General features: G+C 44.6%; 32 protein-coding genes and 2 tRNA genes. 6 read left to right on the top strand and 28 right to left on the bottom strand.

Translation table 11 applies throughout. The annotated features are described in order from the left end of the window. Positions 1-185: 185 nt before the first annotated feature. The 12 genes from AAEY72_RS13680 to rimO all read right to left on the bottom strand — a co-directional run bounded on the left by AAEY72_RS13680 (position 186) and on the right by rimO (position 15,829). A complete protein-coding gene (locus AAEY72_RS13680) occupies positions 186-1,538 on the bottom strand; it encodes a sodium-dependent transporter (protein ID WP_352310982.1) in 1,353 nt (450 codons plus the stop codon). Positions 1,539-1,854: 316 nt separating this feature from the next. Further along, positions 1,855-2,634, bottom strand: a complete 780-nt coding sequence (gene lpxA, locus AAEY72_RS13675) for an acyl-ACP--UDP-N-acetylglucosamine O-acyltransferase (RefSeq protein WP_189580617.1) — start codon at positions 2,632-2,634, stop codon at positions 1,855-1,857. 181 nt (positions 2,635-2,815) lie between these two features. Continuing rightward, the gene (fabZ, locus tag AAEY72_RS13670; RefSeq protein WP_189580613.1) at positions 2,816-3,325 is read right to left on the bottom strand and encodes a 3-hydroxyacyl-ACP dehydratase FabZ; all 510 of its coding nucleotides are present in this window, start codon (positions 3,323-3,325) and stop codon (positions 2,816-2,818) included. A gap of 82 nt (positions 3,326-3,407) precedes the next feature. Then, the gene (lpxD, locus tag AAEY72_RS13665) at positions 3,408-4,424 is read right to left on the bottom strand and encodes a UDP-3-O-(3-hydroxymyristoyl)glucosamine N-acyltransferase (protein WP_352310979.1); all 1,017 of its coding nucleotides are present in this window, start codon (positions 4,422-4,424) and stop codon (positions 3,408-3,410) included. 141 nt (positions 4,425-4,565) lie between these two features. Further along, on the bottom strand, positions 4,566-6,998 hold the full coding sequence (gene bamA, locus AAEY72_RS13660; RefSeq protein ID WP_189580608.1) for an outer membrane protein assembly factor BamA: 2,433 nt from the start codon (positions 6,996-6,998) through the stop codon (positions 4,566-4,568). A gap of 263 nt (positions 6,999-7,261) precedes the next feature. Further along, the gene (gene rseP, locus AAEY72_RS13655) at positions 7,262-8,638 is read right to left on the bottom strand and encodes an RIP metalloprotease RseP (RefSeq protein WP_352310977.1); all 1,377 of its coding nucleotides are present in this window, start codon (positions 8,636-8,638) and stop codon (positions 7,262-7,264) included. Positions 8,639-8,988: 350 nt separating this feature from the next. Continuing rightward, complete coding sequence (gene ispC, locus AAEY72_RS13650) at positions 8,989-10,197, bottom strand: 1-deoxy-D-xylulose-5-phosphate reductoisomerase (RefSeq protein ID WP_352310975.1); 1,209 nt, start codon at positions 10,195-10,197, stop codon at positions 8,989-8,991. Positions 10,198-10,399: 202 nt separating this feature from the next. After that, positions 10,400-11,209: a phosphatidate cytidylyltransferase gene (locus AAEY72_RS13645; protein ID WP_010200237.1), complete on the bottom strand. Its 810-nt coding sequence runs from the start codon at positions 11,207-11,209 to the stop codon at positions 10,400-10,402. Between the two features lie 286 nt (positions 11,210-11,495). Beyond that, positions 11,496-12,251 (bottom strand): polyprenyl diphosphate synthase, encoded by a 756-nt coding sequence (gene uppS / locus AAEY72_RS13640; RefSeq protein WP_352310973.1) that lies wholly within the window; start codon positions 12,249-12,251, stop codon positions 11,496-11,498. 353 nt (positions 12,252-12,604) lie between these two features. Continuing rightward, positions 12,605-13,159 (bottom strand): ribosome recycling factor, encoded by a 555-nt coding sequence (frr, locus tag AAEY72_RS13635; protein WP_010200239.1) that lies wholly within the window; start codon positions 13,157-13,159, stop codon positions 12,605-12,607. Positions 13,160-13,289: 130 nt separating this feature from the next. Continuing rightward, positions 13,290-14,015 carry a UMP kinase gene (gene pyrH, locus AAEY72_RS13630; protein WP_010200240.1) on the bottom strand — a complete coding sequence of 242 codons (726 nt, stop codon included), beginning with the start codon at positions 14,013-14,015 and terminating at the stop codon, positions 13,290-13,292. A 233-nt stretch (positions 14,016-14,248) separates the two neighbouring features. Further along, positions 14,249-15,829, bottom strand: a complete 1,581-nt coding sequence (rimO, locus tag AAEY72_RS13625; protein WP_194619055.1) for a 30S ribosomal protein S12 methylthiotransferase RimO — start codon at positions 15,827-15,829, stop codon at positions 14,249-14,251. A 151-nt stretch (positions 15,830-15,980) separates the two neighbouring features. Here rimO and AAEY72_RS13620 point away from each other — a divergent pair, with 151 nt between their 5' ends. The 3 genes from AAEY72_RS13620 to AAEY72_RS13610 all read left to right on the top strand — a co-directional run bounded on the left by AAEY72_RS13620 (position 15,981) and on the right by AAEY72_RS13610 (position 19,611). Next, entirely contained in the window at positions 15,981-17,369 is a 1,389-nt protein-coding gene (locus AAEY72_RS13620; protein ID WP_352310970.1) for a two-component system sensor histidine kinase NtrB, read from the top strand. A gap of 120 nt (positions 17,370-17,489) precedes the next feature. Beyond that, positions 17,490-19,307 (top strand): sigma 54-interacting transcriptional regulator, encoded by a 1,818-nt coding sequence (locus AAEY72_RS13615; protein ID WP_502945384.1) that lies wholly within the window; start codon positions 17,490-17,492, stop codon positions 19,305-19,307. Positions 19,308-19,526: 219 nt separating this feature from the next. Beyond that, a tRNA-Leu gene (locus AAEY72_RS13610) sits at positions 19,527-19,611 on the top strand. 83 nt (positions 19,612-19,694) lie between these two features. Here the strand turns inward: AAEY72_RS13610 and AAEY72_RS13605 are convergent. Further along, complete coding sequence (locus tag AAEY72_RS13605) at positions 19,695-20,690, bottom strand: serine/threonine protein kinase (protein ID WP_352310966.1); 996 nt, start codon at positions 20,688-20,690, stop codon at positions 19,695-19,697. Positions 20,691-20,773: 83 nt separating this feature from the next. On the opposite strand from AAEY72_RS13605, the gene AAEY72_RS13600 reads away from it, so the two are divergent. Continuing rightward, complete coding sequence (locus AAEY72_RS13600; RefSeq protein ID WP_352310964.1) at positions 20,774-21,766, top strand: ATP-binding protein; 993 nt, start codon at positions 20,774-20,776, stop codon at positions 21,764-21,766. Between the two features lie 24 nt (positions 21,767-21,790). On the opposite strand, the gene AAEY72_RS13595 is transcribed toward AAEY72_RS13600, so the two are convergent. The 8 genes from AAEY72_RS13595 to AAEY72_RS13560 form a co-directional block, all read right to left on the bottom strand. After that, positions 21,791-22,900, bottom strand: coding sequence for an MBL fold metallo-hydrolase (locus tag AAEY72_RS13595; RefSeq protein ID WP_352310962.1), 1,110 nt, complete (start codon positions 22,898-22,900; stop codon positions 21,791-21,793). Positions 22,901-22,943: 43 nt separating this feature from the next. Beyond that, positions 22,944-23,201, bottom strand: a complete 258-nt coding sequence (locus tag AAEY72_RS13590) for a hypothetical protein (protein WP_352310960.1) — start codon at positions 23,199-23,201, stop codon at positions 22,944-22,946. A 92-nt stretch (positions 23,202-23,293) separates the two neighbouring features. Continuing rightward, positions 23,294-23,962 (bottom strand): glutathione S-transferase, encoded by a 669-nt coding sequence (locus AAEY72_RS13585; protein WP_189580454.1) that lies wholly within the window; start codon positions 23,960-23,962, stop codon positions 23,294-23,296. A 362-nt stretch (positions 23,963-24,324) separates the two neighbouring features. Next, on the bottom strand, positions 24,325-25,395 hold the full coding sequence (rarD, locus tag AAEY72_RS13580; protein WP_352310958.1) for an EamA family transporter RarD: 1,071 nt from the start codon (positions 25,393-25,395) through the stop codon (positions 24,325-24,327). 239 nt (positions 25,396-25,634) lie between these two features. Continuing rightward, on the bottom strand, positions 25,635-26,705 hold the full coding sequence (rarD, locus tag AAEY72_RS13575; RefSeq protein WP_352310956.1) for an EamA family transporter RarD: 1,071 nt from the start codon (positions 26,703-26,705) through the stop codon (positions 25,635-25,637). 142 nt (positions 26,706-26,847) lie between these two features. Beyond that, positions 26,848-29,631, bottom strand: coding sequence for a DNA gyrase subunit A (gene gyrA, locus AAEY72_RS13570; protein WP_352310954.1), 2,784 nt, complete (start codon positions 29,629-29,631; stop codon positions 26,848-26,850). Between the two features lie 302 nt (positions 29,632-29,933). Then, positions 29,934-30,113, bottom strand: a complete 180-nt coding sequence (locus AAEY72_RS13565; RefSeq protein WP_189580443.1) for a YdcA family protein — start codon at positions 30,111-30,113, stop codon at positions 29,934-29,936. 111 nt (positions 30,114-30,224) lie between these two features. After that, entirely contained in the window at positions 30,225-31,883 is a 1,659-nt protein-coding gene (locus AAEY72_RS13560) for an alpha/beta hydrolase family protein (protein ID WP_352310952.1), read from the bottom strand. 312 nt (positions 31,884-32,195) lie between these two features. Here AAEY72_RS13560 and AAEY72_RS13555 point away from each other — a divergent pair, with 312 nt between their 5' ends. Further along, positions 32,196-33,107 carry a methyltransferase domain-containing protein gene (locus AAEY72_RS13555; RefSeq protein ID WP_352310950.1) on the top strand — a complete coding sequence of 304 codons (912 nt, stop codon included), beginning with the start codon at positions 32,196-32,198 and terminating at the stop codon, positions 33,105-33,107. 52 nt (positions 33,108-33,159) lie between these two features. Here AAEY72_RS13555 and AAEY72_RS13550 read toward each other — a convergent pair whose 3' ends face one another. From AAEY72_RS13550 to AAEY72_RS13520, 7 genes are all read right to left on the bottom strand, one after another. Beyond that, positions 33,160-34,500 carry an ABC transporter ATP-binding protein gene (locus AAEY72_RS13550; RefSeq protein ID WP_352310948.1) on the bottom strand — a complete coding sequence of 447 codons (1,341 nt, stop codon included), beginning with the start codon at positions 34,498-34,500 and terminating at the stop codon, positions 33,160-33,162. A 149-nt stretch (positions 34,501-34,649) separates the two neighbouring features. Then, on the bottom strand, positions 34,650-36,338 hold the full coding sequence (locus AAEY72_RS13545) for an ABC transporter permease (protein WP_210540163.1): 1,689 nt from the start codon (positions 36,336-36,338) through the stop codon (positions 34,650-34,652). A 176-nt stretch (positions 36,339-36,514) separates the two neighbouring features. Next, positions 36,515-37,639 (bottom strand): extracellular solute-binding protein, encoded by a 1,125-nt coding sequence (locus tag AAEY72_RS13540; RefSeq protein WP_189580428.1) that lies wholly within the window; start codon positions 37,637-37,639, stop codon positions 36,515-36,517. A 227-nt stretch (positions 37,640-37,866) separates the two neighbouring features. Then, on the bottom strand, positions 37,867-38,643 hold the full coding sequence (locus AAEY72_RS13535) for a 16S rRNA (uracil(1498)-N(3))-methyltransferase (protein ID WP_352310946.1): 777 nt from the start codon (positions 38,641-38,643) through the stop codon (positions 37,867-37,869). Next, positions 38,640-40,289, bottom strand: coding sequence for a 3-deoxy-D-manno-octulosonic acid transferase (locus AAEY72_RS13530; protein WP_352310944.1), 1,650 nt, complete (start codon positions 40,287-40,289; stop codon positions 38,640-38,642). Before AAEY72_RS13530 ends, AAEY72_RS13535 begins: the two co-directional genes overlap by 4 nt. Before the next feature lie 132 nt (positions 40,290-40,421). Beyond that, entirely contained in the window at positions 40,422-41,972 is a 1,551-nt protein-coding gene (locus AAEY72_RS13525) for a tetratricopeptide repeat protein (RefSeq protein WP_352310942.1), read from the bottom strand. Positions 41,973-42,097: 125 nt separating this feature from the next. Beyond that, on the bottom strand, positions 42,098-43,735 hold the full coding sequence (locus AAEY72_RS13520) for a cardiolipin synthase (protein WP_502945383.1): 1,638 nt from the start codon (positions 43,733-43,735) through the stop codon (positions 42,098-42,100). 358 nt (positions 43,736-44,093) lie between these two features. On the opposite strand from AAEY72_RS13520, the gene AAEY72_RS13515 reads away from it, so the two are divergent. Next, positions 44,094-44,169, top strand: a tRNA-Val gene (locus AAEY72_RS13515). The last annotated feature ends 1 nt before the right edge of the window (position 44,170 follow it).

Genomic DNA, 44,170 nt, shown 5'->3' with positions numbered 1-44,170 from the left:
TTATCACTACAAAAAGGGCAGTTTTTTGATTCATGGCGTTGATTCCTTGCAAATATAGACAGTATATAGCGTTAGACCCTACGCCAGCATGAATAATGTCCATTACACCTAAATACAAAAAGGGCTTAAGAATTATCTTAAGCCCTTTTTAGTGTGTTGCTTTTATTATTTCTAATTAATCAGTACTAGCCCATTAACGAGGTTACAAATACCACGATCACGGCAATTGGTGCTACGAACTTAGCGACAATTTGCCAAAGCTGCCAAGCACCATTCGATAAGCCAAGCTCTTGTTGAATAGTACGTTGATCCATTTTCCAAGCAAGGAAAATAATCGCCGCCAGACCCGTCAATGGCAATAAGAATTTGCTGGTAATTTTGTCCAAGGCATCAAAAATACCATTGCCCATAATCGTAAACTCAGACCATAGATTAAATGATAATAAAGCGGCGATGCCCAATAACCAAATCACTGTACTTGCAACGATGGTTGATACGGTACGATTCATCGAAGTACGTTCTTCTAAAAACTCAACCGTTGGCTCAAGTAATGAGATAGATGAGGTAATAGCAGCAAAAGTAATGAGTAAGAAGAATAAAGTACCAATGATCGTACCTGCGCCCATACTACCAAAAGCAATCGGCAAGCTCACAAAGATAAGACCAGGACCTGAAGCAGGATCAAGACCATTGCTAAAGATAATTGGGAAGATAGCTAAACCAGCTGCTAAGGCAATGACCGTATCCAAAATAACCACGGTACGTGCGGTCTTAAGCAAATTCACTTCTCGACCCAAGTATGAGCCGTAAGCAACCATGATACCCATACCAATAGATAGCGTGAAGAAAGCATGTCCTAAAGCTGCAAGCATAACGTCAGCGGTCAGCTTGCTAAGATCTGGCGTAAATAGGTAAGCTACTGCTTCACCAAAGCCACCATTTATCACGTTATAACCAACGATGACAAATAAAATCACACCTAGTAGCGGCATTAAAACTTTGGCAGTGGTTTCGATACCTTTGGTCACACCAATACCAACAATCAAAGCGGTCAACGCCATAAATACGGTATGCCAAATCGTCAGCGTACCAGCTGAAGCGAGCATGGCATCAAAGGTCGCAGCGACAGAATCACTATCTTGACCTACAAAACTTCCCGTACCTACTTTAGTAATATAATTGAGCGCCCAACCACCGATCACACTATAAAAAGATAGGATCAAAAAGCCGCCCAAAATACCAGTGGCCCCAACGATACCCCAACTGCGTGACTTACCTTCGCTTGCGGCTACGTCTGCAAAAGTATTGACTGGGTTTTTTTGCCCACGACGACCAATCAACCATTCAGCAACTAAGATAGGAAAACCTACCAGCGCGATACAGAATAAATAAGCAATAACAAAAGCTGAACCACCGCTTTCACCAACCATATATGGAAATTTCCATATGTTTCCTAAACCTACTGCTGAACCAACCGCTGCTAATACGAAGCCAAAACTTGAGCTCCACTGTGCATGTTCTTGTTTATTGATAGCCATTTTTTCTGTCCTCGTGCTTCAATTAATGTCGCTTATAATCTTCCATGATTATTTTAAATAGTCCTCCGTACCACAGACTATCTAATCAACGCTTCAATGTGACGCGCCTAGCAACATTATGAAAGAATTGTTTACAATATCGTAAACGCTCAGTTTCTGCTAAGCGACCAAAAAAGTCAAGTAGTCATAAACATAAAAAGCCATAACAATTGGCTATGGCTTTTTATGTTTATGACTACTTAACAACCGTTTGGTTCATCGAATCTTCGACAAGGTAATGCTCTAACTTTCTATCCGTACACTATCTATCACCTGACTAGCGAACGACACCCCGACGACTTTTTTGTAAAGAATCAATAAGCAGCTGAATTTTTGGCTCTTTCGGTAATAGCTCTTGCTTTAGAATTTCAAGCGATTGAGCCGTCGTTAAGCCTGATCTAAAGATCGTGCGATACGCTTGACGTAAGATGTCAATCGTGTGCTTAGACCAGTCTTTACGGCGCATGCCTTCTACATTGAGGCCATGAGTTTTTGCCGGATTGCCAGACACCATAGTAAAGGCTGCTACATCTTTTAAGATTAAACTGGCACCGCCCACCAAACTATAATCATCCACGGTACAGAACTGATGAATACCTGAGTTACCACCGATAATCGTATGATCGCCAATCGTTACATGGCCTGCGATGCCAACATTATTAGCCAATACGTTATGATCACCAATCAAGCAGTCATGAGCAATGTGCGTATTAACCATCATCAGGTTGTGGCTACCAATTTTGGTCAGTCCACCATCTTGGGCTGTGCCACGATGTAAGCTACAAGCTTCTCGAACGGTATTATGATCGCCAATCTCAAGCCAAGTACGCTCACCTGCATACTTCAAATCCTGTGGATCTTCACCGATGCTGGCGAACTGATAAAACTGATTGTGGCTGCCAATACGGGTAAGTCTTGCCACGACGACATGCCGATGCAGCGTCGTATAGGCACCAATCGTCACCTCATCGCCAACAATACAATAAGGACCGATGATAGCAGTCTCATCAATCTGAGCGGACGGTGAGATGAGTGCTGTTGGATGGATCTGACTCATAATTTAGGCCTTTGTATCATCTGATGCAAGTAAATAGTAAAACAAATACAACCAATTTAACTTTATAAATTAAGCCAATACCCGTTCAGATTATAATGATTAGTGGTTAGTACTATCGCCGATATAAGCGTCAGTCTTTGAACGATTGAACCAGTCTTCATTCCAAGATGGTGAAGATAAACTACTGCTCTTGGCGGGCAATCATGACTTGAGCACTCGCAGCAAGCTCATTTTCAACATGTACCGTACAATCGAATTTATAAATACCGCGCTTTTGCATAACCGTTTTGGCACGGATAATCAGTTGATCACCAGGAATGACGCGGCGCTTAAAACGCACCTTATCCACCCCTGCAAACAGATATAGATAGCCATCTTCGGCAGTCAATCCGGCACTAATAAAGCCTAATACGCCAGAAACTTGCGCCATGGACTCTACCATTAATACCCCTGGCATAATCGGTTCATCAGGAAAATGGCCATTGAAAAATTCTTCATTAATGGTCACGTTTTTGATACCAGTAATGCATTCCCCAGGCTGACAAGCGATAATTTTGTCTACCAACATAAAAGGATAACGGTGTGGTAAATAATGCTTGAGCGTATGATAGGTTAGCGGCAACGTCAGACCTTGCTCCGCTAAGCTTTTGATGTCTTCGTCGGATGGGATATCGATATGGGTACTGCTCATAATGACGCTTCCTTGCTATATTAAAAAAGCTGTATGTTAAAAGCTATGTTAAAAAATTTATGGATGACGAACTTGTAAGGCATTATTCACTGCCGAGCTGACGAAAGCGTACAGCGGCACGGCGCCACTTAGCAGTCGGCATGGCAGCTGTTCCAGAGGAATATGACCCTGCGACCTTAATGGACTTGGTCACCATGGTCATTCCCGACAACGTCACATCGTCGGTGATATCAATATGACCAGTGATACCAACTGCCCCACCGATAACACAGCGTTTGCCAATACTCGTGCTGCCCGCTATTGCCGTGTGGGCAGCAATAGCCGTCCCATCACCGATGTGCACGTTATGGGCAACCTGTACAAGATTGTCAATAATAACATGATTGCCAATTACCGTGTCATCAATAGCACCGCGATCAATACAGGTCTGGCTACCAATACGTACATGGTCGCCGATGATCACACGACCAAGCTGAGCGATGCGCTCCCAGCCCGTAATACTCGGGTCTCTGGTTGGGGCAAAACCAAAGCCTTCAGACCCTACGCTGACGCCAGCATGCAGCCTAACATGATTGCCAATAATACAGTCATGGCCGATGACGACTTGCGACTTGATGAGGCAATCAGTACCAATAGTACTGTGGGGTTCGACGACCACATGGGCATCAAGACGACTACGCGCACCAATGCTCGTATTGTCACCAATCACACAAAACGGACCAATACTGACCTGTTCACCAATGATCGCACTATCCGCAATGACCGCACTAGGATGGATACCAACCTTTGGCGTTTGACGAGCAAATAGTTGACTGGCACTCGCATAAGCTAAATAAGGCGCTGCCACTACCAGTGCTATCGACATTGCTGGTACTTGGTCACGGTATTCAGCAGTGACAAACACTGCCGCTGCCTGACTGTTGGTCAAGCTAGAGACGTAATGAGAATTTGCCAAAAAGCTTAATTGTGCATCATTAGCAGTGGTTAAACTACCAACACTGTTGAGTGTCAGCTGTAACTGTTCAGCGCTAAGATCAGCCTTATTAATGATAGGCTGACGCTGCTCAATCCGCGTGATAAGTTGCTCAATCGTTATCATAGTTGGCATTAACATTAGAATGAATAAAAGGGTCATCAAGTTGAAACATCAACTCGATGACCTATGGAGATCAGATTTTTTATTGATTTATAATATTGACTTAATATAAGCCATCAAACCAAGCTAATAAGCGCTGGCAACTTAGAACGTGCTACCAATCTGGAACTGTACTTTCTCAGTCTCATCACCTTCTTTATCACCGAACGGTACGGCATAACTCAGTGAAATTGGGCCGATTGGCGTATACCAAGTCACACCTGCACCCGCACTATACCGCATGTCATTATCTTGCGTTAATAGCTTTATTTCACTGCCATCTGAATTCTTAGTCGGGTCACCCGTATTAGGGTCAATAAACGTACGATCTTCTTTACTCGTGGTATCAAATACTTGACCACCTTCAGCAAATAGCACTGGGCGCACTTGATCTGCCCAATCACCTTTAAATGGCATTGGTAAGATCAGCTCACTACCAAAGCTGACCAAGGCATTACCACCGACCTCTTCGTCTTTAAAGCGGCTGTCACTATTAATCGCGTCAAAATAACCTTGTGATTTAGGACCTAGTGTTGACGCTTCATAGCCACGCACCGAGCCGTAACCACCAGCATAAAAGTTTTCGTAGAAGGGTAAGTCATTGCCATAACCGAGCTTGGTATAACCACGTGCGACTAGATCTTTATAAAGTGGATAGTACACATTGCCTTGATAAACGAGTTTTTGATAATTGGCATCACCAAGACCAATGGTCGCGTCAACCGTATGACTCATGCCTTTGGTCGGAAATACTGGGCGATCTAAAGTGCTGTAATCCCAACCAAACAGCAAGTTATAGGTCTGATAGTCGTTTTTGAAGCCAGTACGACCTTCAAAGTCTCCAGTAAAGTTTTCAAACGATCCACCATCATCGATAATCTGTTGTACGTTTGATACACCAAGGAAGCGACCACCACGTACTGAGGTATTATCAACGTTTAGACCAGCACTAACACGCTTGGTTTCATCGACAGGATAGCTATAGTTCAGCGTAGCACCATAAGAATCGGTGACATAGTTACTGACGTTTCTGTCATCATATTTGGTTTCGCGATAATAGGCACTCAGACCCTGAGAAACACCGTTTTCGGTGAAATACGGATCGGTATAACCCAAGCTATAAGAATCGCGGGTTTCTGAACGTGATAACGCTGCTTTAACGCGGTTACCCGTACCCATAAAGTTATTTTGCGTCAAATCTAACTGAAAAGTAACACCGCCGCTTTGCGAGTAACCGGCAGCAATCGTTGAGCTACCAGAAGGCTGCTCTTCAACCGTGAAATTCACATCCATTTGGTCTGGCTGATTGGGTACTGGCTTGACATCGACGTTGACTGCTTTAAAGAAACCTGTACGCATCAGACGCGTACGTGACAACTGAATTTTTTCGCTAGAGGCGAGTGCGCCTTCCAGTTGACGCATTTCACGACGCAGTACCACATCCTGAGTTTTGGTATTACCCGTAAAGTTAATACGGCGCACATAGATAGGGCGTGCTGGATCGATATAATAATCGACATCGACCATTTTAGTATCATCGTTGATACGCGGCACTGGTCGAATTTGTGCTAAATAATAACCTTCATTCCCATAACGGCTCTTTAGAGAAGCAGTCGTGGCATCAAGCTTGGCTTGTGAATACTTTTCATTCTGCTCAAAAGTAACCAATTCTTTAAGCTCATTGGTCTCAAATGTCGGCTTACCTAAAAAATTCACTTCCCCAAACTGATATTGCTCGCCTTCACTCAAGCTGACTTCGATAAAGACGCTGCGTTTGTCTTCACTGATATTGAGTACCGCATTATCCACGTTAAAACGCACATAACCATCGTTCTGATACAGCGCTTTCAAATTCTCTAAACTGGCAGCCAGCTTTTCTTTTGCGTAGCGATCAGACTTAGACAGCAAACGTGTCCATGACGACTCTTTGACAGCGAAAACGTCTTTAATCTCTTCGTCACTAAAATGTGTGTTACCAATAACATTGATATCAACCACTTTAGCAGGCTTACCTTCGATAAAGCGCACATCAAGCTTGACACGGTTGCCATCCAGTAGCGTTTGATCAACTTCGATATTACTATTGTAATAACCTTGGCTAATATATTGCTGCTGTAGTTCATTGGCGACGCCCTGCAATGTCGATTGCTTAAGCACACTACCGACTGACAGACCAGCGTTGCCAAGTCCTTGCTCTAGACCTTCTTTTGGAATGAGCTTATTACCTTCGAAACTGACCTCAGCAATAATTGGACGCTCAACGACATCAAATCGTAGCTGACCGCCTTCGACACGGCTTTGGATGTCGGCAAAGTTATCAGTCGCATATAGCGCCTTAATACTGGCTGCCAGACTACTATCATTCGCCGTGTCGCCTACCGAAATAGGTAAAACCGGATAGAGACTATCAGGAGTTAGGCGTTGTAAACCATTGAAACCGATGTCAGTGACCACAAATTCTGCCGCCTGTACAGGCATACTCATCATCGCTACAACTAACGGCAACCCTGCCGCGCTCATAAATAAAGGCGTACGCATAAACACTATCCGTCAATAAAAAACTTGCTGAAGTTAAGTTAAAAAGCACATGTTGTCTAGCCCAATCCGAGTGAAATCATTCGCTCACTCGCGGGAGACTCAGGACACTTTATATAAAACGCATCATAAAATAAACTAAAAATTACGATTAGTACAGAGACAGCGATACAAAAGAGCGCAGCACGCCTACCAATAATCAGCGCAAGATACGCGCAAAACCATTAGTGTATCGCGGCTTACCCTTTAGGCTGCTCTGTAGTCTATCAAAACAGCCGACTGATATCATTACCAATTGCTAACACCATGAAACCTGCCAGCAAGAGTAAGCCGATATTTAGCCCTGCCATTTGTATCCCTTCCGAGAGAGGCTTACCACGTATCAGCTCTATGAGATAATACACAATATGACCACCATCTAACACTGGAATCGGTAAAAGATTGAGTACGGCGAGGCTCAGGCTAATCAAAGCAGCGGTGGACAATACCATCTGCCAACTGATATCAAAGCTTTGTTTGGCGACTTTAGCAATCGTAATAGGCCCTGATAAATTGTCCAGACCAATCATACCTGAGAGCATTTTGCCCATTGAGCTAACTGTCATCACTGCCAACTGTTCTGTTTTTTCAAACGACTTAACCAATGACTCACCAGGACCATACACGACAGTGGCTTTATAAGCATCGGGAATGACAATCTCAGACTGCGCTACCATAGCACCAATTTGTCCAAAGTCATTACCTAGATTGTCTTTTTTACCTTGCGGCATAATCTGTAATTGAACGGATTTTCCGTCACGCAAAACCATAAAATTGAGCAGTGTTTCAGGATTATCGCGGATGATACGGGTAGCACTAATCCAATCTTTGATTTCTGTATCATGGATAGCTGTGATGCGATCACCGACTTTTAACCCCTGCCGACTGGCAGCACCATCAGCACTCAAATCACCAACGATAGGTTCAATATCTGGCTGCCATGGTAGCATGCCAAAGCTCGTTAGCGCGTCTTTACCTTGCGAGGTGCCTTGCATAAAGGTTTTAACGGGTGCTTGATAAGTCTTCGTTGCATTGGAAGCCTGTGACTCTGATTGCAAGGTAATACTAACGTTGTCAGTCTCGCCCATCCGTCCAGCAAGGCGATAATTAATACCTTCCCACGTTTGCACCTCATGACCATCAATCGCAACGATTTTATCACCAACGGGCAGCTGTGCTATAGCCGCTGGTGTATCAGGTAGTACTTGCCCAATCTTCGTCGCCAACTGCTCTGATGGCGTCATAAATAACACCCAAAACAACGCAATCGCGATAACAAAGTTCATGATAGGGCCAGCGGCAACGATGGCAATCTTTTTTAGCGGATGCTGACGATTAAAGGCCAAATGTAGCTCATCTTTGGCTACCTCGCCTTCACGCTCATCCAGCATCTTGACATAACCACCCAGCGGCAGCGCTGAGATACGATAATCAATGCCGCTCTTTTTGCTCGTCCAGCCAAAGAGTTTGGGACCAAAACCGATAGAATAGGTCAATACTTTAACGCCGCAGAGTCGCGCTACAATGTAGTGCCCCCATTCGTGTAAGGCAATAAGCGGACCTAAGACCAATATTGCCGCAAGGAGCGTTAATAAAAACGTCATGATCTTTTCTCAGTATTTTCTCTTAGCATGTTCTATTAATATCACTTTTAAACTAGGGTCTGTTGAACATTCAAATGTGGAACTGGCAGTGGCTATTTTTTAGACAATATGCAGTGAAATTTTTGACGCCTAGTCATTCTAGGGTAGACAATTTCGCCATATATTGGCAAAAAATAGTCCTGCCCCTGCTTGTATACTTAGGGCTGCTACTAAAACCATCCCAAACGTTGTTGTAAACCTAGCTAAGGTCTCGACATTATCGTCGGTTTACGCCTAGTTTGGGATGGTTTTAGCGATCAGCAGTCCTAATATTTGAATGTTCAACAGACCCTAAGAAACTCTTGCCATGATTATGCCAACTTTGCCACAAGCTTGTCAGTAAGATGGCGCGCTATCTTATCAATTGTTAATATATCTTCTATGTCAGCCGTGTCGTTTAATGGTGGTACCTGTATGTCATTTAAGGCTTGCTCATTAATATCAGCAATATCCGTCAAACAAATCTGACCGTTCAAAAATGCAGCAACGGCAATTTCATTAGCAGCGTTAAGCACAATCGTTGCCTGTGTGCCTGCTTGCATGGCTTGACGGGCAAGACGCAAACACGCAAACTTCTGCAAATCAGGCTGAATAAATTGTAGAGCACTTAGCGCAAACAAGTCTAAAGGCTGCGAGCCGCTTTCGATACGATCAGGGTAACTGAGCGCATGCGCAATCGGAGTTTTCATGTCTGGGCTGCCGAGCTGCGCTAAAAAGCTGCCATCGCTATATTCTACCATTGAGTGGATGATACTTTGTGGATGAATGACCACATTTATCTTATCTTCAGGCAAATCAAATAAATGACAAGCCTCAATCAACTCAAGTCCCTTGTTCATCATCGTTGCAGAATCGACCGATATCTTTTGCCCCATCGACCAGTTTGGGTGTTTAACGGCTTCAGCGACGCTCGCTTGCTGCATCTGAGCAAATGACTGCTGCAAAAATGGCCCGCCAGATGCGGTTAACCATAGCTTACGGACACCATGGTTTGGCTGATGAATTTGAGTGTTATCTCGTTGAATAGCGAGCGGCAGACACTGAAAAATTGCATTATGTTCAGAATCGAGCGGCAGCAAGGTGGCATTGTTCGCTTTAACGGCATTTATCATTACCTGACCTGCCATTACCAACGCTTCTTTATTTGCCAATAAAATACGCTTGCCTGCCCGTGCGGCGGCCAAAGTAGAAGGCAGGCCAGCTGCGCCAACAATAGCAGCGATAACGGTATCAGTTTGCGTATCGGTAGCAATATCGACCAGCCCTGCTGCCCCGCCTACCACATCGATATTGAGACCTTCCGCGCTGAGGCGTTTGGCAAAGTCATCGACTGCGGCTGTCGGCACGCTGACACGCTTGGGCAAAAACTGCTGGCAAAGCGCAAACAATTTGTCTAAGCGGTGGTAGCCTGATAGCGCATAGACTTGGTAATTGAGCGGTTGCGCCGCCAAAATTGCTAGCGTGCTATCGCCAATCGAGCCTGTTGCGCCTAGTACGGCGATGCGTTGCGTCATAACCATCGGTGCCCACAATATTGTTACTGTTAAAATTTAAATAAAAAATCAGGAGAGTTAATAAGGTATGAATAACAGCAAAGCATCAATGCTAGTTATATCGATGCTAGATCATGTCGATGCTTTATTATAATAGATAAAACTAAGGTGTTGGCAAAAACCAGTCGCCAAATCAGACTCAGCAAATCAATGAGCCTGCATCAGTCTCTTAAACGACGATGAGACCCAGCTGCTGTATCGCCCAAAAGCCAAGCGCAAATATTGGCGTGGCAGACAATAGCGAATCAATACGGTCAAGTATCCCGCCATGCCCCGGTAAAATCGTTCCTGAGTCTTTCACATCAGCACGGCGCTTGAGCATTGATTCAAACAAATCACCGAGTACAGAGGCAAGAATAGTGATGGCTGATAGCGACACAAATGCGATTAACGGTACACCAGTTAATTGCAGTTTGAAGACACTAATAGCAACCACAACTAGCAGACCAGTCACAAGACCGCCAGCCAACCCTTCCATGCTCTTGTTAGGTGAGACGTTCGGTGCCATTTTTCGGCGACCGAGCTTGCGACCTACAAAATAAGCACCACTGTCCGCACACCAAACCAGTAAGAATACGTAGAGTAGCCACCATGCTGACAGCTGCCACAAATAAAACATAGCCGTAATCGATGCGGTCAATATAACTGCACCCATCAACGCTAGTTTCTTTCCGTACCAATTGGTGTGCGTCGGGAATACCCTGACCCAAGATAGCGCCATCAACCATATAGCGAGTGAAGCCACCCACCAAAACAGCCAAGTTACTTTGAACATCAGCGAAACTAAAGTCAGTACCAATACCAATACCACAAACACCGCAGGCTGGCGCCACTTTGGCATCAGCTTTGTCCATTCATGCGCCGCGATAATCACGCCAATGGCCAATAATGGGGCAAACAAGATAGGGGTTTGGCTCGCAAACATTGCAATACCAACGATAATAACGAGAACGATTGCCGTTTTAATTCGTTGCCACATACTTGTCGAACCTTATAATAATGAAAAATGTCTGGTCAAAAAGTGCCTTATATAAAAGTGTCTTATATAGTAGCTAATCTACAATAGCCTACTAATGGCGATTGAGACCAATTAAAGCGGTTTGTGACTGCACAAGCAAGTAATATTAATGGCTTGATAGATTTTTCGAATACACACGTTTCAAAACAGTGACTGTATTTCGTCAATAAATGCCAGCGAATATGCTACAGATTTAATAATGAATCAAGTCATCATGAACCACTCGATCCTGACTAAATCAGTGGCTTTAGCGCTGCTGCTCTGTCACTATCTGCTCGCTGGTTTTGCCAAAACGGCGTTGGCGCTGAGCGAACTCTGCTACCATCGCTGCCAACTCATCGGCAGTAAAGTTCGGCCATAATGTCTGGGTAAAGAACAGCTCAGCATAAGCTGATTGCCACAATAAAAAGTTAGAAATTCGGTACTCGCCGCCCGTCCGCACCAACATATCAACTGCAGGCGCATCGGCTAATTGCACATAGTTACCAAGCATTTCTTTATCAATTTCTGCAGCGCGCAACTCACCGGCTTCTACCTGCTGTGCCAGCTGTTTTGCGGCGTTGGCGATGTCCCACTGCCCCCCATAACTAATGGCAATAACCAATGTCATGGCTTCAAAATGAGCCGTTTCTGCTTCTGCATCTGCCATCAATGTCTGTAAATCATGACTAAGCTGGCTACGATCACCGATGAAACGCAAGCGAATTCGGTACTCATTCATACGCGGCATCTGCTCATGAATGGTCGATGTTAGCAGCTGCATTAATAGCGCCACCTCGCTAGGGGGACGTTGCCAGTTTTCACTGGAAAAAGCAAATACTGTTAATACTTCGATACCCGCGTCGACACAATACTCCACGATAGGATCTAGCGCATCTTTACCTGCCACATGGCCTTGGCCTTTGCCGAGCGCATTGGCTGTACCATAGCGATTATTACCATCCATGATAATGGCGATATGACGAGGAATGAGTACAGGAGCCAAAACGGTGGGAGTAGACATGGGCGATACGACTTATTGTTGAGGTAAAATAATGTATTGAGGTAAAACAATCATAACGCGCTCTATCGCATTAAAAAAGCGTCATGCTTAAGATTCATAAACTTATCATAAACCAGTCTAGAGCTAATGAGGATTGGAAAACCATTTTTGTAAACTGTTAAGGCCTATTTGCGAGCTATTAAAGAAACGTTATAAAACTCTGTGCTTATGTCATCACAATCCATATAGCAATAGACAGCCAATAGTGATTGACCATTAGCTGTCTATTATTATGATATTGTCTGCATCAAAAAACTTAATTTTTAAGCGCTTGATTTATTTTTTATTGATAAAAAATAAATCAAAGACAGTGCTTAAACGTCCATCAAATCGCTTTCTTTTTTGGTCAGACTTTTATCGATAGTTTCGATATATTTGTCAGTGATTTTTTGGATATCATCACTGGCGCGGCGCTCGTCATCTTCTGAGATTTCTTTTTCTTTGGCCAGCTCTTTGATGTCATTCATCATATCGCGGCGGATATTACGGATAGAGACTCGGCTGTTCTCTGCTTCTCCACGCGCAAGCTTTTGCATGTCGCGGCGCGTTTCTTCGGTCAATGCTGGCATCGGTACACGAATCACATCAGCGGTCATTGGGTTCAAACCCAGATCTGCTTCACGAATGGCTTTATCAATCGCTTGTACCATAGTACGGTCAAACGGTTGAACAAGTAACGTACGTGAGTCTTCAACGTTCACACTGGCTACCTGATTAAGTGCTGTATCAGAACCGTAATAGCTGACCATCACACCTGACAACATACCTGGATGCGCACGACCCGTACGAACTTTACTAAAAGTGCTCTCAAGCGCTTCCAGTGTCTTTTGCATGCGTGCTTCGCCGTCTTGCTTAATCTCTTTGATCATCATGTATCCTTATTTATCGCTATCGACAAATCATTCATTGTTGTTAATTATTAAGGTATTAACTGTTAAACCAGTGAGCTATTTATTGCCATTGCCATAATAGTGCTAATGACCGCTGTATCAATATGAATTAATGAAAAACTCGTGTGCCTTCATTTTCGCCCATGATGACATTCAATAAAGCATTGGGTTTGGTCATATCAAACACTTGTAGCGGCACGTTGTGCTCACGGCATAAAGCAATCGCGGTCAAATCCATAACGCCAAGCTTTTGTTCTAATACTTCATCAAAAGTCAAACCGTCGTACTTCACTGCGTCGTCATGTAAGCTTGGGTCTTTGTCATAAACCCCGTCTACTTTGGTGGCTTTTAGAATCAAGCCCGCTTCGATTTCAATACCGCGCAGGCAAGCAGCCGTATCAGTGGTAAAGAAAGGATTGCCCGTACCTGCGACAAAGATACACACTTCGCCATTTTTTAGGTAGCGAATGGCGTTGCGACTGCTATAGCTTTCGGTCACTTCTCCAATAGGCAAAGCTGACATCAAACGCGTTTTGATATTGCGACGCTCAAGGGCATCACGCATCGCCAGACCGTTCATGACCGTCGCTAGCATACCCATCTGATCACCGGTGACGCGACCAACCAAGCCTTCTTTTTGTAACTGGGCACCGCGATATAAGTTACCACCGCCGACCACGATACCGACTTGTACCCCAAGCCCTCGCAAATGCGCGATAGACAAACTCATCTTATCGAGCACTTCGGTATCAATACCCATGTCTTTGCTACCGGCTAAGGCTTCACCAGAGAGTTTCAGCAAGATACGAGAGTAACGCGGGTTTTTGTCAGACATGAGGTCACCTTATTTCGTTAAACTATAGTTTCGTTAAATTATAATTAAAATCATCGGTAAAACACAAATACAGTTAGCCTTTAAACTCGCTTATACCGCCATACGTGATGGCAGGCATGTAAAAAGGCTAAATTGCGCTAATTGTAGCAAAAACTGCCTACCATTGGGCAATTTTCACTCACATATTATCGTAGTCATTTAACCTTTATAGCGGTCATTTAAATAGCACTCATCTAACCTTGGTAACTGGCAAACAAATCGTATTCGCTAGCATCATCAATCGTGACCGTGAGGAATTGTCCGACTTTGACTTGTGCATTGATATCATCAACATAGACATGACCATCAATCTCAGGGGCGTCAGCGTAGCTGCGGCAAATCGCAATGCCTTCTTCACTATCAATCTCATCGACCAATACCGTCAAGGTTTTGCCGATTTTTTCTTGCAGCTTCTGTGCTGAGATGTCTTGCTGTAGCGCCATGAAACGCTCATAGCGTTCTTGCTTGACGGCTTCAGGGACGTGATCTGGCAAATCATTAGCCACTGCGCCTTCGACTTCTGAATAAGTAAAGGCACCGACGCGATCAAGGCGAGCTTCGACCAACCAATCAAGCAGGCATTGAAAATCTTCTTCCGTCTCACCAGGGAAACCAACGACGAACGTTGAACGAATAACGATGTCTGGACAAATCTCACGCCACGCTTTGATACGCGCCAAGGTGTTTTCGCTGTGCGCTGGACGCTTCATTGCCTTTAGGATGCGATGGCTGGCATGTTGGAACGGAATATCAAGATAAGGCAATAATTTCTTCTCGCCCATCAACTCAACGACTTTGTCCACATGCGGATACGGATAGACATAATGCAGACGCACCCAAATACCTAAATCGTTCAATGCTTGGCATAAGTCATAAAACTTTGACTTGAGCGGCATACCATTCCAAAAACTGGTTCTATACTTCAAATCCAGTCCATAAGCAGAGGTATCTTGCGAAATAATTAGCAGCTCTTTCACGCCAGCGTTTTTTAGCGCCATGGCTTCGTTCATGACATTATCAATCGGGCGCGAGACCAAATCTCCGCGCAAGCTTGGAATAATGCAGAAAGTACAACGATGGTTACAGCCTTCCGATATTTTTAGATAAGCATAATGGCTTGGGGTTAATTTGATACCCGCCTCATTGATTAAATTTATCTTTGGGTCATAGTTTGCGTCCAAACTGCGGTTCGGCTTGGGTACATGCTGCGCCACTGCCGTAATCACTTCGTCATACGCATGCGCACCGGTCACGGCTAGCACGGCTGGGTGCATGGCGCGGATTTTGTCCGCTTCTTTACCCAAGCAACCAGTGACGATCACTTTACCGTTTTTGCTAATGGCTTCACCGATGGCGTCCAATGATTCTTGCACTGCAGATTCAATAAAGCCGCAGGTATTGACCACGACGAGATCGGCACCTTCGTAATCACTGGCAACTTGATACCCATCACGGCTCAATTCTGTAATAATACGCTCACTATCCACTAGTGCCTTTGGGCAACCTAATGATACAAAACCAATCTTTGGCGCGGCACTAACAGGCATCGTGGCAGTCGCATTGGCTGTCGTAACCTCACTACTTTGCTCAATGCTACGGTTTTGATTGTGATTGGCTTTATGATGGTAAGGTTCACTGCTATCCGTCGAGCTTTGCGCAGGCGTTGCTGTCGGCTTGGCAGGATTAAAGAGGGTGGCAGTGTCTTTTGGAGCAATAGACGCTGACGAGGATGTTACGATTGTCGTATTAATAGACTCGATAGAAGTTTTGGGCATGGCTGACCTTGCTAGAGATAAATTGGCTGAGCGCATTGTACGTTTTTTTTGTGATAATCACCAGTTTTGCCGCGCTAGTGTATTGATTTATGGTTAAATATTACGTTCAGTATTATTCTTTATTAGGCACTGACAATATTAGGCACTGACAATGACAGCTGATTTTACAACCGCCAAACCGACTCCTGACTTAGCCTTTATATCACAGCATTTATTCACCGCTATCTTGTGGGTCAATGACGAGCTAGTCATTACGTGGCTAAATGCCCAAGCTGAACAACTACTAGCCATCAGCAGTGAACGCTTGCTCAATCAGTCAATATTGACCCTGCTCGCAACCGATGAATTAAAGCTCGACGAGCGCGATGCGCTGGCTTTGAACTCTGACCAATTGGATAATCACTGCGCCTTGACCGAGCGATTTCATCAAGCAAAGCAATATCAACAACCCTTTATCGATCATGATCACATCATCAGAACCCCACTCAATGGCAACTTACCGCTCTCAATCGACTATAGCGTGACGCCTGTCATCTATGAGCAGCAACCTTACTTTATCATTGAGATGTGGGGTAAAGACCGCCAAAGCCGTATCTCAGAAGAGCAACGTCAGCAGCAGCAATATAATGTTGCCCGTCATATGCTGCGTTCGGTTGCCCATGAAATCAAAAACCCATTGGCAGGTATTCGCGGCGCGGCACAACTATTACAGCGACAATTTATCAAATTCAGCGAGGCGACTGCTTTACATAACCCTCCGTCTCCTGCTATTAGCGATATAAATTCAGCGCAGAATAGCGATAGGCAGTTGCAAAAAACAGCGCAGAAGCTCCGCAGCTATACCGATATCATTATCTCGGAGACAGACCGCTTAACCCATCTTATCGGACAGTTTCTTGGCTCCAATCAGCTACCAAACTGGCAAATGCTTAACATTCATGAGCCACTTGAGCATGTTTTAACCTTAGTGCTCAATCAGTACCCCCAAGTTACACTGCAACGTGATTATGATTTGTCGTTACCCGAGTTATGCGCTGATAAAGATCAGTTGATTCAAGTGTTTTTAAACCTAATTAACAATGCCTGTGAATCAATGACTGAGTTTGAGCAGACACTTCAACAAAACGCGCCAGCCAAAGCTGATCAATTACCTTCAGATATTTTGCATAGTAATCTTGAGGTTGAGAAAAACTATCAACCAAAACTGCATATTCAAACGCGTGTTGCCTTCCAACATACGATTGGCAGCCAACAGCACAAACAAGCTTTGCAAGTTAGCATTACAGATAACGGCTCAGGGATAGATGCAGCGCTGATTGGGCAGATATTTTTCCCGATGGTGACCAGTCGTGCCGCTGGTACTGGTCTTGGCTTATCGATTGTGCAAGATATTATCAGCTGCCATCATGGTATGATTGACGTCAGCTCAAATCAAGCACAAAGCGCTAACCCAAATTCTAATCCCAGTTATAATTACAATAACAGTCAGACTCGTTTTACGCTGTACTTACCCTTTAAACAGCCCGCAACCGATGCGTAAAAATCATGGCTGAACCTATCAAACAACAACCCTGAATCACTTGCTCATTAGGCCTGATACATGACTGCATATAACGACAACCTTAAATCTAACAGCGACAATCAAGGCTCGAATGATAAAATGTCTGGTAATCAAATATCTGACAGCCAAACACTTAATAACCAAGCACTTAATAACCAAGCTATGAAAGTAACGGTCAATAATGCGCCTGCTGACAACCCTGCGACCTTATGGCTCATCGATGACGATGCAGCGTTGCGCTTGGTGTTGGCGGATACTTTTGAAGATGCTGGGTTGACGGTCATCAGCTTTACCCAAGCACAAGCAGCATGGACACGCCTCAATGATATCTTGCAGCAGCGCGAGTCAGCCACGCAGCTACCGGATGTGATATTGACTGATATTCGGATGCCAATGATGGACGGCTTGTCTTTTAGCGACTGGGTGCATAAGCACTTCCCTGCGTTGCCGATTGTCATCATGACAGCGCATTCAGACTTGACCTCTGCCATCAATAGCTATCAGACAGGAGCATTTGAATATCTGCCGAAGCCGTTTGACCTAGATGATGCAGTCGCTACGATTTATAAAGCGATTAATTTTCAACCAGACATGGCGAAAATAGATCAACCAAATGAGTCGGATGCCAAAACAACTGCAAATAAATCGCCTGAGACAGATACGAAGTCCATTAGTAAAAATAAAGCCACTCATAACACTAAGACAGCCACCAAAGCCCATAAGACGACTAAAAACAAAGCTGAGATCAAAACTGATACACAAGCCAATGACAATCCCAGCGGCATCATTGGTCAGTCACAAGCGATGCAAACAGTGTTTCGTGCGATTGGGCGATTGGCGCACTCACCCATTACCGTTTTGATTACCGGTGAATCAGGCACAGGGAAAGAGCTGGTCGCCAGTGCCCTGCATCAGCATTCACCGCGTCACCAGCAATCATTCATTGCCCTCAATATGGCCGCGATTCCGCACGATTTGATTGAGTCGGAGTTATTCGGTCACGAAAAAGGGGCGTTCACTGGTGCAACGACGACACGGCAAGGTCGTTTTGAGCAAGCTGATGGCGGTACGTTATTTTTGGATGAAATCGGTGACATGCCATTTAGCACCCAAACGCGGCTGCTACGGGTATTGGCAAACGGTGAGTTCTTCCGTGTGGGCGGACAGCAACCGGTCAAAGTGGACGTGCGCATCATTGCTGCCACCCATCAAAACTTGGAAGAACTGGTCAAACTAGGTCGGTTCCGTGAGGATTTATTTTATCGTCTCAATGTCATTCGTCTACCGCTGCCACCACTACGGACGCGCCGCGAAGATATTCCTGCTTTAACCAGTTATTTTATGCAACGAGCTGCTAAGCAAATGAACACCGCCTTAAAACAGCTACAGCCTGCTGCGCTACAGATTATGCAAGCCTTTGACTGGCGCGGTAATGTTCGTCAACTTGAGAACGTCTGCCTATGGCTAACGGTCATGGCAACCGGAGATACAGTCATGGTTGATGACTTGCCGCCAGAGCTGCTTGAAGCGATGCCAGCAAACACAGAGTTGCAGCCACAACAAACGTCATCCTCGTCTGAATTTGATCAGTACAACCAACAGCACAACGGTGATAGCTCACATAACCCCAATATAGATAGCAATAATTTAAACATCCAAACTCAAAACATCGCTAAAAATCCAAGTTGGCAGCAGGCATTGGCAGAGTGGGCCAAACAAGCGCTACAAACAGGCGAAACTGACATCTTGCAAACGGCAACGCCTGAGTTCGAACGAGTGTTACTTACAGCGGCACTCAATCATAGCGGTGGCAAAAAGATAGCGGCTGCCAACTTACTCGGCTGGGGACGTAATACGCTCACCCGTAAATTACAGCAGTTAGATATGTCAGCAGCAGAAACGCAGACCAAAGAGTAATAAAAGCGCAAAATCATTAAATTAATAATTCCAGTAAAATCAATTATTTATTATATAAATTAGAAATAATCGTTAAATAATTAAAAATAATTGCAAAAAGGGCTTGTCAAACCATTCAAACTCTATATAATAGCCAACCACTGAGACGCACTACCGAATCAGTTAACTATCTATGTTGTGTTTGAGTTTAAACGCTAATAATGATAGAGTAACGAAAATGGGGCTGTGGCGGAATTGGTAGACGCACCAGATTTAGGTTCTGGCGCCGCAAGGTGTGAGAGTTCGAGTCTCTCCAGCCCCACCATTTTCGGATAGTACATCTTAGACCAAATATCAAAACCTGCTTTTTAGCAGGTTTTTTTGTGTCTGGAGTTTGGTTATCTATTATCACAAATGCTCTAAACCCTCCAACACCTCATCCATACTCTGATACCGCTTCTCTACCCGCTTCGCTAACACTTTATTAATAATACATTGATAGCGACTATATTCTAGCGGCAAAGCTGGCATAGGCTGTTGACAATGTTGCGTCGCCCAGTCAATCATTGGATCGCTACTTTGTTTATTTATCTTAAATGGTCGCACGCCCATTAATACCTCAACCATCATTATCCCAAATGCATAGATATCACTTTGCACCGTTGCGCCCTGCCCTTGCCAACGCTCAGGTGCGAGATACGCTGGCGTGCCAGCAGGATTTTCCACACTTATTGCGTTGCAGCGCTGCGCTAAGGCAAAATCGGTCAACAGTAAATCAGGCATTACACTGCTATTATCCGCACTATTTGGTAACAAACCATCTAGCAAAATATTACTGGGCTTTATATCATTATGTAGCCAGCCAGTCTTATGTAAATCGGCGATAAGATGGGCCGACTGCACAATGAAGTGATGCTTTCTTTGAGTGCTTAATATCGAATGATTGCGAGAATTAATCTGAGCTGCCAAGCTACCACTAGGATAATAAGGCATGACAACTATCGTTAAGTAATGAGGTTGCTCTAATATTTGAACGGTTGGATTGTCATAGGCTAGGATGGATGGAGCAATAGCGGTCATATTATTTTTATTTTTTGCTAAAGCCATTAAAGACTTCAAAACGTTGGCTTCGTGATTTAAGTCAAAGGAGTTTTGATTGGTATCAGTACTCAATTGCCATTTAATCATCACGCTACCGAACTCTGGATGCTGAGCGCGGGTTAAGCCTTGATAATTCGTCTCGCTACCATTACTTTGTTGACTGATACGCTGATGCGCTATCTCATCATACTGCCGTGATGACAACTCGTAAGTAATTAGCGGCAATAACTGCGCGGCTTGAGATTGCAACGCTTGTATAATAGACAGATTACTGGCACTATTTTCCATGGTATTATTTTTCATATGACCAGTTTCTCATGATATGGCGAAGCCTTTATCAAACCGCTATTCCTAATTTAAACGCACCCTTAACTGTTAGAGTCATTATGTCGCAACCAGCCAATTCATCTAAGCCTTTTTGCTCATCCGAAGCAGCCAATCCATCTGCTGATTATGCCTTGCCCGCACCTTTATTAGACCTCCTCAGTCAATACCTGCAAGAGCAAGTCACGCCAACCATCGAGATTGATCCGAGCCAGCTTGCTTATCGCTGGGTCGGTGGACGCACCGGTCATTTGAAACCTTTAGCGGTCAATCTGTTCTTGAGCTTGGATGATTTACACGGTATCGACACACAAAAGTCGAAACTGGTACAAAACACGCGCCAGTTCCTAAAAGGCTACCCTGCCAATCACGTGCTGATGACGGGTACACGCGGTGCAGGTAAATCATCACTGATTCGCGCCTTGCTACAAGCTTATCATAGCGAAGGCTTGCGCATTATTGAGATTGCTCGTGATGATCTACAAGTGTTAGACAAGATTCGTGCAGCGATCAATAAGCTGCCCACAGATTGTAGTTGTCGCTATGTGGTCTACTGTGACGACTTGGCATTTGATGGTCAAGACGAGAGTTATCGCGCCCTAAAAAGCGTGCTTGATGGCTCGCTAGACTCTGAGCAAGACAAACTGCTGGTCTATGCCACCAGTAATCGCCGTCGCCTGCTACCGCAAATGATGAAAGACAATATTGATATTTACAATGGGCAGACGGATGAAGTCAACCCCTATGAAGCCATTGATGAAACCGTGTCGTTATCGGATCGATTTGGCTTATCATTGACCTTTCATCCCATGGATCAGCAGACTTATCTGCATATCGTTCAGCACTATCTGGATTTAGAGCAACAGAGGATTTCAGCCAGTATTGATACTGATATTGACCTTGATTTAACAGGCGAAAATCTGCCTGACAATATAAGAGCAGATGCTTTACGCTGGGCATCGGAACGTGGTGGGCGCTCGGGACGGGTCGCTTATCAATTCAGTCGCTATTGGAGCGGAAAAACGCAATTGGAAATTGCAGACGGTAAGCGCTAAGCCATATCTAACGCTAACCCATGTCTAATCACTGCGTGCAGAGCCTAGATACTGCACGCGGTTATCTTCTTCTTGGTTGCTTGCCAAATCAGCAGCACCATCGACTGTATATTGAGAAAAATCTGCTGCCAACCAGAGATTACCTTTGTAAACACTTTCTGCATCTAAGCGAATATGCCCCATGTTTGCCGTACTGCTATCTGGGTTATCAAAGCTTTGATAACGCGCGCTAAAATGGGTCAAAATCAAATTCTTAAGCCCGATATCTTGAGCAAATTTGCCCACCAATTGCGCACTACTATGCATGGGGTCAAAGTCTGGATTTTTGGCTTTGATTTTGCTTAAAAATTCATGAGTATAAGTGGCTTCATGCACCAGCAAATCCGTGTCAACCAACGCAGAGGTGAGACAAGCTGGCGTATCGTTATCCCCCGCTACCACTATCCGTGTGCGCTTAGCGTCATTATTGACATAATCTGCTGACCGCAGCTCACGACCGTCTTCGGTAATGATATCTTTGCCTTGCTGCAGTTTGCCCCACAGTGCACTTGCTGGAATGCCTTCTGCGGTCAACTTATCCGCATTAAGCGTGCGCTGACTGACAGTCTGAGTGATACCAAAACCATGAGAGGCGACGCGATGTGATAGTGGTGTGATATCAATATCAAGCTGATGCTGGCTGTCTAAACTGATACTTACCTGACCGTTACCCCCACTATCTTTCGACAATAACTCTTCAATCGCCATAAAATTGATGGCAAAGGGCAAATACAACTCTGTGGGGGCGGTAATAGCTTCAAGCAATGTAGCGATGGCTTTTGGTGCAATGAGGGTCAGCGGATCGCGACGTCCTGACATAGCCGCACTCGCCAGCAATCCTGGCAAACCATAGCAATGGTCGCCATGCACATGGGTAATACAAATGGCGGTTAATTGATGTAAGGAGAGCTTGGTGTGCAGCAATTGCTGCTGCGTACCTTCACCGCAATCAATCAATAGCCACGGACGCGATTTTTTAGGATGCTGACTAGCGCCCGATGAATAAGGATTCAAGCATTCGATCGCTAAGGCAGTGACATTGCGCTGTTTGGTTGGCACCCCTGCTGAAGTACCTAAAAAGGTCAGTTTGAACATGACTTAGCACTCATAGTACAAAATTATTAATGAATAATACGGCTTATGACAATTGGCACATCATGGTTCGATCGCCTACTACCATTTGTCCACCATTGGCAGTACACTCATTGACCATATTGGACTCATAAGACTTCCAACCACCATAAAAGCTCGCTACACATAGCAGCACGACCAGCAGTTTTTGTGACCACGCTTTGATAGACACCTGCTGGCTATTGATTTCTTGACGAGCAAGCGATGGGTTAGTATTGACATCGGTATCGATGCTTTTGTTATCAGATTTATTCAGGTCAGACATTACTTTATCCTAAAAAGGTTTTGTCTATGCATAAACAAAACCTTTTATCAAAATATTAAATCAAGCGCTTATATATGTGTAAACGCCAGCAACTAGAACTTAAGACGACCGCCCTTTTCTTCTGCGCTCTTAAAGGCATCACGCTCTTCACAGCGTTTTAGCCAATTTAAGATATTGGTATATTTATTCTTATCTAAGCCCGGACCAGCATTGGCACCTACTACCGCCAGATGCATCTGAATGTCGGCGGCGCTAAAATCTTCACCAGCGAACCAATGATTGTCCTGTAGATGCTGCTCCATCATGTCGAGTATTTTGTTTAAGCTGTTAGCAATCATGCTTTTTTCGACTTTTGCTTTGATGCCCTTGCTAACAGGTTTAATCAACATCGGCGATTGCTCAACCACTTTGGTAAACACCAATCGCATGATGAGCGGTGGCATCACAGACGCTTCAGCGAAATGCAACCAAAACGTATAGGCTTCCCACGCTGCTTCGTTGTCATCGGCAGGTTTGAACTGATGGGCTTTATCATAATGCTTGAGCAAATATTCGATGATAAACCCTGACTCAATCAGCGGGCGACCATCCACTTCCAATATCGGTGCATGACCGATCGGATGTATGGCTTTTAGACTCTCAGGCGCGCGGTAAGCTTTATTGCGCTCATAGCACGTCAGTTGATAATCAGCTTTGAGCTCTTCTAATAACCATAAAATGCGAAACGAGCGTGAGTTTGCTAAATGATGAAGGTGTAACATAAACCATCCTAGTAATAAGTAATTGTGAGTCCGCTATACTATTTTAGGGTGTGTCCTCATTCTGAACATGGTGATAAAAATGAGATAAATTGCAGCCAAACAAGGAAATTAGCACAGATAATATCGAGATATTAACCAGCTATTTGACACAGTTTGGCAAGATTTAGCCATTTTTGACCCATTTAAGTATTTTCGTTCAGATTGAGGACACGCCCTAGATATCATGTGCCAAATTAGGTCGAGTGTGATACTGCTGCTACTGATAATAGCGTACTTAACGCGGCTTTGACACTACAACTGTGTAGAGTAGTTACGAAAAATAATGCCTGCCAAGTCAACTTTGGTTTTACAACAACCTCTACTTATTTGGCGTGGAGTACTTCTATTTTTCGCGTCATTTTGTCTATTTTTTGCTGATACTTCTTAATCTTACGAAAACGATGCGCAGCCAACACGCCTTTAATACGGCGATTTTCTAGGCGACGGCGTGGTGGGAAGCTGCCCACTTGTGGCTCATTGTAGCCATGTAAGCGGTCATCACGTTTGCGTCCCAAGTAACCCAGCGCACTATCAGCGATCATAATAAGCAATGCCACAAAAATCATGCTGTACATCAGCATGGATCCACCATCATGTAAGTTACGATCTAAAATTGCGATTGAGAATACGAACAAGAATATCGGCTCAAGGTAGCACAAAGTCCCAAATAAGGAGACAGGTAGCTTTTGGCTGGCGACCATCGTCAATGACATCGCAGCGGTGCTGATAATGCCTAATAACGGCAGCAGATACCAAAGCTTGTGGTTGGTTATCGCTACTTCAAAGCCACCATTCATATACAGCGCGACCAGTACAACGGGCAACAACAGCACAAGATCTGAGATAAGACCAGTAATAGGCGGCACTGCCAGCTTGCGACGTAGTAGATAGTAAGGAGGATAACCCAAGCAGACAAACAAAGTTGCCCAAGAGATAGCACCATATTCAAAGATATCATAAGCGATACCAAGACCCGCACATACAATGGCAGCCCACTGAAGTAAGCTCATATCCTCATTATAAAAAAATCGACCAACGACGATCATAATCATTGGATATAAAAAGTAACCCAACGTCACTTCAAGCCCCAAACCATTCACTGGCGCCCACATAAATATCCAGATTTGTGCGCCCAAAATTGGGGTGGGCAATATAAATAAAAACCACTCTTTGGCGTTTTTTAATGTTTTTAGATAGTCAAAAATATGCTGCCATTGTTTTAATACACTTACCAATAGCACCAAACTAAAAAACATCGTTAGCACGCGCCACGAAGCGACCTGCGTACCTGATAACGGTTGCAGCAGCAAGCTGAATAAGAACAGCAATGAGTATAAGAAATTTGCAGCCACAGCAGTGATCGTACCCTGCGAGGTTTGGTTAGTAGTCAGCATCACAGCAGCCTTTAGAGATTGGGGCACATCCTTGGCAATTTTAAAAAAAACAAAAGCCTCAGACGAGAACGTCTGAGGCTTTTGCATATAAGGTCGTCGCGCAATCCAAGATCAACGCTTTTGATATGTCGTGCTTATATCATGGGCAGCATTATGTCAAAGTCAGAATAGATAAGCAATGCCACTGTTCATCTACTGACTTAACTTCTGCCATGAGTCAATTTAATGCACGTAAGTGCTTATTTTAAATCAAGTTGCTCAATTTTTTGCTGTATCTTATTCATCTTTTTTTGGTAACGACGTATCTTGCGAAAACGATGCGCTTTTAGTACGCCATCGATACGCTGATTGATAAAATGGCGTCGCGGTGGGAAACCGCCTACTTGTGGCTCTCTATAACCATAAAGATGATCGTTACGACGACGAACCAGATAGCCTGTGGCACTATCAACCATCATGACCAGTAGCGCAAGTGTAATCATGCCATACATAAAGAGCGAACCGCCTTCATCAAGGTTTTGACTCAGAACCGTAATGGATAATACAAACAACAGCATCGGCTCTATATAGCTTAACGCGCCAAACAATGACACGGGCAGCTTACTACTCGCAATCATCGTCAGTGACATCGCAAGCGCACTCAAAGCACCAAGCAGCGGCAACAGATACCAAAACTTCATCTCTTGTGCCGCAACGTCAAAACCACCAGTCACATAAAGTATGATGAGCACTACTGGCGTCAGCAGAGTCAAATCAAACAACAGCCCCGTCACTGGTGGCACAGCAAGTGTACGACGCAACAGATAATAAGGTGGGTAGCCCAAGCACACAAACAGCGTCACCCAAGATACCGAACCATACTGAAAAATATCGTAACCGATGCCTAACGCTGCGAATAGTGCGGCTGCCCACTGTAGGACGCTCATATGCTCATGGTAAAAAAATCGACCAAGCACAATCATTACAAGCGGCAATAAAAAATAACCCAGCGTGACGTCTAGACCAAACCCATTAACGGGCGCCCACATAAACAGCCAGATCTGTCCACCTAAAATCGGTGCAGGCAATATAAATATCAACCATTCTTTCAGTGTCTTTAGCGTTTTTATATAATCAAAGACATGCTGCCACTGCTTGGTCAAACTAAGCAATATTACCAAACTTAATAGCATCATAAGGACACGCCATGATGCTACCTGTGTCCCCGTTAAGGGCAACATAAACAGCCCAAATACAAACATCATCGAAAATAAAAAACTCGATGATACCGATGCGACAGTTCCCTGAAAAGTTTGATTGGTCGTAAGCATAACAACAGCCTTAAAAATAGAACCTTATTTACATTATTGAGAAAAATGAGAATCAAAAAATAAAAACCTCCGACGATAACGTCAGAGGCTTTTTTTAGAACAATCATATAAGACTAGATCACAAAGCTAACTACTGAGACATTTATTCGCCGTCTAACTCATCATTATTTGCAATATCGATAGCATCATCAACTTCAGTTGCCGCATCGATGTCTATTTGCTCTTGGCCTTCTACATGCAACGTACCATCTTCTCTCATAGCATCAACTAGCTCATCATCGCTTTCTTCGTGCTCGACACGTGCCATAGCAACCAGTTTTTCATCTTTTGACAGACGAATCAGCGTGACACCTTGCGTATTACGACCAGAGCTAGCGACATGCTCAACTGGCGTACGCACCAACGTACCTTTGTCAGAGATCAAAATAATATCATCGGTAGAGTCAACCTTGGTGGCTCGTACTAACGCACCATTACGCTCACTGGTCTTAATCGCGATTACACCGCCACCACCACGATTTTGGGTATTGAACTCATCGATAAAGGTACGTTTACCGAAACCTTTTTCACAAGCGATTAGGATTTCGCGGACATCATCTTCGATAACGACCAATGATTTGATAAATTCATCAGCAGCCAGACGCATACCACGGACACCTTTCGCAGTACGACCCATCGCACGAGCATCATTTTCATCAAAACGAATGGCTTTGCCACTGGAAGCAAACAACATCACTTCTTGGCTACCATTGGTGATACGAGCACTGACTAATTTATCGCCCTCTTCTAATCCAACAGCAATCAAGCCGTTTGATCGAATATTGGCAAACTGCTTAAGCTCTACCCGTTTCACTGTACCATTAGCAGTTGCAAAGAATACAAAAGGTGGCTCTGCTTGATTGTTATCTTCTGATAACTCATCATCACCCTCTATTAAGGTGTCTGTTAATGATGTGTCACCTTTTACCGGTAGCTCTTCTACTATTTTTGGAATAGGCAAGATAGTTGTCACGGTTTCATCAGGATTCAACCCAATTAAATTCACCAATGGACGACCACGGGCACCGCGACTGGCAATCGGTACTTCAAACCCACGTAGGCTAAAGACGCGACCGGTATCAGTGAAGCACAATACTGTAGAATGCGTTGAGGTCACTACTAGATGATCAATCACATCGTCTTCTTTCATCGCAGTCGCAGATTTGCCTTTACCACCACGTTTTTGCGCGACATAATCATCAATTGGCTGGGTTTTTGCATAACCAGTACGAGAAACGGTCATGACTACGGTTTGCTCTGGGATAAGGTCTTCACGGTTAAAGTCCATACGTGAATCAATAATATCAGTGCGACGCTCATCACCGAAGTTCTCACGAATCTCAATCATCTCATTAGAGATAATGGTCATTAGCTTGTCAAAATCGCCAAGGATAGACTCTAAATGGGCGATTTCACGCAGTAAATCTTGGTATTCTTCGGTCAGTTTGTCTTGCTCAAGACCCGTTAGACGATGTAGTTGCATATCTAAAATAGCATTGACCTGTTCAAGCGATAAGCGATAATGCTCATTACCCTCAATCAGACCAAACGGTGCTTTTGGATCTTCGCCTTCGATGAATTCAGGACGTACTGATTGACTGCCAGCAGCGGTTAGCATCGCCACGACACTGCCTGAACCCCATGTGTTATTTAGTAAGCTCTCACGTGCCAAGCCGCGGTTTGCAGAAGCCTTAATCGCAGCGATAATTTCATCAATATTCGCCAGTGCAACGGTCAAGCCTTCAAGCAGATGACCACGAACGCGAGCTTTATTTAGCTCATAAATGGTCCGGCGCGTCACCACTTCTTGACGATGACGTACAAAAGCAGCGATTAATTGACGTAAGCTCAATAATTTTGGCTGACCATTATCGAGCGCCACCATATTGATACTAAAGCTAGACTCAAGCGGTGTTTGGAGGAATAAATTATTGACGATAACTTCAGCCGTCTCGCCGCGACGCAAATCAATGGCGATACGCATGCCGTCTTTATCAGACTCATCACGAATCTCAGTAATACCTTCGATTTTTTTGTCACGTACCAGCTCAGCGATACGCTCAATGAGCTTCGCTTTATTGGTCTGATAAGGCACTTCGGTAAATACAATGCGCTCACGATCACGGTTGACGCCCGTATCGCTCATCGCTTCAATGATATAGCGACCACGTATGTGCAAGCGGCCTTTACCCGTGCGATAAGCATCTAAAATACCTGCACGACCGTAGATGATACCGCCCGTAGGAAAGTCAGGACCAGAGATATGGGTCATCAGCTCTTCAGCTGATATTTGCGGATTTTCGGCATATGCCAAGCACGCATTAATAACTTCGGTCAGGTTATGCGGTGCCATATTGGTCGCCATGCCGACTGCAATACCAGTCGCACCATTGACCAACAAGTTAGGCACACGCGCCGGCAACACGCTTGGCATACGCTCAGAGCCATCGTAGTTGTCTTCCCAGTCGACAGTGTCTTTGTCGAGATCAGCCAGCATCTGATGGGTCAGCTTGGTCATACGTACTTCGGTATAACGCATAGCTGCCGGTGGATCATCGTCAATCGAGCCAAAGTTACCTTGACCATCAACCATCGGGTAACGTAAGCTAAAGTCCTGCGCCATCCGTACAATCGCATCATAGACCGCACTATCGCCATGCGGGTGATATTTACCGATGACATCACCGACCACACGCGCCGACTTCTTATAGGCTTTATTGTAGTCATTAGACAGCACGTGCATCGCATACATCACACGGCGATGCACTGGTTTGAACCCATCACGCACATCAGGCAGCGCGCGCGAGACGATCACGCTCATCGCATAATCCAAATAGGATTGCTTTAATTCATCCACGATGGCAATAGGACTGATCGAGTCGCTCATATACACTCCTTCACTCACATAATTTCTCTAAGGGTTGCACGCCTTAAAAAGGTTTAAGCTGATACAAAAATATAGCTGCACAAATGCGCAACTATGATTGTTATATCAACGCTAAAAAACACCTCAAAACGTGCAAAACCATAGGAAAATGGCGATACGGTTTTTGTTAAAAGTAATGTTGAATAAAAGAAGCTATTTTAGCACAAATTTGTTAATTTAGGGGGTTCTGACTGTCATTAAAATCAAGCAAAACAGCTCATTAGCGCAGGTTTTTGGATCCAGTAATATCCGCCGAAATATCTTTAATGACATACTCGCTTAGACTGGCTAATTTTGCCATTTTTACAGACGAATTTACCATCTTTTGAACAATGGGAAACGCCGCCCATCTTACCAGAGCAAGGCGTATTTTTTGCTTGTGCTTGACTCATAGGCAACAATACAAAGGTGAGCGCTAGCAAAGATAACATTATTGATTTCATTGTTTTATCCTCCTAAAAAGCAATTGTTTTATACATAAAAAAACTGCACTCAATGGGATGCAGTTTTTTGACATCATTCATCTGTAAATAACTTATTGCCGCTTGGTCATATTAAGTTCGGTTGGCACTGGCACTGAAGTCTTGCTTAAAGAATTCACGAGTGGCGTCAGTACAAGCACTAGCGACTAAACCACCATGATAGCTAGATAAGAGGCCAGCTCCAGCAGCGTCGACATTATTATTAAATCGCGACTGAATATTATCAATAGTATTGGTCATTAGCCAAGGGTTTGCTAATGCTGATTGACCTAAAGGCAGCAACGTCGGAATGCCACGACCCGCTTCATTTTCGTTGTCGACATCGAGAACAGTGACATTTAGGTTGGCTTGTTGCAGCTGAGCAGTCATTGCACCTGTATTTAAATCATAATATACCGTTGGATCACGATGACCACCACATAACAATGTTGGCATCTTTGGTACATATCCTCGTAAATCGTTGTCTTTTAGGGCTTTGCGAAGCTCGTTCTGTGGAGAAGCGGCTGGTATTCCAGCTGGTGTTGTTGCTGTCAAACCATCAGGATTTGCAAGCATATCTGTCACATAAGCGGCACGGAAGTCCGTCTTAATGAGATAGTTATCAGGAGAAAATCCTAAAAATGCAAAAGGTAGTGTACTAAAAGGTAGCTGATCAAGTACTGCATTGCCAGTAGATTTTGACTGGAACAGCGCAAATCCAGGCAGTTTATTATCCTCGACTAATTGCTCAAAACTTGAGTCACTTGGAAGGATAGTATTAGCATACTGGTCAGTGAAAATCTCATTAACATTATTATAAATGTTTGGATACTTTTTCTGTAATCCTGTCGTTAATAATGGCGCAAATCGCGTTGCACCAAGGTTAACGCTCCCTGTAAAGATAGCATCACCAAAGGCAGCCAAAGCATAAGGGCCTGATAAAGGCGCAATGGCTGTCACTGGTTTGTTTTGTGCTTCTAGCGCTCTAGCAGTAGCCATAGCAACATGACCGCCCTGCGAATATCCTGAAATATATAGCTCGCCTGAATCATCGATATTGGCGTAATTGGTATTTTTATCTCGTTTTTGTGCATCGATAACGATACGCGAGCTATTCAACGCATCAATCATATCAGCAGATTGCTGCTCAGCAACTAAGTACGGATGATAATCAAGCTCTGAATCATCATAGCCAGCATAGTTAGGGGCTACGACGATATAGCCTTGCGCGGCAAAGTTTGCTGCTATCAAGGTGGCTTCACCCGAGCCTGAATTTTGAGGATTGCCAACTTGGCTAAAGTCATAGCTTTTATCGGTAGTCGTACCATGAGCATATAATAATACTGGACGATCGCCCGAACAATCTGCACTCTCACCACTAGGCAGCATTAAAGCAGCAGTTGCATTGGTAACCTCGCCTGCTGACCCTACCGTTTGATAGGTGACTTTTTCTACTTTAATATCACACTTAGCATCAGGCGTACCAGCATTTTCCAATCCAGGAATACCATCTATTTGAGCAGTACTGAAAGCACTAATTGTCTCAACGCTAGTAGGAAAAATGACGGATGCTGTGTCGTTATCATCGTCGTCATCTCCACAACCGGTGAGTAGTAAAGCACTGGCAACGGCTACTGACAATAAGCAGCGTGACATCGTTGGTGTTTTGGTAGTGATAGACATGGATTGATAAGTAGGGGCAGATAAAGGGGCAGATAATTTGCCGCTGGTATCCGTGGTGGATTTGATCATGGTTGCTGTCCTTAGCAATGGTAAATCAGACGTTTGCTGAAATTTTTTGGCAGTAAATGCCGTTTAGTTTGGCAGCTTTTTTCATCAATGATTTGTATTAAGCACTTTTTAGCAAAATTTGCTCAATAGTTATTGTTTCTTAAACCTTACTATTTATACCGTAAAATTTTATGAAAAGCTACTGGAAAACATGCGCTGAGTGGCGTCTTTTACCTTATACGAAAAATTTTGTTGCCGTTAAAGCAGTTCTAGCTTAGCTTTAGTCTTTGTTGTACGATGTTCCAAATTTAACCCTCATACAGATATCACCCTATGCAAACCAGCAGTCAAAGCACGAAAGAAACCAACAGCCAATCGACAGATCTCACAAAAGAAACAGCGATGCAAGACGAGACGCGCACTGATCGTAGTTTTGATACGATTGCGGATTATTTTGAAAAAAAGGTCTACGGTGGTCTTAAAGGCGACATTCGACTGGCAGTATTGCGCCGTGATATCTTTGCCTATACAGCGCAGATGAGTAAAGAGCTTGGGCGACCTTTACGAGTTTTAGATGTGGGTGCAGGACTTGCACAGATTGCGATTGAGCTTGCGGCTCAAGGGCATAGCGTGGTCATCAATGACATCTCTGCCAATATGTTAGAGAAAGCAAAAGCGAGCGCAGCAGAAATCGATAGGAATCTAGATATACACTGGTATGTGTGCCCTTATCAGGAGATAGAGGATAAATTGGCAATCGATGAGTTGCAGAATAAAGACAGTATGGGTAAGAATACTGAGAACGCAGCTAAGTTTGATTTGATAATGTCGCACGCCCTACTTGAATGGCTCGCAGAACCAGCAGCGATTATGGACTTTTGTGATCGGCAGCTGGCTGAGCATGGCGCGCTGTCATTGTGCTTTTATAATCCAGCGAGCTTTGACTATCGTAATCTGATTATGGGTAATTTTAATCTGCTCGATAACACGGATTATAAGGCTGACACTAAAAAAAGCCTGACGCCTAATTATCCGGTCGCCAAAGAAGAAGTCGAATCTTGGCTCACCACACATCATTACCAAACCATTCTAACCAGTGGCTTGCGCGTGTTTCATGATTATGCACCGCTCAAGCGCGGTGGTCATAATGATCCTGATGCAGTCATACGTATGGAGCTGCGCTACTCACAACGAGAGCCGTATAAATGGCTGGGTCGCTATCTGCATATAATGGCAACTCGTTAAGTTGAGTAATCTGAATGATAACGAGCACCTAAATCATGATTTGCTATAACTGCTATCTGGCTTCTGCCACGCGCTCGGACCGATCGTACTCTGACCAAGTCGTCGCATTGATGTCTTTTTCATCAAAAACAACAACGTGCTCAAGTATCGGCAAAATCCCAATTTGCGAGCCAATCTCATGATTATGATGGCTGGCGACCAAGGATAAAACTGTCTGCCCATCATCGAGTTGCAAGCGATACAGATAATTGGCACCGCGAAAGACGCGCCCAATCACCAAAGCGGTCTGCGTACTATCATCATCATGGATTATATCGTCAGGGCGCACGAGCACCTTAATCGGTGTACCATTGGGATAATCGTACTCACAATACTGCGGCTGCCCTGACTCATCATAAACTTCCATGCGACGGTAAATATCACCTAACGCGGTCTCGACGTGACCTTCTTTGATAATGCCATCTATCATCGCCCCTTCACCGACAAACTCAGCGACAAACGGACTGATTGGCTCATGATATAGCTCGCTTGGTGTCGCCCATTGTACCAATCGACCTTTATCCATAACGCCTACTTTATCTGCCAGCGCAAAAGCCTCATTTTGATCATGAGTCACCAAAATAGCGGTGGTATTGGTACGTTTGAGAATATCGCGGACATTCATCGCCAATGACTCACGCAGTACCACATCCAAATTAGAAAACGGCTCATCGAGTAGCAAGAGTTTGGGATTGGGCGCTAACGCTCGTGCCAAAGCAACACGTTGTTGCTGTCCACCTGAGAGCTCATTGGGACGTTTGTCAGCATGCTCAGTCAATTCAACGAGGCTTAGCATCTCAGCCACGCGGGCTTTTTTGTCAGCCGCTGACCATTTATTGAGACCAAAAGCGATGTTTTTTGCCACGCTTAAATGCCCAAATAACGCATAGTCTTGAAACACCATGCCCATGCCACGTTTGGCTGGCGCGACGGCAAACGAGGTCGTTGGCGTCTGTTCTGTCAAGCGTTGGTTATTTAAGCCAATCGTGCCGCGACGACTTTGCTCTAGCCCTGCAATGGCTCGCAATGCCGTGGTCTTTCCGCAACCGCTATAACCCAAAAAGCAGCCAATCTCGCCTTGCTGTAAGCTTAGCGATAGTCCATTAACGATGATGGTATCGTCATAACCGACGATTAAATCTTGCACGCTAAAGTAAGGATTGGTGGTGATATTTGTCTCAGTATGTGCGGTAAAGTTAGCATCGTGCTTAGCGATATTATTATCCTGCATTTGGTAGAATTCATCTCTTGATACTAATGATTTTTTTACATTATCAGCGTGCACTTTCACTTTAGCTGTCGCCGACTGAGGATTGGCTGGGTCTGTTGAGTCTTTAATCAAGTCAGTATACATAGATGGTACCAGTAAGCGATTAATGAATAAAACCAATAAATAAAACGGTAAAAAATTATGGTACTAATGAAGGCTTAAGCGCGATCAACTCTGTCTTTAACTTCTCAAATAATAAACGGCAATGTCTTAAATAATAAACTGTTTTCAACTTATCCCTGCTTATCACTTTGGCGCAGCAGTATCCAAACGGGAATAAGACCGACCAACACAATCAGCAAACTTGGCAATGCTGCTCTGCCCCACATGCCTTCGCTGGTCATCTCAAACACCCGCACCGCTAGCGTATCCCAGCCTTGCCGACGTGTCATCAAAGTGATCGGCATCTCTTTCATCACTTCGACAAAACCCATCAATAAAGCAGTTAGCACCCCAGGGCTGAGTACAGGCAACATCACTTGCCGCCAACGTTGATAAGGGCTGTCACTCAGTAGTTTAGCAGCCGCTTCCTGATTGACAGTCAGTCGCTGTAACTGCCGATCGACTGGCTGAAAACTTACCGTCATAAAGCGCGTCGATAAGGCAAGGAGCATCACGATCACACTACCCGACAGCACTTGCTCTGAGGTCACACCGAACGCAATCAGCTGATTGTCTATCCAAGCAATTGGGATAAATATGCCAACAGCCAGTACTGTACCCGGTACAACATAGCCTAGATTGGCTAAAGTCGTCATAAGCTTGGTTGATTTATCAGGATATTGCCGTTTGATCCACGCAATAATAATGGCTAAAAAAGCAATGAAAATGGTGGTCATGCTCGCAATCATGAGACTGTTGGTGACAAAATCAATATAACGGGCGTCAAAATCTTGGCGAAAGTTCAATGCGGTCCAATAGATCAACTGCAAGAACGGTATTAGGAAAGCCAGCAAAAACACCAGTGTACATAGGAATGTCATGGCCAGCTTAGCAGACGCGCTGGCTTCAAAACGCTGATTGCTGCCTTGGGTAACTATATTACCGCGTTTGGCTTGCCAATACTGCTCAAACAATACGACGATAAATACCACACCGATTAATAAAGCGGCTAATTGTGCGGCAGTCGTTAGACTAAAAAAGCCAAACCAAGCCTTGTAAATAGCCGTTGTAAAAGTGTCTACATTGAAGACCGAAACCGCACCAAAGTCCGCAAGCGTTTCCATACTGGCGAGTAACAAGCCGCCAATTATCCACGGCAACGCTTGCGGTAATGCCAAGCGAAAAAACACGCGACTGCGGCTTAAACCAAGCATTTGACCCGCTTCAATCGCCCGCCTGCCTTGTGACAAAAAGGCCTGACGCGCTAGCAAATAAACGTAGGGATAAAATGCCAATGACAATACCAAACCTGCGCCCCAGACATTGCGTACTGACGGAATGGCTGTATCGATGCCTAACTCTCGTAAACCTGTCTGTAGCGGTCCACTAAAATCAACAATACCGACGGTAACAAATGCCAGCACGTAAGCTGGTATCGCCAGCGGTAGCATCAGCGCCCACGAAAAAAAGCGCTGTCCGGGAAAGCGATACATGCTGGTGATCCAAGCAAGTGCGGTGCCGATACTGCCAGAGATAACCGTCACCATCACCAATAAAATCGCGGTATTTTTGAGGACTTGTGGCAGCACATACTCGCGCATGTGCGTCCAGATGTCTGCCACTGGCTGCGTCCATGACAGCAGGACGATGAGAATTGGTACCAGCATAAACAACGAAATCAGTCCTAAGACTGATTTTGAGAGGATGCGTTTGCGAACGGCATGGTCTTGACTAACAGCCAAACTACTATGGTCACTGCCATTGTTATTGTCGTTGGCTGTCTTGTCTTGACGAACAGACGCATTTGGCGTTGTTATCATATAATTATTACCATGTCATACGCATAGAGATCCCGATCTAATTCGCCTATCGCACACCCAAAAACGCCATTTTTTCTGTCAAACTTGCTCAGCTTACTGTTCCGCTTACTAAGAGTCATGCTGACATTTATCTGATGGCTACTGTCATTTTTTGGGCGTGGTTGGCTTGTGATACTCTATTTATAACCTGCTTTGTCCATCATTTGAATCGCTTGGGTTTGACGCTCGCCAAACTTTTGCACGTTGATATCATCTTTTTTGAATTCGCCCCACGATCTGAGCATATCTGACTCATCAACGCCTTCTTTGACTGGATATTCTTTATCAGAGCTGGCATAGAGACCTTGGGCTTTATCCGAAGACAACCATTCCATTAATTTGAGGGCGCCATCAGGATTGTCTGATCCTGTCACCACACCTGCTCCAGAAATATTCACGTGGGTACCAGTAGTGCCTTGGTTTGCCCAAAAGACTTTGACAGGAAAATCAGGCTGCTCATCGAGCAAGCGACCATAGTAGTAGCTGTTAGACAAGCCCACTTCACACTGACCGGCAGCGATAGCTTTTAGCATGCTAGTGTCATCACTAAAGACGTCAGTGGCTAAATTATCTACCCAACCACGAATGACGGCTTCGGTTTTTTCTTCGCCTAAGTTTTCAATCATACTGGCAACCAATGACTGGTTGTATACAGAGTTTGAGGTGCGCAAACAAAGCTTGCCTTTCCATTTTGGATCCGCCAAATCTGCATAAGTGGATAACTGGTCGGCGCTGACTTTACTTGGGTCATACATGATAGTACGGGCACGTAATGACAGACCTGTCCACTGACCTTTTGGATCACGATATTTTGCAGGGACATTGGCTTCTAATACCGTCGATGCCACTGGCTGGAGCAATCCTTGTTCTGTAGCTTGCCACAAATTACCCGCATCTACAGTCAATAGCATATCCGCTGGCGTATTTTGACCTTCCGCTTGCAAGCGTGCCATCAATGGACCACTTTTATCAGTGACCAGTTCAATTTTGACACCTGTTTCTTCTGTATAGCGGTCTAGCAAAGGCTTGATCAGCTGCTCGTTACGTGATGAGTAGATCGTAATCGTTTGTCCTTCAGCACTCGTCGCGCCATCGTTAGCCACTTCTTGCTCGCTACTAGCTGGCGCCGCTTCAGCATCAACGCTTTCTTCTGGCGTAGAGGAATTACTACAACCCGCAAGCCCTAGCATCATGCCAAATACGGCAACAGGTAAAGTGAGCTTGGTAGAAGGTAAATTTGCGCTGAAAGCTTTCAATGACATGGTTTTCCCCATAATGGTGCTACGGATAAGTGAGAGAGATAAACAACATTACTCATTAAGAGTAATAAGAGCATATTAGTTGAAAACAACATACTAATAGAAATGAGATTAATTATCAATACATTTATTTAACTGGATAAACTGGTGCTTGTTTGGCTAAATCATTGCTTTTAAAATACAATTTCAAAAGCAATGATTTAGCCAAATAGTGTTCGCTCAACACTTTTTTATAACAGCCATTGCCCCAAAATCACATTGACTGCCGCTTCAGTACGCAATATGCGTGGACCTATGTGTACTGCCTGACAGCCTTGACTGGCAAGTAGCTCAATCTCATAGTCGATCCAGCCCCCTTCTGCGCCGATACAAACGAGACTGGGCAAGGAGGTGCTATTAGCTGAGTTGGTTTCTACGAGCGATGGCGTAGTTTGCTCTTGCTTTGCTAGCACTTGCTGCTGCACATATTGCGAAAATGACAGATCGCTGTAAGGGTGCGCGACAATAGCGCGGTTGGTGATTAGACTTGCCAGCTCATCCTCGACAAAGGGTTTAAAACGCTTTTGCAAAGTAATGCGCGGGGCAACAGTATCCACTCCTTGTTGTAAGCCTTCTAGTACGAACTCATCGAGGCGACTCAACATCGGACTTTGCCAATAGCTCTTTTGCGTGCGATAGCTATTGATAAGGATAATATCGCGCACACCAAGCGCCGTCATATCCATTATCAAGCGGCGCAGCACTTTTGGACGTGGTAATGCCAAGATGACCGTCAGATTTAACTTAGCAGGTGGCACAACTGACAATTGGACATCACCTAGCTGAATACGGTGAGCAGCAATCTCCTCAATAATCGCTGTACCAAGATTACCACCGAGTTGCCCAATTTTGAGGGTATCTCCCACTGCTGCGGTCAACACGTCATTGATATGGTTAATTTGCGATAGATGATTGATTGTCGCAGAATCTTGCGAAAAGTTTTCGGCAGGCAGTAATAGACAGTTCATAGCGTCTCTTGGTTTGAGTGTTGCTCAATCACCTTTTCGATCATGGCAAATTGGCGCGTTAATACTGCTTGCTGCTGTACGGTCATCTGCTCGCCAGCTTGCCCTGCTTGTTTGGCTAATGGCGGATGGCTAAGCCAGGACTGTAGCTGATCATAAATGAGCGCCGTATCGTTAGCAGCTAATGAGGACTTATTGCGCGAGGATTTTTGCTTACCCTTTATTTCTGAACTACTGATATCTGAATTGGCGATATTTTCATTATTGGTAGCAACATCCTCTATATTAATTGGACGATAAAACGTATTGTTTGGCTGATATAACGCGCCCACACTCGCCAGCTTATCGACCACACTTTGACACGATTGGGTTTGGCGTCCCATTAGCACCGGTGTTGCCACACTCGCTGGCTCAACTGGATTGTGTCCGCCCACATCGACCAACGAACCGCCCACCAACGCCACATCGGCTAGCGTATACCATGTCATCAGCTCGCCCATGCTATCTGCTAAATAGACTTGCGTGTCCGTATTGATCGCTTCTTCGTTACTGCGCCGTGCCATTATCAACGTGCTGTTTTGGATAAGCGTCGCCACTTCATCAAAGCGTTCAGGATGTCTGGGCACGATAATCAACAGCGTGTCTGCCAGCGCTGGGTTGGACAATAGCTGCTCTTGCAATGACAGAGAGATGATTTCCTCGCCGCTATGGGTGCTGGCCGCGACCCAAATAGGACGATCCGCTATTCCCAACTCGACGGCAATACCGCTCTTTTGCTTTTGTATAGTGGCACACTCATGTTCTTTCTTAGCAGCGTTGCTATCAGTCGCTTGTACATCATCAGTTTTGTTATCAATCGTTTCATTATTAAGCACTGGGCTATTAATGACCCACTTGAGTGAGCCCGCCACCCGAATTTGCGCACTATGAGCACCCAGCTGACGAAAGCGTTTGGCAGACTCATTGTCTTGCGCAATAATTAACGTCAGGTTTTTCATCATACTGGCGCTGACAGCAGCGATTTTTTGATAGCTTGTAAAAGAACTGGCTGATAGACGACCATTGACTAAGATGCTCGGAATACGATGTTCGGACAGCTTGGTTAAAATATTCGCCCACAGCTCGGTCTCTACAAATAAGGCCGCAACTGGCTGCACGTGCGCTAAAAACGTTTCAATAACAGCGGGGCTATCTACAGGTACGTAGCTATGGCTAAGCCGACCCTGAGCAATGTCAGCAGCGAAACGGCTAGCACCGCGAGCGAAACCCGTCTGCGTGGTATTGGTCAGCCAAATCTTATAACCATGCGCCAATAGCATGTCTAGCAACGGCGCTACTGTATTGGTCTCACCTAAAGACACCGCGTGGCACCAGATAACGTTATTATTCATCTCAGCTTTATGGTTTATTTCAGCTTTGATATCAGCTGTTGGCGCTGCAGGATAGTGCTTGCCAAAACGCTGCGCCACTTCTTGCTGATAGTTGTCGCGCTCGTGTGAGCGTCGCCAAACCTGTAGGCGATATAGCGGCTTGAGTAAGCCAATGATACATTGATAATAAAAGGGTGGCTGATACACCGCTGGACTGTACAACGCGGTAGATGAAGACGCGGTGGTAGAGGGTTTGGATGGCGTAGGAGAAGATGGCATAGAACAGCCCAGATTAGTAATGGATCAGATAATACCATTCTCAAAAAAACTGATGGTAAAAAACGCGACAATTCTACCTGAATTTTCTGCTTAATAATAAGCTTTTACGCAGTATGAGCTAACAAAAATCGTTTAGACAATAATTAATATTAACACCGCCACTACTAGCACTACCGCCAGTAATAATTGGTAGCGCTTAATACTGTGTTGCTCTTGCTTTTGTGTCGTTATCAACGCTTGCGCTTGCTGCCACTGTGCCACCAAACTGGCCGCTTCCACGTGACCGTTTTGGGCAGCTTGCTCTAACCAATATTTACCGTTATTAATATCTTGCACGACGCCAACCCCTTGGTAGTACATCTTACTGAGTAAGCGCTGCGCTCGGCTGTCGTCTTTGCTAGCGGCTTGCTTAACCCATTCAACACCTGCCTCTATACCAGCATTTTTATCAATCACCAAGCCTTCACCGAGTAGCTCATACATCGCCAAACGCAGCATAGCAGCGCTATTCCCGACATGCGCGGCCTCTTGTAGTTTCAACAACGCTTGCTTTTTTGCCGCCAGATGATTCTCTGAAAAGTTAATTTGCGCACGCGGTTTAGATTGCTTGGCAACATGCTGTTCAAACTGATCCAAAACTTTACGGGCTTGCTGATATTCAGCATTGCCCGCAGTTTGCGGCCGTTCAATCTCATCTAACTCTATGAGTAATTGGCTAAAAATTTCTGTGGTTGGTGAGGGTTTGACAGAAGTAGCTAACTTAGTTTGCGTTAATGCCGGTTCCAATTTAGACAGCTCAGGCTTTATCTCACCTTGTTGTTCATTCGATAAGTCTTTATTTGCCAGTGGATCGGCTATCATTTGCGAAACAGTAGCTTCATTCAAAGCATTTTTATTCAAAGCAGCTCTATTCAGATCATCTGCTGATGTGGTGGTTGTATTCTGCTTTATCAAAGAGTCTACGCTAGTGCCCACTGTCTGAGAATTAGATTCTATGCTACTTGAGCCTAAATCCACTTGAGAAGCCATGCGAGCAGCCACGTTAGATTTATTGTCTTGAGTGATAATGGTAGACACGTAATCATTGCCAGCGACTGGCAGTCTGGCACTAACCGCTTGATACAAGCCACTAGCAACTTGCCCGCCTTGTACCGCGACAAAGGGTCGATCGACATGACCAAACAAGCGCAAGCCTATCGGTTCTAGGGCAAAAAATATTGGTAAGCTGGCACTGTCATTAATATTAGCATTGGCACTGTCATTAATATTGGCACTATTATTCTCACTATATAACACTGCCATATGCTGATAAAAATCATCGGTGCTCAGCGACCATATTGGATAACGTTTGCGCAGCTCGAATTGACCATACCAATGCGGCGTATTTTGCCATTGCTGCGCCAATACTTGTCCGGCATAAAATGCCAAAAACATCATAAGATTACGATAGCGTTCATCCGTTAACAGCGCATCTTCATCCCAATTACCCATTTTAATCAGATCACGGCGTATCTGCGATAGCAAAGTATCTACTCGCTGTAAGCTCGACAGCGACTCATCCAAAGTGCAATCACGCAACTCCGCTTCATAGGCAATGCCACCTGCGATAGGGCGTCCCGCTAAGAAATCTTGCCAATAGCCTGCGGCGATATAATCCAGTGGTGTTAGAGGCGATGCAGACATAAGACCAGCGTGTCCTTTTACAGTTTAATAGGTAATGAATAGGATGACATCGTTATGATGGCGACAGTAATGCAATGTGTAGATAGTTTACCTTAGCCTAAAATTCAAATAGCTACAATAAATCGCTACAATAAAGGACTAAACAAGCGTACCACATTATCAAACAAACGCTCATAGCCTGCGCGCTGCTGCCATTCTGCTAACGTTAAAAAATAACAGCTCTGTAGATAAGTCTCTTGACAGTTAGCAATTTGAGCGACCATTTCAGGGGTATAAATCGCCAAGCTGACTTCCATATTGAGATAAAAACTGCGCATATCAATATTTACCGTACCAAACAGACAATAATCATCATCGATCACCACGGTTTTAGCATGTAGCAGCCCGCCTTTAAATAAGGCAATGGTGACGCCCGCCTGCAATAACTCTTCATAATACGCTTGTGACGCATGCTGCACTAAAAACGAATCGACCTTTTCGGGAACGATAATCGTCACCTCTACCCCGCGCTTAGCCGCGATCGTCAGCGCACTTGATAGCGCCTCATCGGGTACGAAGTATGGCGTAGTAATACAAATGCGTTTATTAGCACGATGAATAACCGTCACCAAGGTATTATAAATAACATGCGCTGTTACCTGCGGTGCCGAAGGTATCAACTGCGCGATCACGCCTTCTATTACAGGCATCTGTGGTATGACTATCGACATTGAGCCAGTATGTAGCGGCTCATCAGCATCGATACTATCACCCAAAAATTTTACCCGACTGTTGATGTCATTGATAGTCGGATCCATCACATATAGCTTGCGGGTATAGTTATTGATTCGCTGGTTGAGCTCGTCTAGATTGTTGTTATTTTCAGCGCCAATATCGGTGACCACAACTTTTGCCATCGCCGTCGCTATACTGATGGTACGGTGGCTCACACTACGTATCGCCACATCGATCCATTGTCCGACATTTTTATTTTGTTTAAAAAACTTAGGATCGACCAAGTTAAAGCTGCCGATATAACCAATATATTCATCAATGACCACCATTTTTCGGTGATTACGCAGATCTGAACGTTTAAATAAGGTCTTGAACAAGCCTACTGGTAACGACTGATGAACAAAGGCACCTGCTTGCTCTAATATTCGGTGCTCATTGCTATTAAAAAACCTAAAACTACCAACACTATCAGCCAATATATGACACTCAACCCCGCGCTGTACGGCAGCGACCAACGCCTCTATCACCTCTACCACCTGCCCCTTCGGATAGATGATATAAAACTCCATCAAGATGATGCTCTTTGCTGACTCAATATCATCGATCAAACGCTTAAAAATAGCACTGGGCGCGGTTAATAGCTGCATTTGATGATCGGGGAACACCCCAAACCCTGTCCAGCGTGTCCCTATTTGGCTGACACCTCGATAGTTGTCAGGCAACAAATCTTGCCCTTTATCAAAGACCAAATGCTCCCGCTTTGCCATCTCATTCATCAGCAGACTGGCTTGATCCATGCGTTCACGATAGCGACGTCCGATCATTGGCTCACCGAGCAGTATGTAGGCAATTAATCCTACGACAGGCAAGGTATAGAGAACAGCAACCCAAGCGATCGATACGCCAATATTGCGCTGTACCGATACAATCCGTAGTGTCATTAAAATCATGAGCACGACATGTAATATCAGCCCCAATTCTGCAAAGTCACCCAATGACCATGTCGTAAAGTACTTTTCAATAGCAAAAGTGTCTATGCCTGCCTCCATCAACCAATCAGTCAATTAATACAAATCAAATTATCCAATACCTGCACGTGCCACAAAGCATTATCAGTATAGTAGCTTTTGGCGCGCACACAATAGGTAACTATGTACCCACCATATGGGCTGAACAAGTCTTAATGTCGCTGACGTAAAAGAAAGATAATTATTAATTTATAAAATATATGAAATAACGTTTGACAGGCATATGTAAATCTATATAATACACACCCACAGCAAGGGGACTTAATTAAGTTCTATGTTGTTAGAATTTTTATTAATTTAGAGTGTGACAACTTTAAATGTTAAGACTTCTATAAGATTCCCTTTAAGGAATTTTAACTTGCGAAGCTAACGCTTCTCAGGGTGATTAGCTCAGTTGGTAGAGCGTCTGCCTTACACGCAGAATGTCGGCGGTTCGAATCCGTCATCACCCACCAC

Origin of the sequence: Psychrobacter sp. W2-37-MNA-CIBAN-0211 (genome assembly GCF_040309405.1) — a bacterium.
GTDB classification, from domain to species: Bacteria; Pseudomonadota; Gammaproteobacteria; order Pseudomonadales; family Moraxellaceae; genus Psychrobacter; species Psychrobacter glaciei.
This window is presented reverse-complemented; position numbering and strand designations above follow the sequence as displayed.

Bases quoted from the DNA above. Each gene is read 5' to 3' on its own strand.
- AAEY72_RS13590 (WP_352310960.1), bottom strand. From the start codon at position 23,201: ATGTCTGACCTGAATAAATCTGATAACAAAAGCATCGATACCGATGTC.
- bamA (WP_189580608.1), bottom strand. From the start codon at position 6,998: ATGCGTACGCCTTTATTTATGAGCGCGGCAGGGTTGCCGTTAGTTGTA.
- AAEY72_RS13555 (WP_352310950.1), top strand. From the start codon at position 32,196: ATGCAAACCAGCAGTCAAAGCACGAAAGAAACCAACAGCCAATCGACA.
- AAEY72_RS13680 (WP_352310982.1), bottom strand. From the start codon at position 1,538: ATGGCTATCAATAAACAAGAACATGCACAGTGGAGCTCAAGTTTTGGC.
- frr (WP_010200239.1), bottom strand. From the start codon at position 13,159: ATGATCAAAGAGATTAAGCAAGACGGCGAAGCACGCATGCAAAAGACA.
- fabZ (WP_189580613.1), bottom strand. From the start codon at position 3,325: ATGAGCAGTACCCATATCGATATCCCATCCGACGAAGACATCAAAAGC.
- AAEY72_RS13615 (WP_502945384.1), top strand. From the start codon at position 17,490: ATGTCTGGTAATCAAATATCTGACAGCCAAACACTTAATAACCAAGCA.
- pyrH (WP_010200240.1), bottom strand. From the start codon at position 14,015: ATGTCTGACAAAAACCCGCGTTACTCTCGTATCTTGCTGAAACTCTCT.
- AAEY72_RS13535 (WP_352310946.1), bottom strand. From the start codon at position 38,643: ATGAACTGTCTATTACTGCCTGCCGAAAACTTTTCGCAAGATTCTGCG.
- AAEY72_RS13550 (WP_352310948.1), bottom strand. From the start codon at position 34,500: ATGTATACTGACTTGATTAAAGACTCAACAGACCCAGCCAATCCTCAG.
- AAEY72_RS13620 (WP_352310970.1), top strand. From the start codon at position 15,981: ATGACAGCTGATTTTACAACCGCCAAACCGACTCCTGACTTAGCCTTT.
- rimO (WP_194619055.1), bottom strand. From the start codon at position 15,829: ATGCCCAAAACTTCTATCGAGTCTATTAATACGACAATCGTAACATCC.
- AAEY72_RS13600 (WP_352310964.1), top strand. From the start codon at position 20,774: ATGTCGCAACCAGCCAATTCATCTAAGCCTTTTTGCTCATCCGAAGCA.
- lpxA (WP_189580617.1), bottom strand. From the start codon at position 2,634: ATGAGTCAGATCCATCCAACAGCACTCATCTCACCGTCCGCTCAGATT.
- AAEY72_RS13605 (WP_352310966.1), bottom strand. From the start codon at position 20,690: ATGAAAAATAATACCATGGAAAATAGTGCCAGTAATCTGTCTATTATA.
- AAEY72_RS13560 (WP_352310952.1), bottom strand. From the start codon at position 31,883: ATGATCAAATCCACCACGGATACCAGCGGCAAATTATCTGCCCCTTTA.
- AAEY72_RS13520 (WP_502945383.1), bottom strand. From the start codon at position 43,735: ATGGAGGCAGGCATAGACACTTTTGCTATTGAAAAGTACTTTACGACA.
- AAEY72_RS13585 (WP_189580454.1), bottom strand. From the start codon at position 23,962: ATGTTACACCTTCATCATTTAGCAAACTCACGCTCGTTTCGCATTTTA.
- rarD (WP_352310958.1), bottom strand. From the start codon at position 25,395: ATGCTGACTACTAACCAAACCTCGCAGGGTACGATCACTGCTGTGGCT.
- AAEY72_RS13545 (WP_210540163.1), bottom strand. From the start codon at position 36,338: ATGATAACAACGCCAAATGCGTCTGTTCGTCAAGACAAGACAGCCAAC.
- rseP (WP_352310977.1), bottom strand. From the start codon at position 8,638: ATGACGTTTTTATTAACGCTCCTTGCGGCAATATTGGTCTTAGGTCCG.
- AAEY72_RS13530 (WP_352310944.1), bottom strand. From the start codon at position 40,289: ATGCCATCTTCTCCTACGCCATCCAAACCCTCTACCACCGCGTCTTCA.
- AAEY72_RS13645 (WP_010200237.1), bottom strand. From the start codon at position 11,209: ATGTGGCAACGAATTAAAACGGCAATCGTTCTCGTTATTATCGTTGGT.
- uppS (WP_352310973.1), bottom strand. From the start codon at position 12,251: ATGTCTACTCCCACCGTTTTGGCTCCTGTACTCATTCCTCGTCATATC.
- ispC (WP_352310975.1), bottom strand. From the start codon at position 10,197: ATGGTTATGACGCAACGCATCGCCGTACTAGGCGCAACAGGCTCGATT.
- AAEY72_RS13565 (WP_189580443.1), bottom strand. From the start codon at position 30,113: ATGAAATCAATAATGTTATCTTTGCTAGCGCTCACCTTTGTATTGTTG.
- rarD (WP_352310956.1), bottom strand. From the start codon at position 26,705: ATGCTTACGACCAATCAAACTTTTCAGGGAACTGTCGCATCGGTATCA.
- AAEY72_RS13595 (WP_352310962.1), bottom strand. From the start codon at position 22,900: ATGTTCAAACTGACCTTTTTAGGTACTTCAGCAGGGGTGCCAACCAAA.
- gyrA (WP_352310954.1), bottom strand. From the start codon at position 29,631: ATGAGCGACTCGATCAGTCCTATTGCCATCGTGGATGAATTAAAGCAA.
- AAEY72_RS13525 (WP_352310942.1), bottom strand. From the start codon at position 41,972: ATGTCTGCATCGCCTCTAACACCACTGGATTATATCGCCGCAGGCTAT.
- AAEY72_RS13540 (WP_189580428.1), bottom strand. From the start codon at position 37,639: ATGTCATTGAAAGCTTTCAGCGCAAATTTACCTTCTACCAAGCTCACT.
- lpxD (WP_352310979.1), bottom strand. From the start codon at position 4,424: ATGATAACGATTGAGCAACTTATCACGCGGATTGAGCAGCGTCAGCCT.